The sequence below is a fragment of the Streptomyces sp. NPDC029014 genome, assembly GCF_055564695.1.
This window is the reverse complement of sequence record NZ_JBVHVT010000036.1, coordinates 1-55,941: the sequence shown is the minus strand read 5'-3', so window position 1 is coordinate 55,941 and position 55,941 is coordinate 1. Positions and strand designations below refer to the sequence as shown.

The 55,941-nt window shown below is 73.6% G+C and carries 54 protein-coding genes and 1 tRNA gene (1 of these 55 only partly in view); 24 read left to right on the top strand and 31 right to left on the bottom strand.

All coding sequences use genetic code 11. The annotated features are described in order from the left end of the window. From ACZ4VL_RS21050 to ACZ4VL_RS21035, 4 genes are all read left to right on the top strand, one after another. Positions 1–1,788, top strand: the 3' portion of a protein-coding gene (locus tag ACZ4VL_RS21050) for an alpha-N-acetylglucosaminidase (protein ID WP_468201976.1). Its footprint begins 606 nt before the window's first position; 1,788 of the gene's 2,394 nt are visible here — the last part of the coding sequence; the start codon falls outside the window, past its left edge; the stop codon is at positions 1,786–1,788. 195 nt (positions 1,789–1,983) lie between these two features. Beyond that, the gene (locus ACZ4VL_RS21045) at positions 1,984–2,283 is read left to right on the top strand and encodes a hypothetical protein (protein ID WP_468201974.1); all 300 of its coding nucleotides are present in this window, start codon (positions 1,984–1,986) and stop codon (positions 2,281–2,283) included. A 250-nt stretch (positions 2,284–2,533) separates the two neighbouring features. After that, on the top strand, positions 2,534–4,174 hold the full coding sequence (locus tag ACZ4VL_RS21040; RefSeq protein WP_468201971.1) for a molybdopterin-dependent oxidoreductase: 1,641 nt from the start codon (positions 2,534–2,536) through the stop codon (positions 4,172–4,174). 99 nt (positions 4,175–4,273) lie between these two features. Further along, complete coding sequence (locus ACZ4VL_RS21035) at positions 4,274–5,344, top strand: alpha/beta hydrolase (RefSeq protein WP_468201969.1); 1,071 nt, start codon at positions 4,274–4,276, stop codon at positions 5,342–5,344. A gap of 60 nt (positions 5,345–5,404) precedes the next feature. Here the strand turns inward: ACZ4VL_RS21035 and ACZ4VL_RS21030 are convergent, their stop codons facing one another. The 9 genes from ACZ4VL_RS21030 to ACZ4VL_RS20990 all read right to left on the bottom strand — a co-directional run bounded on the left by ACZ4VL_RS21030 (position 5,405) and on the right by ACZ4VL_RS20990 (position 15,301). Then, on the bottom strand, positions 5,405–6,832 hold the full coding sequence (locus ACZ4VL_RS21030) for a DUF6177 family protein (protein WP_468201966.1): 1,428 nt from the start codon (positions 6,830–6,832) through the stop codon (positions 5,405–5,407). Between the two features lie 59 nt (positions 6,833–6,891). Then, the gene (locus ACZ4VL_RS21025; protein ID WP_468201964.1) at positions 6,892–7,827 is read right to left on the bottom strand and encodes a hypothetical protein; all 936 of its coding nucleotides are present in this window, start codon (positions 7,825–7,827) and stop codon (positions 6,892–6,894) included. A gap of 104 nt (positions 7,828–7,931) precedes the next feature. Then, complete coding sequence (locus ACZ4VL_RS21020; RefSeq protein ID WP_468201962.1) at positions 7,932–8,579, bottom strand: pentapeptide repeat-containing protein; 648 nt, start codon at positions 8,577–8,579, stop codon at positions 7,932–7,934. Positions 8,580–8,681: 102 nt separating this feature from the next. Beyond that, positions 8,682–9,362: a pentapeptide repeat-containing protein gene (locus tag ACZ4VL_RS21015; RefSeq protein ID WP_468201959.1), complete on the bottom strand. Its 681-nt coding sequence runs from the start codon at positions 9,360–9,362 to the stop codon at positions 8,682–8,684. A 49-nt stretch (positions 9,363–9,411) separates the two neighbouring features. Next, positions 9,412–9,831: a hypothetical protein gene (locus tag ACZ4VL_RS21010; RefSeq protein ID WP_404234835.1), complete on the bottom strand. Its 420-nt coding sequence runs from the start codon at positions 9,829–9,831 to the stop codon at positions 9,412–9,414. Between the two features lie 20 nt (positions 9,832–9,851). Next, positions 9,852–12,311 carry an EndoU domain-containing protein gene (locus ACZ4VL_RS21005; protein WP_468201956.1) on the bottom strand — a complete coding sequence of 820 codons (2,460 nt, stop codon included), beginning with the start codon at positions 12,309–12,311 and terminating at the stop codon, positions 9,852–9,854. Continuing rightward, positions 12,308–12,691, bottom strand: coding sequence for a DUF6507 family protein (locus tag ACZ4VL_RS21000; protein WP_468201954.1), 384 nt, complete (start codon positions 12,689–12,691; stop codon positions 12,308–12,310). The genes ACZ4VL_RS21005 and ACZ4VL_RS21000 overlap by 4 nt, the downstream gene beginning before the upstream one ends. A 410-nt stretch (positions 12,692–13,101) precedes the next feature. Further along, the gene (locus tag ACZ4VL_RS20995; RefSeq protein ID WP_468201951.1) at positions 13,102–14,406 is read right to left on the bottom strand and encodes a cytochrome P450 family protein; all 1,305 of its coding nucleotides are present in this window, start codon (positions 14,404–14,406) and stop codon (positions 13,102–13,104) included. 73 nt (positions 14,407–14,479) lie between these two features. Beyond that, entirely contained in the window at positions 14,480–15,301 is an 822-nt protein-coding gene (locus ACZ4VL_RS20990) for a hypothetical protein (RefSeq protein ID WP_468201948.1), read from the bottom strand. A gap of 49 nt (positions 15,302–15,350) precedes the next feature. Between ACZ4VL_RS20990 and ACZ4VL_RS20985 the strand changes: the two genes are divergently transcribed. Continuing rightward, positions 15,351–16,274, top strand: a complete 924-nt coding sequence (locus ACZ4VL_RS20985) for an SDR family oxidoreductase (protein WP_468201946.1) — start codon at positions 15,351–15,353, stop codon at positions 16,272–16,274. Here the strand turns inward: ACZ4VL_RS20985 and ACZ4VL_RS20980 are convergent. Continuing rightward, on the bottom strand, positions 16,265–17,338 hold the full coding sequence (locus ACZ4VL_RS20980; protein WP_468201943.1) for an enoyl-CoA hydratase/isomerase family protein: 1,074 nt from the start codon (positions 17,336–17,338) through the stop codon (positions 16,265–16,267). The genes ACZ4VL_RS20985 and ACZ4VL_RS20980 overlap by 10 nt on opposite strands. A 29-nt stretch (positions 17,339–17,367) precedes the next feature. On the opposite strand from ACZ4VL_RS20980, the gene ACZ4VL_RS20975 reads away from it, so the two are divergent. Beyond that, on the top strand, positions 17,368–17,934 hold the full coding sequence (locus tag ACZ4VL_RS20975) for a dihydrofolate reductase family protein (protein ID WP_468201940.1): 567 nt from the start codon (positions 17,368–17,370) through the stop codon (positions 17,932–17,934). 30 nt (positions 17,935–17,964) lie between these two features. Here the strand turns inward: ACZ4VL_RS20975 and ACZ4VL_RS20970 are convergent, their stop codons facing one another. Further along, positions 17,965–18,519 (bottom strand): DUF6434 domain-containing protein, encoded by a 555-nt coding sequence (locus tag ACZ4VL_RS20970; RefSeq protein ID WP_468201938.1) that lies wholly within the window; start codon positions 18,517–18,519, stop codon positions 17,965–17,967. A 303-nt stretch (positions 18,520–18,822) separates the two neighbouring features. Between ACZ4VL_RS20970 and ACZ4VL_RS20965 the strand changes: the two genes are divergently transcribed. Further along, positions 18,823–19,731, top strand: coding sequence for an SAM-dependent methyltransferase (locus ACZ4VL_RS20965; protein ID WP_468201936.1), 909 nt, complete (start codon positions 18,823–18,825; stop codon positions 19,729–19,731). A 4-nt stretch (positions 19,732–19,735) separates the two neighbouring features. Continuing rightward, positions 19,736–20,845, top strand: a complete 1,110-nt coding sequence (locus tag ACZ4VL_RS20960) for a terpene synthase family protein (protein WP_468201934.1) — start codon at positions 19,736–19,738, stop codon at positions 20,843–20,845. A gap of 13 nt (positions 20,846–20,858) precedes the next feature. Here ACZ4VL_RS20960 and ACZ4VL_RS20955 read toward each other — a convergent pair whose 3' ends face one another. From ACZ4VL_RS20955 to ACZ4VL_RS20935, 5 genes are read right to left on the bottom strand one after another with little or no spacing between them, the layout of a single operon-like run. Next, the gene (locus ACZ4VL_RS20955) at positions 20,859–22,229 is read right to left on the bottom strand and encodes a cytochrome P450 (RefSeq protein ID WP_468201931.1); all 1,371 of its coding nucleotides are present in this window, start codon (positions 22,227–22,229) and stop codon (positions 20,859–20,861) included. Then, positions 22,226–22,873, bottom strand: coding sequence for a GTP-binding protein (locus ACZ4VL_RS20950; RefSeq protein WP_468201928.1), 648 nt, complete (start codon positions 22,871–22,873; stop codon positions 22,226–22,228). The genes ACZ4VL_RS20955 and ACZ4VL_RS20950 overlap by 4 nt, the downstream gene beginning before the upstream one ends. Continuing rightward, positions 22,854–23,213: a DUF742 domain-containing protein gene (locus tag ACZ4VL_RS20945; protein WP_404234859.1), complete on the bottom strand. Its 360-nt coding sequence runs from the start codon at positions 23,211–23,213 to the stop codon at positions 22,854–22,856. Before ACZ4VL_RS20945 ends, ACZ4VL_RS20950 begins: the two co-directional genes overlap by 20 nt. Then, a complete protein-coding gene (locus ACZ4VL_RS20940) occupies positions 23,210–23,596 on the bottom strand; it encodes a roadblock/LC7 domain-containing protein (protein WP_179178042.1) in 387 nt (128 codons plus the stop codon). Before ACZ4VL_RS20940 ends, ACZ4VL_RS20945 begins: the two co-directional genes overlap by 4 nt. 17 nt (positions 23,597–23,613) lie before the next feature. Beyond that, positions 23,614–25,323 (bottom strand): sensor histidine kinase, encoded by a 1,710-nt coding sequence (locus ACZ4VL_RS20935; protein ID WP_468201926.1) that lies wholly within the window; start codon positions 25,321–25,323, stop codon positions 23,614–23,616. A gap of 309 nt (positions 25,324–25,632) precedes the next feature. On the opposite strand from ACZ4VL_RS20935, the gene ACZ4VL_RS20930 reads away from it, so the two are divergent. Next, positions 25,633–26,262, top strand: a complete 630-nt coding sequence (locus tag ACZ4VL_RS20930; RefSeq protein ID WP_468201923.1) for a hypothetical protein — start codon at positions 25,633–25,635, stop codon at positions 26,260–26,262. Between the two features lie 31 nt (positions 26,263–26,293). On the opposite strand, the gene ACZ4VL_RS20925 is transcribed toward ACZ4VL_RS20930, so the two are convergent. The 4 genes from ACZ4VL_RS20925 to ACZ4VL_RS20910 form a co-directional block, all read right to left on the bottom strand. Beyond that, positions 26,294–28,120, bottom strand: coding sequence for a glycoside hydrolase family 15 protein (locus ACZ4VL_RS20925; protein WP_468201921.1), 1,827 nt, complete (start codon positions 28,118–28,120; stop codon positions 26,294–26,296). Positions 28,121–28,477: 357 nt separating this feature from the next. Further along, positions 28,478–30,313 carry an ABC transporter ATP-binding protein gene (locus ACZ4VL_RS20920; RefSeq protein ID WP_468201919.1) on the bottom strand — a complete coding sequence of 612 codons (1,836 nt, stop codon included), beginning with the start codon at positions 30,311–30,313 and terminating at the stop codon, positions 28,478–28,480. A gap of 86 nt (positions 30,314–30,399) precedes the next feature. Beyond that, positions 30,400–30,981: a DUF4396 domain-containing protein gene (locus ACZ4VL_RS20915; RefSeq protein WP_468202012.1), complete on the bottom strand. Its 582-nt coding sequence runs from the start codon at positions 30,979–30,981 to the stop codon at positions 30,400–30,402. Positions 30,982–31,119: 138 nt separating this feature from the next. Continuing rightward, complete coding sequence (locus ACZ4VL_RS20910) at positions 31,120–32,136, bottom strand: saccharopine dehydrogenase family protein (protein ID WP_468201917.1); 1,017 nt, start codon at positions 32,134–32,136, stop codon at positions 31,120–31,122. Between the two features lie 62 nt (positions 32,137–32,198). Here ACZ4VL_RS20910 and ACZ4VL_RS20905 point away from each other — a divergent pair, with 62 nt between their 5' ends. From ACZ4VL_RS20905 to ACZ4VL_RS20860, 10 genes are all read left to right on the top strand, one after another. Continuing rightward, positions 32,199–32,825 carry a TetR/AcrR family transcriptional regulator gene (locus ACZ4VL_RS20905; RefSeq protein WP_468201915.1) on the top strand — a complete coding sequence of 209 codons (627 nt, stop codon included), beginning with the start codon at positions 32,199–32,201 and terminating at the stop codon, positions 32,823–32,825. Between the two features lie 50 nt (positions 32,826–32,875). Further along, complete coding sequence (locus ACZ4VL_RS20900) at positions 32,876–33,310, top strand: VOC family protein (protein WP_468201912.1); 435 nt, start codon at positions 32,876–32,878, stop codon at positions 33,308–33,310. A 197-nt stretch (positions 33,311–33,507) separates the two neighbouring features. Beyond that, complete coding sequence (locus tag ACZ4VL_RS20895; RefSeq protein WP_468201909.1) at positions 33,508–34,383, top strand: CAP domain-containing protein; 876 nt, start codon at positions 33,508–33,510, stop codon at positions 34,381–34,383. Positions 34,384–34,598: 215 nt separating this feature from the next. Further along, a complete protein-coding gene (locus tag ACZ4VL_RS20890) occupies positions 34,599–35,162 on the top strand; it encodes a hypothetical protein (protein WP_468201906.1) in 564 nt (187 codons plus the stop codon). Positions 35,163–35,437: 275 nt separating this feature from the next. After that, complete coding sequence (locus ACZ4VL_RS20885; protein ID WP_468201903.1) at positions 35,438–36,208, top strand: thioredoxin family protein; 771 nt, start codon at positions 35,438–35,440, stop codon at positions 36,206–36,208. Then, positions 36,205–36,834, top strand: coding sequence for a TlpA family protein disulfide reductase (locus tag ACZ4VL_RS20880; protein WP_468201900.1), 630 nt, complete (start codon positions 36,205–36,207; stop codon positions 36,832–36,834). The genes ACZ4VL_RS20885 and ACZ4VL_RS20880 overlap by 4 nt, the downstream gene beginning before the upstream one ends. Beyond that, complete coding sequence (locus tag ACZ4VL_RS20875; RefSeq protein ID WP_468201898.1) at positions 36,831–37,613, top strand: cytochrome c biogenesis CcdA family protein; 783 nt, start codon at positions 36,831–36,833, stop codon at positions 37,611–37,613. Before ACZ4VL_RS20880 ends, ACZ4VL_RS20875 begins: the two co-directional genes overlap by 4 nt. 111 nt (positions 37,614–37,724) lie before the next feature. Then, a complete protein-coding gene (locus ACZ4VL_RS20870; RefSeq protein WP_468201895.1) occupies positions 37,725–38,345 on the top strand; it encodes a hypothetical protein in 621 nt (206 codons plus the stop codon). 42 nt (positions 38,346–38,387) lie between these two features. Then, positions 38,388–39,116 carry a response regulator transcription factor gene (locus ACZ4VL_RS20865; RefSeq protein WP_468201892.1) on the top strand — a complete coding sequence of 243 codons (729 nt, stop codon included), beginning with the start codon at positions 38,388–38,390 and terminating at the stop codon, positions 39,114–39,116. Continuing rightward, entirely contained in the window at positions 39,113–40,525 is a 1,413-nt protein-coding gene (locus ACZ4VL_RS20860; protein WP_468201891.1) for a HAMP domain-containing sensor histidine kinase, read from the top strand. The genes ACZ4VL_RS20865 and ACZ4VL_RS20860 overlap by 4 nt, the downstream gene beginning before the upstream one ends. Before the next feature lie 69 nt (positions 40,526–40,594). Here ACZ4VL_RS20860 and ACZ4VL_RS20855 read toward each other — a convergent pair whose 3' ends face one another. Next, positions 40,595–42,259 carry an FAD-binding oxidoreductase gene (locus ACZ4VL_RS20855; protein ID WP_468201889.1) on the bottom strand — a complete coding sequence of 555 codons (1,665 nt, stop codon included), beginning with the start codon at positions 42,257–42,259 and terminating at the stop codon, positions 40,595–40,597. 79 nt (positions 42,260–42,338) lie between these two features. On the opposite strand from ACZ4VL_RS20855, the gene ACZ4VL_RS20850 reads away from it, so the two are divergent. Both ACZ4VL_RS20850 and ACZ4VL_RS20845 read left to right on the top strand, forming a co-directional pair. After that, positions 42,339–43,007, top strand: coding sequence for a TetR/AcrR family transcriptional regulator (locus ACZ4VL_RS20850; RefSeq protein WP_468201888.1), 669 nt, complete (start codon positions 42,339–42,341; stop codon positions 43,005–43,007). A gap of 37 nt (positions 43,008–43,044) precedes the next feature. Continuing rightward, complete coding sequence (locus tag ACZ4VL_RS20845; RefSeq protein WP_468201886.1) at positions 43,045–44,070, top strand: phytase; 1,026 nt, start codon at positions 43,045–43,047, stop codon at positions 44,068–44,070. Between the two features lie 52 nt (positions 44,071–44,122). Here the strand turns inward: ACZ4VL_RS20845 and ACZ4VL_RS20840 are convergent, their stop codons facing one another. After that, entirely contained in the window at positions 44,123–45,463 is a 1,341-nt protein-coding gene (locus ACZ4VL_RS20840) for a phosphatase PAP2 family protein (protein ID WP_468201883.1), read from the bottom strand. A gap of 182 nt (positions 45,464–45,645) precedes the next feature. After that, positions 45,646–45,719 (bottom strand) — tRNA-Pro (locus ACZ4VL_RS20835). A 118-nt stretch (positions 45,720–45,837) separates the two neighbouring features. On the opposite strand from ACZ4VL_RS20835, the gene ACZ4VL_RS20830 reads away from it, so the two are divergent. Next, the gene (locus ACZ4VL_RS20830) at positions 45,838–46,398 is read left to right on the top strand and encodes a DUF309 domain-containing protein (RefSeq protein WP_468201881.1); all 561 of its coding nucleotides are present in this window, start codon (positions 45,838–45,840) and stop codon (positions 46,396–46,398) included. Here ACZ4VL_RS20830 and ACZ4VL_RS20825 read toward each other — a convergent pair. From ACZ4VL_RS20825 to ACZ4VL_RS20810, 4 genes are read right to left on the bottom strand one after another with little or no spacing between them, the layout of a single operon-like run. Then, positions 46,395–46,793 (bottom strand): VOC family protein, encoded by a 399-nt coding sequence (locus ACZ4VL_RS20825; RefSeq protein ID WP_468201878.1) that lies wholly within the window; start codon positions 46,791–46,793, stop codon positions 46,395–46,397. The two genes, ACZ4VL_RS20830 and ACZ4VL_RS20825, sit on opposite strands and share 4 nt — an antisense overlap. Positions 46,794–46,798: 5 nt before the next feature. After that, positions 46,799–47,470, bottom strand: a complete 672-nt coding sequence (locus ACZ4VL_RS20820; RefSeq protein ID WP_468201876.1) for a LutC/YkgG family protein — start codon at positions 47,468–47,470, stop codon at positions 46,799–46,801. After that, complete coding sequence (locus tag ACZ4VL_RS20815; protein WP_468201873.1) at positions 47,467–48,999, bottom strand: lactate utilization protein B; 1,533 nt, start codon at positions 48,997–48,999, stop codon at positions 47,467–47,469. The genes ACZ4VL_RS20820 and ACZ4VL_RS20815 overlap by 4 nt, the downstream gene beginning before the upstream one ends. Further along, positions 48,996–49,751, bottom strand: coding sequence for a (Fe-S)-binding protein (locus tag ACZ4VL_RS20810; RefSeq protein WP_468201871.1), 756 nt, complete (start codon positions 49,749–49,751; stop codon positions 48,996–48,998). The genes ACZ4VL_RS20815 and ACZ4VL_RS20810 overlap by 4 nt, the downstream gene beginning before the upstream one ends. Before the next feature lie 18 nt (positions 49,752–49,769). On the opposite strand from ACZ4VL_RS20810, the gene cobF reads away from it, so the two are divergent. Further along, positions 49,770–50,522, top strand: coding sequence for a precorrin-6A synthase (deacetylating) (gene cobF / locus ACZ4VL_RS20805; RefSeq protein ID WP_452934979.1), 753 nt, complete (start codon positions 49,770–49,772; stop codon positions 50,520–50,522). Positions 50,523–50,528: 6 nt separating this feature from the next. On the opposite strand, the gene ACZ4VL_RS20800 is transcribed toward cobF, so the two are convergent. After that, positions 50,529–51,689 (bottom strand): aminotransferase class V-fold PLP-dependent enzyme, encoded by a 1,161-nt coding sequence (locus ACZ4VL_RS20800; RefSeq protein WP_468201868.1) that lies wholly within the window; start codon positions 51,687–51,689, stop codon positions 50,529–50,531. A 121-nt stretch (positions 51,690–51,810) separates the two neighbouring features. Further along, the gene (locus ACZ4VL_RS20795; RefSeq protein WP_468201865.1) at positions 51,811–53,553 is read right to left on the bottom strand and encodes a glycoside hydrolase family 71 protein; all 1,743 of its coding nucleotides are present in this window, start codon (positions 53,551–53,553) and stop codon (positions 51,811–51,813) included. 230 nt (positions 53,554–53,783) lie between these two features. Here ACZ4VL_RS20795 and ACZ4VL_RS20790 point away from each other — a divergent pair, with 230 nt between their 5' ends. Next, complete coding sequence (locus ACZ4VL_RS20790) at positions 53,784–54,269, top strand: hypothetical protein (RefSeq protein ID WP_468201864.1); 486 nt, start codon at positions 53,784–53,786, stop codon at positions 54,267–54,269. A 25-nt stretch (positions 54,270–54,294) separates the two neighbouring features. Here the strand turns inward: ACZ4VL_RS20790 and ACZ4VL_RS20785 are convergent, their stop codons facing one another. Beyond that, positions 54,295–55,134, bottom strand: coding sequence for a type II toxin-antitoxin system PemK/MazF family toxin (locus ACZ4VL_RS20785; RefSeq protein ID WP_468201861.1), 840 nt, complete (start codon positions 55,132–55,134; stop codon positions 54,295–54,297). 107 nt (positions 55,135–55,241) lie between these two features. Beyond that, positions 55,242–55,775 carry a GNAT family N-acetyltransferase gene (locus ACZ4VL_RS20780; protein ID WP_468201859.1) on the bottom strand — a complete coding sequence of 178 codons (534 nt, stop codon included), beginning with the start codon at positions 55,773–55,775 and terminating at the stop codon, positions 55,242–55,244. Positions 55,776–55,941 lie beyond the last annotated feature (166 nt).

Genomic DNA, 55,941 nt, shown 5'->3' with positions numbered 1-55,941 from the left:
TACTCGGGCCCGTACCGCACCTTCGCCCAGCACCAGCGGCAGATCGACCTGCTGGCCCTGCACGGCATCAACGAGGTGTTCGTGCAGGTCGGCGCCGAGTACCCGTACTACCGGGCGCTCCAGGGCTTCGGCTACTCGCCCGCCGAGCTACGGGGGTGGATCCCCGCGCCGGGCCACCAGAGCTGGTGGCTGCTGCAGAACCTCAGCGGGTTCGGCGGCCCGGTCTCCGAGCGGCTGATGCGCGAGCGCGCCGTCCTCGGCGGCCGGATCGCGGAGCAGCTGCGCGGGCTCGGCATGACCCCGGTCCTGCCCGGCTACTTCGGCACGGTGCCGCCCGGCTTCGCCGACCGCAACCCGGGCGCGGCGACGGTGCCGCAGGGCGACTGGGCGGGCTTCGCGCGGCCCGACTGGCTGGACCCGTCCTCGGCGGCGTTCCCGAAGGTGGCGGCCGCGTACTACGCGGAGCAGCGCGCCGTGTTCGGGGACAGCACCATGTACCGGATGAGCCCGCTCCACGAGGGCGGGACGGTGGGTTCGGTCGACGTGCGGGCAGCGGCCGGAGCCGTCCAGTCGGCCCTGCACGCCGCGCACCCGGGCGCGCTGTGGGCGGTGCTGGGCTGGCAGGACAGCCCGCGCAAGGAGCTGCTGGCGGGGGTGGACACCTCGAAGGTGCTGATCCTCGACGGGCTGTCCGACCGGTACAACCGGCTGGACCGGGAGTCCCGCTGGGGCGGGGTGCCGTACGCCCTGGGGACGATCTACAACTTCGGCGGGCACACCACCGTCGGCGCCAACACCTCCGTGTGGCTCGACCGGTTCGGCGCCTGGCGGGCCAAGGGCAACAGCGCCCTGAGCGGCACCGCCTACCTGCCGGAGGCCACCGGGACCAACCCGGCCGCCTTCGACCTGTTCACCGATCTGGCGTGGGAGCCGGGCCCGATCGACCAGAAGGCCTGGTTCGCGCAGTTCGCGGCGCGCCGGTACGGGCGCCCCGACGCGGAGGCTGCGGCCGCCTGGGAGGAGCTGCGCACGGGCCCGTACAGCACCTCGTCCGGGCTGTGGTCGGAGTCGCAGGACAGCCTGTTCACGGCCCGGCCGAGCCTGACCGCGGCGGGGTCCGCGTACTGGAGCCCCCGCTCGATGCGCTACCCGGCCGATTCGGTCCGCCGGGCCCTGGACCACCTCCTCAAGGTGGACCCGCGGCTGCGCCGCTCCAGCGCCTACCGCTTCGACCTGGTGGACACCGCACGGCAGGCGCTGGCCAACCACTCGCGGGTGCTGCTGCCGGCGGTCAGGGCCGCGTACGAGGCGGGGGACCTGGCGCGGTTCCGGGCGCTGACCGCCGCCTGGCAGGACGCGGAGCGGCGGCTGGACGCCCTGATCGGCTCCGACCCGAACTTCCTGCTCGGCGACTGGCTGGCCGCGGCGCGCGCCGCGGGCGCCGACCGGGCGGAGCAGGACCGGTACGAGTACGACGCCCGCTCGATCCTGAGCGTGTGGGGCGAGCGCGGCACCAGCGAGGGAGGATTCCTGCACGACTACGCGAACCGGGAGTGGAGCGGGCTGGTCCGCGAACTGTACGCGCCGCGCTGGGCGGCGTACTTCACGGCGCTGGACGAGGCGCTGGTCACGAAGACCGCCCCGCCGCAGATCGACTGGCACGCCTTCGAGGAGGCGTGGGCCCGCCGGACCACCCGGCACCCGAGCGGCGCGAAGGGCCCGAGCGGGGACCCGCACGCACTGGCCACGGCGGTCGCCGAGCTCGTACACGATCCGACGAGCGGATGATCGGACCGCCCCCGAACGGTCACCCCTTCGGGGGATTCCCGCTCCCCCTGTGGGGGAGAACCCGCCCGCGCACCCGTTTCGCGGGCGGGCAGTCGTTTCACTGGCCCGGAAGCGATCGGGGTGGACGCCGAATCGATACGGCAGCCGCCCCTCCCGACGCCGTGACGGCCCGACGCGAGCAGGAGTGCACCGAGCATGTCCCAGACCGGACACGAGCGGCCCGGCCGGCCCGGGCAGGACGTCCCCGCACCGGACGTCCCCGCGCAGGGGTCGCCGACCGCCGCAAGCCCGGACGCCCCACCGGCTCCGGAGCCCCCCACCGCCGGGCCGGGCACCGCGCCCGCCGACCGCTTACCGGCCCCCTGGCCCGCGGACGGGGTGGTGGAGCTGCGCAAACGGGGCGGCCCGGCCGACGGGGAGGCAGCGCACCCCTTGGAGGCGATGGCCCGCCAGGCAGCGGAACGCGTGGCCGCCGACCGCCGCCCCCGAGGCTGACCGGTCCCCGCCAGAACCGTCCCCCAATCCAGCCTCGCCGGGGTCCGGCAATCCAGCCTCGCCGGCGTTTGAGGCGCGGGGGTCCGGGGGCGGAGCCCCCGGTTTCGGGAAGGGGCGGGGTGGGGAACCGCTCCGCGCAGCGGAATGCGCCGCACCCACGGCGGCCAGGAAGGACGACGGCACCGGTGCACACTGGACCGGAGGGCGGGACCGGACCGGACCGGACCGGCGAGCGAACGGTGAGGTGCACATGACCTCGAACCAGGCGGGACCCGAACGCCCGCACCGCACCACCCCCCACCCGCACCCACACCCCCGCACCCTCGCCCCCGGCGCCGCCTGCGGCCTGGCCGCCACCTGCGCCGGCCTCGCCGTGGCCCAGCTGGCCGCCGCGGCGGTCCGCCCCGACGCCGCCCCCGTCACCGCCGTCGGCGGCGCCGTGGTCGACCGCACGCCCGTCGGGCTCAGGGAGTGGGCGGTGGCCCAGTTCGGGACCGCCGACAAGCTGGTCCTCACCCTCGGCGTCCTCGCCGTACTCGGCCTGCTCGCCGCCACCGCCGGAGTCCTGGCCCTGCGCCGCCTGCCGGCCGCCATGGCCCTGATCGGCGCGGTGGGCCTGCTCGGGGCGCTGGCCGCGGTCAGCCGCCCCCAGGCGTCCTGGCAGGACGCCCTGCCGTCGGCGGTCGGCGCCCTCACCACGGCCGCGGTGCTGTCCCTCCTGGTCCGCGCCCTGCGCACGCCCCGCCCGGCCGGCGCCCCGCCGGGCGGCGCCTGGGCGCTGGACCGGCGCGGCTTCGGCAGGCTCGTCGTGGCGACGCTGGTCGGAGCGGCCGGGATCGGCTACGCGGGCCGGCGGCTCGGCGCGCACGGCTCGGCCGGGGCGACCGCCTCCCGGGCCGCCTTCACGCTGCCGCCGCCGGACGTGCCGGCCGCGCCCGTGCCGCCCGGGGCGAACCTGCCGGTGCCCGGGGTGTCCTCGTTCCTCACGCCGAACCGGGACTTCTACCGGGTGGACACCGCCCTGGTGGTCCCGCGGGTGGACGCCGGTACCTGGCGGCTGCGGATCCACGGCAAGGGTGTCGCCCGCCCCCTCGAACTGGACCTGCGCGCGCTGCTGTCCCGCCCGCTGGTCGAGCACGACATCACCCTCACCTGCGTGTCGAACCCGGTCGGCGGCCCGTACGCGGGCAATGCCCGCTGGCTCGGCGTGCGCCTGGCCGACCTGCTGCGCGAGGCGGGGGTGCGGCCGCCCTCGCGGGGCGGACCGGCCGATCAGCTGGTGGCCCGCTCGGTCGACGGGATGACGATCGGCACCCCCGTCGAGGCGGTCATGGACGGCCGGGAGGCGCTGCTGGCCGTCGGGATGAACGGCGAGCCGCTGCCCTTCGCGCACGGGTTCCCCGTACGGATGGTCGTGCCCGGCCTGTACGGGTACGTCTCGGCCTGCAAGTGGTTGCGGGAGTTGGAGCTGACGACGTTCGCGGCGTACGACGCGTACTGGGTGCGCCGGTCCTGGGCCCAGCAGGCACCGGTGAAGACGCAGTCCCGCATCGACACGCCGCGGGCGGGCTCCGCACCCGCGGCGGGCCGGGTGGCGGTGGCGGGCGTGGCGTGGGCGCAGCACCGGGGGATCGCCCGGGTGGAGGTGCGCGTCGACGGGGGCCCGTGGCAGGAGGCCCGGCTCGCCGACGCGGTCGGCGTCGACACGTGGCGGCTGTGGACCTGGCCCTGGGAGGCGGCTCCGGGCCGGCACACCCTCCAGGTCCGGGCCACGGACGGCACGGGGGCGGTGCAGACGGAGCGGAGCACGCCGACCGTTCCGGACGGGGCCACCGGCCTGCACACGGTGACCGTGCACGTCCGGCCGGGCCCGGCCGCGCGGGAGAGTTGACGGCGTGACCGCGAACCGGCCGCGGCACCGGGATAATCCAACCCGTCCCGCGCCTCATCGCCGCACCCCCGCCCGACTGCACGCCAGGAGCCGGCCGCCGTGGAGCTGACCAGTACGCCGCTGCTCGTCACGCTGATCTCCGTCACCGTCCTCGCCATGCTCGCTGCGCTGCTGCTGTGGAACCGGATGCCCGGGCCCGGCTGGCTGCGCTGGCCCGCCCGGGTGGTGATGCTCGCGCTGTGCCAGGCCACCGCCATCGCCGTCATCGGCGCCTGGATCAACGGCAGCTTCGGGCTCTACACCTCCTGGGGCGACCTGCTCGGCACCGGCGGCACCCGGGACCCCTCGGCGATGAGCGGGCCGGCGCCGGGCCGGGCCACGTTCGACCGGGGCCCCGACGGCACCCGCAGCACCTGGTTCCGCGGCTCCCGGTCGAAGCTCGCCGGGCAGGTGATCGTGTGGACGCCCCCGGAGTACGCGGCCCCCGGCGCCAAACGCACCCGGTTCCCGGTGGTGGTGCTGCTGCACGGCTACCCGGGATCGCCGCGGACCTGGCTCGACCTGGGGAACATGCCGGGCGCCGCGCAGGAGCTGATCCGGCAGGGCGCGGCGCGTCCGTTCATCCTCGTCATCCCGGAGGTCTACCCGGGCGGGGTCAACACCGACTGCAGCAACGTCCCCGGGCGCAGGGTGGCCGACTGGCTCGCCCAGGACGTCCCGGACGTCGTCGCCCGGCACTTCCGCACGCTGCACGGCCCCGGCGGCTGGGGCCTGCTCGGCGTCTCCACCGGGGGCCTGTGCGCGGCCAAGCTGCCGCTGCAGTACCCGAAGGCGTTCCGGGCGGGCGCGGCCCTGGACCCGGACCCGCTGGCCGGGGATCCGGAGGTGCTGCCCGACCCGGTGCTGCGGGAGCGGAACAGCCCGCTGTGGCTGGTCCGGCAGGTGAAGCGGGCCGACGTCGGGCTGTTCCTGGCCACCTCCAAGCAGGACCGGTCCAGCCCGCCGGGGCAGTTGGAGGCGTTCCGCGTGGCCGCGGCGGGCAGCGGGGTCCGGGTCAGGACCCTGGTCCGCCCGGCCGGCGGCCACAACTTCCAGTCGTGGAGCAGGATGTACGGGGATGCCCTGGGCTGGCTGAGCACCGAGCTCTCCCCGCCCACCGCCGACCACTGACCGGCATCGGCATCGGCAGAAGCCGCCCGCGATCCGGAGCGAGCGGCTCCGGCCACAGCACTACAGGGGCGGCGCCCCGCGCAGATGACGCACGAGCTGTTCCAGGGCGGTCCAGCTCTCGGCGGTCCCGCCGTCGCCGAGGGGGTAGTAGAAGCCCGGCCGGGCGCTCGGGCCCAGCTGTACCGGGCGTTCCTTCAGCGGCGTCCTCCTCGCGGTGTCGAGCCCTGCCTCCCGGACCTCCGCGGGGCCCAGCACGAAGGCGTACGGCAGCGGCGGGCGTTCGAAGCGGGGCGGGGCGCTCAGGTCCCGGCGCGCCTCGCGCAACTGGCACATCATGGTCTTCAGCCCGTACCGCGTCACCAGTTCCTCGGCCAGCCCCGGCAGTGCCTCCAGGGCCGGCTCCTCCCCGGGGCCGTAGCCCAGGGTGAGGGTGACGTCCTCCTCGACGCCCTCCGCGGACCGGATCACGCGCAGGGTGGCGACGGCGGGCCGGTCCGGGGTGCCGACGGCCACCATCCAGGTGGACCGGGGTGCGCGCTCGTACGCCAGGTCGGTCAGCTGCCGCCGCGACCAGGTCAGACCGGCCGGTTCCGACGTCCCCCAGCCGGCCGGCGGGCCGCCGGTCAGTGCCTGCCAGGCGGCTTCCAGTGCGCCGCCGAGCACGAGGTCCGCCGTGGGACGGTGCAGGGTGCGGAAGGAGACGATGAGCTGACGCTCGCCGGTGGGCGAGACCTCCTCGAAGGCGTCCGCCACCGGGGTCTCGCCGTTCTCGTCCCGGGCCGGGGAGAAGGCGTCGTCCTGCCAGCGCAGTACGGCGCCGGTCAGCCCGTCGTAGTAGCCGCACCTCTCGTCCTGCACCACCCAGCGCGAGGACGTGGTCTGCAGCAGCAGGCGGGTGGGGAGGGAGAGGCGGCAGTGCGGCGGGGTGACGATCTGCAGGGTCCGGTCGCTCTCCAGGGTCGCCCGCAGTGCATCGGAGAGCCAGCTCGTCATGGGGACGACGGGTCGGTCCTGGAGGATGACGGCGGCCTTGTCGGTGAGCATGTCGACGGCCGGCTGGGCGGCAGCGGCGACCGGTACGGCAGTGATGCCGGAGACGTCGACGGGGCGGGCCGCACCGACGGTGCCGGGGGCGTCCGGCGGCCAGACCCGGCCGCCCAGGAGCATGGTCAGACGCGCCGCGAAGGCACCGGCGAGCTGCTCGGCCTGGGGGACGCCCACGGCGGCGCGGGCCTCGATCCACCACGCCGGGCCGTCACCGGACGACTCGGCGCCGGGCCCCAGCAGCCTGGCCGCCTCGCCCGGCACCTGGAGCAGCAGCGGCACCTCGATCGAGACGAGCGGCCGGCCTTCCGCATCGCACAGCTGGACCACGGCACCGTCGCCGGTGGTCTCGACCCGCAGGTCCGGTCCGCCCGCGAGCAGGCCCGCCACGACGCTCAGCGGGTCCGGCATGCGCTCGGTGAGCGCGATCACGTCCTTGGTCATGCAGTGTTGTTCCTTCTGGTCATATCTGATCGGCTGTCATCTCGGCGTCGCCACCTGGATCAGCCGGGTAGCCCGGTCTCCGTCGTCCCGAGCAGCGCCTTGGCGCGGACGAGGAGGTCGTCGTCCGCCAACTCCACGGAGCCCGTTTCGACATCGGTCACGATGCGCCACAGGACCTTGGACCATTCGCTGACGAATTCCTCCGCCGCCACCGTCACATCGCCCCGCTCGGTGAGCAGGGACTCGTGGTTCCCGAGCGTGCTGTGCCACCGCGCCCGGATCCTCAGGCCGCCGTCCTCACGGGCAAGCTCCCATTCGGCGGAGAAGGTGTCCGACCCCCAGAAGACCTCGGCCGCGGAGAATTCCGGTCGCCGGACCTCCTCCAGCAGCGGCACCAGGTCGTCCAGCAACACCGCGATGTCGTAGCGGTACGTCAGCCGGATCGGCACCTGGTTCCACACGAGGACGGCGTCCTCGGATTCGGAGGAGTACATCTCACCGACGGCATCGGCCAGATCAGCGGCTTCGGCGATCCGACGCGGCCCGACGGGGCAGCGGCCCTCCCGGATCTCGAACCCCGTGTCGTGGCGGTCACGGGTCCCGGCCAAGGGATCACGCCCGAACTCGTCGGCGTACTCACGCCGGCGCGAGTCGGTCTTCTGGGGATTCGCCAGGCGGCAGTAGTCCCAGAAGTCGACCAGCACCCGGAACGTTTCGTCGAGGGTGAATTCACCCTGAACGTGCTCGACGAAGTGGTTCTCCACCCGCACGCCCTGCGGGCCGATGGTGACGGTGTGCGCGTTCCCGTCCAAGTCCTCCGGCACGAAACCGGGGTTGCCCTTGGCCTCGGTCACGAGGTCGATCGCCTCCAGGACGGACAGCGGCGAGAGCTGGATGTCGGCCGTCACCCACTCCCCCAGGACGCTCAACTCGGCAGGCCCGAAGAAGTGCGGCGTATTGAACTGGTCCGTCATGTAGTACTGAGTGCGGCTCACTGCTCTGTTCTCCTCCTCGCCCGCACGACAACGGTGTACGGGCCCGGCTCCTGACGTGCCATCTGCGACGACGGTCGCGGATTACGGAAAGGGGCGCATCCGCCCTACTGCGGGGGCCTGCGTGGAGCGATCACTTCGACCTGCCCGCCCCGCCCACCGATCCATTCCTCGAGCTCCGCGCCGGCCAACTGTCGGGAGGATGCGCCGCTGAAGAGCGTGATCGGCCCGAAGACGGTGCCCGTCAGGCCGCGCACCACCGTGGAGTCGTCGACCGTGACCTTGAAGGTGTTCTGGAACAGGACCGCGTCGGTCAGGTCCGCTCCCCTCATGTCGGCGCCGAAGAGCGAGGCCCCCATGATCCGCGTTCCTCTGAAGCTCGCTCCGGACGCGTCGGCCCCGTGCAGCGAGGCTTTGACCATGTCGGCACCGTCGAGTCGCGCCGACCGGAGCACGGCCCCGTCGAGGTTCGCCCTGACGAGGTCGGCTCCGGTCAGATCCGCACCGGTGAGATCCGCCGACTGCAGGTCGGCGCGGTAGAAACTCGCTCCGGCAAGCCGCACTCCCGCGAGGACCGCCTGGGTGAACCACGAGCCGGAGAAGTCTCCGCCCGACAGGTCGGCACCCCGGAAGTCGTGCTCGACACCGTTGAGGCTGTGGCCCTCCTCAGCAAGCCATTCCCGTACCCGACGTGTCGCTTCGGGGTCGGCCGGGAACGCGGTCGGCTTCCAGCTCCTACGGGGACCAGACGGCATGATCATTCAACTCTTCACTTGCTCAACGCTTCGCGGACGCTGCCCGCCGAGAACTTCCGATCGATCGAGAAGTCGTGCCAGGCCATCAGCACCACACAGGCCTTACTTCGGCGGGCGGCGCGGAGGGATCACTTGGACCTGCCCACCGCGCGCACCGATCCATGACTCGAGTTCTACGCCGGCCAGCTCCCGGGACGATTCGCCACTGAAGACGGTGATCGGCCCGAAAACGGTTCCGGTCAGCCCGCGCACCACCGTGGAGTCGTCGACTTTGATCTCGAAGAAGTTCTCGTAGAGGACAGCATCGGCCAGGTCCGCCCCCCTCATATCGGTGTCGAGCAGCGAAGCTCCGAGGATGCTCGTTCCGCGGAAGCTCGCCCCTGACGCGTCGACATCACACAGCGAAGCCCGGGGCATTTTGGCCCCGTCGAGCCGCGCCGACCGGAGCACGGCCCCGTCGAGGTTCGCCCTGGCTAGATCCGCACCGGTCAGATCGGCGCGGGTCAGATCCGCCGACTGCAGGTCGGCCCGGTAGAAGGAAGCTCCGACGAGTCGCACACCCGCGAGGACCGCGTCGGTGAACCACGCATCCGAGAAATCTCCGCCCGAGAGGTCGGCGCCCCGGAAGTCGCGCCCCATGCCATTGAGGTCGTATTCCTCCGAGGCGAGCCATTCCTGCAGTTGCCCTGTGGCCTCGGGGTCGGCCGGGAGCACAGCCGGCTTCCAGTTGTTACGGTCACCAGACGACACGTTCTCCCCCACAGCCTTCGACACGTCCGCCATCGCTGAGCCACCCGCGGTCACGACCGGCGCGGGCGGCTCAGCGGGGCGGTCACGCCCCGAGGAAGTCGCGGATTCCGGCCAGCGGGTCGCGACCGTGCTCCTCGGCGTACTCACGCCGTCGTGAGTCGACCTTGTCGGGATTCGACTGACAGCAGTAGTCCCAGAAGTCGACCAGCACCCGGAACGCGTCGTCGAGGGTGTACTCACCCTGGACGTGCTCGACGAAGTGGTTCTCCACCCTCACGCCCTGTGGGCCGATGGTGACGGTGTGCGCGTTTCCGCCCAGGTCCTCCGGTGCGAAGCCCGGGTCGGCCTTGGCCTCGGTCACGAGGTCGATCGCTTCCAGGATGGACAGCGGAGAGAGCTGGATATCGGACGTTACCCACTCTCCCAGGAACATCAGCTCGTCAGGCCCGGAGAAGTGCGGCACCCCGAACTGATTCTCAACGTAGTACTGAGTGCGGATCACTGCTCTGCTCTCCTTCTTGCCTACTTCTTCGGCAGGATCGGGTAAACGGTCTTCGCGTCACCCGTGATCGGGTCGAAATAGCCTTCGAAGGTGATGCCCTTCCAGTCTCCCTGCCACTTGTTGGTGACGGGGTTGACCACCCGGCCGTTCTCGAAGGCCTTCTCCATGGCGCGCCTGACCTGCTTCTCCGTCCAACCCGGAGGGAAGAAGGTCGACTTGTTCCGCTTCATCACCATCTCCCCGGTTCGCGGATCACGCATCCACACATTGCCCGTGGTCAGTCCCGTCTTGTGATCGATTTCGATGATCCTCGGGACCTTAACCATGTAGGGATTGAGATCACGGCCATCGGGCCGGAAATGGTATCCGGTCACCTTGGGGTTGCCATTGGGATCATACTTGAGCTCGCCCTTCATCACGTGATCGAAGGTGTGCTCGGGGATGCGGCCGCCCTTCGGCAGCGGGGGAAACTCCTCCACCTCCGGCGCATCCTGATGGGGGGTGGACCCGTCCTCGCCGTGACCCGACCCCGAACCCGAACCCGTGTCCGGCCGGCCCGCGGCCGGGTCCTCGGGCGAGTGGACGTCGCCCGCGGGGTCGTGCGGGTCGCCACCGTGACCGGAACCGGAACCGTGACCCGCCGGGTCGTGCGGACCGGTGCCGTGGCCACTGCCGCCGGACGGATCGTGACCGCCGTGCCCCGCACCGGAGCCGCCGGACTGGTGCCCTCCGGAGCCGCTGTCCCCGGCGTGGCCGGGCTGGTGGCCCCCGCCACCGGTCGTGCCGTGGCCGGCGCCCCCGGAACCCGTGCGCGGCGTGCTGTGCCCGGCATCGGACGACGGGCCGTGGTTTCCGGCATGGGCCGTCGGGCCGTGTGCCGTACCGCCGGGACCGTGGCCACCGCCGTGGGACGGCGCGTGGGCGGTCGGGGGTTCCCCGGTGCGCCCGCCCACGTGCGGCGTGCTGTGCGCACCGCCGCCACCGGTCGGGTGGCCCGTTCCGCTCTCCACGTGGCTGGGGCCGCCCGCGCCTTCGAGGACCCTCTCCTTCTCCTTGGCGGGAGCGGTCTCGCGCTCCTTGACGTTGGGCAGGTCGTCCTTGTGCGGCTCCCTGACGGGTTCGGTGTCGGGAACGACGTTGCCGTGCTCGTCCCTGATGACGCCGTCGTTGCCGATGACGCGCTTGCGGCCCGCGTGGTCGACGTACTCGCGGCCGGGGGGCGTCTTCTCGGTGGAGCCGGCGGGGGTCGAGGGCGAGTCCCCGGTGTGTCCGGGGGCCGGGGTCGCGTCGGTCGGGTGCGGGGAGGTGCCCGTGGGCATGTTCTTGGCCATGTCGTCCACGCCCGCCCGGCTGGCCTTGAGGCCCTCCATGAGGTCGCCGACCTTGAGCTTGGTGAGGCCCGCCGCCTTGCCGAGGTAGCTCATCGGATCGACGAGCGCGCCCGCCTTGCCCACCGCGGTCAGGACTTCCGCGCCCACGCCCAGCTTTCCGGCCTGGCCGGCCTTGCCGAGTTTGAGGAACGTGCCCGAGCCGAGGGTCACGATGTTGAACGCCACCGTCCCGAACGCCCGCGAGGGGTCCTTGTCCCACTCGTCCCAGGCGACCATCGACTTGCCGAAGTTGCGCAGGGCCGCCTTCTGGCGTTCGCGGTCACTGTGGTCGACCGGGCCGAACATCTTGTCCATCGCCCAGTCGTACGGGGTGATGAGGTACCCGCTGATACCGCCGAAGACGTCGCCGATGCCCGACCAGGTCTTCTTGAAGTTGTCCCAGTCGAAGATGTTGAGCATGCTGCCCAGGCCCTTGAGGGTGCCTCCGACACCATCGACGAAGAAACCTTTCAGCGCGCCGCCGACGTTGTCCTTCGTCCACTCCCACGCAGCCCGCAGGCCCGTGTACTCGCGCTCGTCGGCCGTCCCCCAGGGCGTCTCCTTCGCATCCTTGACGTCGCTTTCCTTGAAGCCGTACATGCCGGCCTTGTGCGAACCGTCGTCGACGACGAAGTGCGTGCCGCCCACCAACGCGGTGATCTTGTTGGCCGCATCGCGCTCGACGCCCTGGAACGCCACCCACGTCGTACCGACCTCGCGGACGAGACGCGCATTCTCGTCGATCTTGCCCTGGTCCTGCTGCCAGTCGTCATCGTCCTTGTTGTCCGCGACGAACTTCTCCGCGTCCACGCGGAGCTGCTTCATCTTGTCGACCAGCGGACGCGCGCTCGACGCGAACGTCGTCAACGCACCACTGACGGACTCCAGCTTCGTCGCGAACGCATCCGCCTTGTCCCGCACCGGAACCGTCGAGTTGAGCAACTGCTCCTGCTCGGGCGCATCGTAGACCGGATCCAACGCCTGAAAGGCGTTGTGCACGTCCCGGCCCGTGCCACGGATGCTGGAAGCGGTCGTCTTCAGCGAAGCAGCATGCTTCTCCAACGTCTCCAGATTGCCCGTGAAGGTCGGTATCTTCCCCAGGTCGATCACTTCTTGGGGCCCTTCATCTCTTCCGGAGTCGGCGCCTTGGAGTACTCCTCCTGCTTGTTCTTCGCCATCTCCAGGTCACCCTTGACGTACTCCTCGGTGGCCAGGCGCGCCCCGGTGATGGACTTCCCCGTCCGGACCGGAAGGAACTTCAGGTCGTTCTCCGTCCGTTGCTGGAACTCCTGCAACGCCTGCGCCACAGGGCCGAAAGCCCCGCCCTTGGGGACCTCGGTCCCACCCAGCACCATCGTGCCCGCCGACGTGGCGGCGCCCACCAGGCCGTCGCCGTACGACGTGAACTCTTCCTCGAACTTGCTGGCGGCCTCCGCGGTCTTGCTCAGGACCCCGCGCACGCCATCCGGCTTGATGTCCCAGTCGGACACGATGCTTCCCCGTTCCGTGAAAGGTCTTCCTGCCGGCAACCCGGCCCCCCGCCCCGGCGCCGCTCCCTGCTGTGGCACTCGCCCGAGACTCCGTCGACACGGACACCAGGATTGCGGGGATTTACCTGCCTGCGTCCGAGTTCATCTCTGCTTCTCCACATATGGACAACAAGAGCTTATGCAAGCCCCTCCGCCTGACCTGCAACAACCGTCCGCACGCCGCGCGTTGTTACGAATTCACGACAATCGGGCGCATGACCGGATGAACGGCGTGCCGTGCGGGGGCAGGGAGTGCGCCGAGTGCGCGGTGCCGGGCGGCGAGGCGCCGGGGGCACTCCCCGGCGTCGCCCTCGACGAACGGTGATCAGCCCGGGACCGCCACGGTCCGGTAGAGCCGGGCTGACCTTCCGTCACGCGGTGCGGTGTCCGGGTCCGGCCGGGCGGACCGGGAGGGCCTCGACGCTGTTGCCGATGAAGCTGCGCTGGCGCGGCAGTTCGGTCTCGGGGACGGCGAGGTCGAGGTCCGGGAACCGGGTGAACAGCCGCTCCAGGGCGATCACGGCCTCCAGTCGGGCCAGGGGGGCGCCCACGCAGTAGTGCGCGCCGTGCCCGAAGGACAGGTGGCGGGCGGCTCCGGGGCGGGTGACGTCGAAGCGGTCGGCGTCCGGGCCGTGGAAGGCCCCGTCGCGACCCGCCGCGGTGTAGCCGGCGAGGACGGGGGTGCCCCGCGGGACGACGTGTCCGCCGAGGTCCAGGTCGCGGGTGGGGTAGCGGAACGGGAACCAGCTGACCGGGCCGTCCCAGCGCAGGGTCTCGTCCACCACGTCCGACCAGCTCGCCCCGCCGTCCAGGACGATCGCGAGCTGGTCCCGGTGGGTGCACAGGGCGCGGACGGCGTTGCTGATCAGGTTGAGGGTGGTCTCGTGGCCGGCGACCAGCATCAGGCGCATGGTGCCGATGAGTTCGGGCTCGCTGAGCCGGTCGCCGTCGTCGTCGCGGGCGGCTATGAGGGCGCTGGTGAGGTCGTCGCCGGGGGCGGCCCGGCGGGCGGCCGCGATGGTGCCCATCAGTGCGACCAGCTCGCGTGCGGCGGCCAACTTCTCGGCGGGGCCGATCCCGGTGTCGATGATCACCGTGTAGGAGAGGTGGTGGAGCCGCTCGCGGTGCCCGGGGTCCACACCGAGGAGTTCGCAGATGACGCTCATCGGCAGCGGGAGCGCGAAGTGGCCGCGCAGGTCGGCGACGCCGTCCGGGTCGGCGTCGGCCGCCCGGGCGAGGTCGTCCAGCAGCCCGGCGGTCAGCTCCTCGATGCGCGGGCGCAGCCGCTCCACCTGGCGGGCGGTGAAGGCGTTGCCGACGAGGGAGCGCAGCCGGCGGTGGTCGGCTCCGTCGGCGGTGTGCATGCCCTGCGCGTTGGCGAAGACCCGTAGCGGCCAGTCCGGGGGGATGGTGCCGTCGTGCAGGGCGGGGCAGTGCCGGGAGTCCTTGGCCACGTCGGGGTGGGCGAGGAACTCCTTGAGCGCGTCGTGGCCGAGGACGACCGCGCCGGGCACCCCGCCGGGCAGGACCACGTCCGCGACGGGCCCCCGGCCGCGCAGTGAGGCGTTGAGGGCGTGCGGGCAGCCGCCGGCCGGGTCGACGGCGTACGGGGCCGCGGGCGCGGGCCCGGTCTCCGTCGCGGGCGTGGCGGTGCGGGCGGGTGTGTCGGGTGACAAGCGGGATCTCCTGTCGGTGGGGACGATTCCCGGCCAACAGTGCGCTGCGGAGGGCGGGTTGGACAAGAGCGGGTTACCGGCCCGTGACCGGCGGGACGGGCGGGGCGGCCCGGGCCGGCCGGGCCAGGTGCAGCCGGGTGTGGAACCAGCCCGCGGTCTCCTTCCCCGCCGGGTCCTCGCCGAGGGCGGTGACGGTCGCGACGGCGCGCCGCTGCTCCTCCGGGTCGGTGAAGCGGCGCTGCGGGCTGGTGCCGTCGGCCCGTTCGACGGTGAGCCCGTACGCCTCCAGGCAGCCGGCGACGGCCCGGAAGTCGTGGGTGCGCAGGACGAACGCTGCCACGGGCACCGGCCGGCCGACGGCGGTGAGCAGCCGGCCGAAGGTCCGCTCGGTGAGGAAGCTGGTGCCCCCGGTGACGGTGATCAGGCCGACGCGGGCGGCCGAGCGCCGCAGCCGCTCCCCCGGTTCGGCGGTCTCCAGGTCCACGGCGTGGCCCTCGTCGAGGACTCCGGCCGCGACCGCGTATTCCACGGCCGGCCGCGAGACGTCGATGCCGATGGCCGGGACGGCGTCGGGGCGGCGTCGGGCGGCGTAGAAGCGGCGGTCCCGGTCGATGAGCGCGGCGGTGTCGAGCCGGGCCGCCTCCGGCGCGGTGTAGTGCGCGTACAGCTCGTCCAGCGTCACGTCGTGGTTGACGAGGGCGGCGTTGATCCCGTACGAGCAGCACAGGTCGAGCAGTGCCGGCCGGTCGGGCCCGAGTTCGGCGGCGAGGGCGCGGAAGACCGGTTGGGCGTGGGCGGGGGTCTGGTACGCGTACGGTGCGAGGCGGGTGAAGTAGCCGCGCGGGTCGGGGAGCGTGTAGACCTCGTCGAAGCTGGTCATGCCGGTCGGGGGCATCGGGCGCGGTCTCCTCGGAGGTCGGGGCCGGGCGGCATAGGGTCGGGGGATGACGCAGACGCGGCGGACTCTCGAAGGCAAGGTCGCCCTGGTGGCGGGGGCGACGCGGGGTGCGGGCCGGGGCACCGCGGTCCAGTTGGGGGCGCAGGGCGCGACAGTGTACGTGAGCGGGCGCAGTACGCGCGGCCGCCGTTCGGAGTACGACCGGCCGGAGACCGTCGAGGAGACCGCGGAGCTGGTCACGGCGGCGGGCGGGCAGGGGATCGCGGTGTGCGCGGACCACCTGGTGGCGGAGGAGGTGGAGGCGCTGGTCGGGCGGATCGCCGCCGAGCAGGGCCGCCTCGACGTGCTGGTGAACGACATCTGGGGCGGGGAGCGGCTGTTCGAGTGGGACAGCACGGTGTGGGAGCACGACCTCGACAAGGGGCTGCGGCTGCTCCGGCTCGCCGTGGACACCCATGTGATCACCAGCCACTTCGCGCTTCCCCTGCTGTTGCGGGAGCCGGGCGGGCTGGTGGTGGAGATGACGGACGGCACGGCCGACTACAACACCGGCCACTACCGGGTGTCGTTCTTCTACGACCTCGCCAAGGCGGCCGTGCTGCGCATGGCGTTCTCACTCGGGCACGAGCTGGGGCCGCGCGGGGCGACGGCGGTGGCCCTGACACCGGGCTGGCTGCGCTCGGAGATGATGCTGGAGGCCCACGGGGTGACGGAGGCGAACTGGCGCGACGCGGTGGCGAGGTCCCCGCACTTCGCGATCTCCGAGACCCCGTCGTACGTCGGCCGGGCGGTGGCGGCGCTGGCCGCGGACCCGGAGGTGGCCCGCTGGAACGGGCGGTCGCTGTCCAGCGGGCAGCTGGCCCGGGAGTACGGCTTCACCGACCTCGACGGAAGCCGGCCGGACGCCTGGCGTTACCTGGTCGAGGTTCAGGACCCGGGCCGGCCGGCCGACACCACCGGCTACCGGTGAGCCGGGGGTTCGGGCAGCTCCAGTTCGCGGCCGGGGCCGAGCGGGGCGAAGAACCGGGCCACGTCCTCGTCGGTGACGTCGCGCAGGGCGGGCGGTGACCAGCGCGGGGTGCGGTCCTTGTCGACGACCTGGGCGCGAATGCCCTCCACCAGGTCGGGTGAGCGCAGGGCGTGGCAGGAGATCCGGTACTCCTGGGCGAGGACCCGCTCCAGGGTGCCCAGGCCGCGGGCCCTGCGGACGGCGGCGTGGGTGACCTTGAGCGCGGTCGGGGACTTGGTCAGGATCGTCTCGGCGGTCTCCTTGGCGGCGGGGTCGCCCTCGGCGAGCAGACGCTCGACGATCTCCTCGACGGTGTCGGCGGCGTAGCAGCGGTCGATCCAGTCCCGGCGGGCGGCCAGCTCGCCGGGGGCCGGGGCGGCGGTGTGGTGCACGAGCACCTCGTGGACGGGCGCGTCGGCGAGGGCGGCGGTGAGCTCGGGGAGCCGGGCGGCGGGGACGAAGTGGTCGGCGAGGCCGCACAGGATCGCGTCGGCGGGGCCCACGGCGGTGCCGGTGAGCGCGAGGTGGGTGCCGAGCAGGCCGGGGGCCCGGCCGAGGAGGTGGGTGCCGCCGATGTCGGGGACGAAGCCGATGCCGGTCTCGGGCATGGCGACGCGGGAGCGTTCGGTGACGACGCGGACACTGCCGTGCGCGGAGACGCCGACGCCGCCGCCCATCACGATGCCGTCCATGAGGGCCGCGTACGGCTTGGGGTAGTGGGCGATCAGGGCGTTGAGCCGGTACTCGTCGCGCCAGAAGGCGGCGGAGGCCGAGGTGCCGGCCCTGGCGTCGTCGTGGATGGCGCGGATGTCCCCGCCGGCGCACAGGCCGCGCTCGCCGGCCCCGCGGACGAGGACCTGGGCGACGGCCGGGTCCCGCTCCCAGGCGCGCAGGGTCTCCTCGATCCGCAGCACCATGGGGTGGGTGAGGGCGTTGAGGGCCCGGGGCCGGTTGAGGGTGATCACCCCCGTTCGCCCTTCGGTGTGGAACAGGACGGGGTCGTCTGCGGCGGTTTCGCTCTTCACGGCAGCCAGTATGTGTAGCGTGGGGTGCCGTGCGAAAGATCGTCCTGATGATGTCGGTCTCCCTCGACGGGTACGTCGAGGGTCCGGACCGGCAGATCGACTGGCACCTCGTCGACGACGAGCTGCACCGGCACTTCAACGAGGAGCTCCGCCGGGCGGGCGCCTTCCTCAGCGGGCGGGTCGTCCACCAGCTCATGGCCGACTACTGGCCGACGGCGGACGCCGATCCGGCGAACGCCGGGCCCGAGGCCGAGTTCGCGGCCATCTGGCGGGACAAGCCCAAGTACGTGTACTCGCGCACCCTCCGCCAGGAGGACCTCGCCTGGAACACCACCGTGGTACGGGACGTCGTCCCCGAGGAGGTGGCCGCGCTCAAGGCGGGCCCGGGCGGCGACCTGATGCTGGGCGGGGCCGACCTGGCCGCCTCGTTCCTGCGCCAGGACCTCGTGGACGCGTACCGGATCTACGTGCACCCGGTGCGGATCGGCCGCGGCAAGCCGCTGTTCGCGCCCGTGGACGGGCGGACGCCGCTCCGGCTGGAGGGGACCCGCACGTTCGGCAACGGGGTGGTCCGGCTGGCGTACGCCCGCTCCTAGCACCGGCGCGGACGGGCGGGCGGGACGGGGTCAGCTGCGGGGGCGGGCCCGGTGGGCCTGCCAGGCGGCGAGGGCCTCGGTGCGGGTGCCGTCCGGGTGGCCGGCGTGCCAGTCGCGCAGGAACCGGTTGAACTCGAACTGGGCCCCGACCTCCTGGGGCCCGGCGGCCTCCGTACGGGTGGCGTGCCAGTGGGCGACGGCGTCGCCGAGGGTGCGGCCGGCGCCCCCGGCGACGTAGTCGCGCATGAAGGCGTCGAAGTGGAAGGCGGGCCCGATCTCCCGGACGAAGAACTCCCGGAGCACCTGGCTGCACCGCTGGCCCTCGGGGATCACGCTGTCCCGGTCGACGGGCGCGGTGAGCTGGCGGCCGGTACGCCGCCGCGCCGGGGCGGGGGCCGGGGCCGGGAGGCCGTCGAGGGCGGCGGCCAGGCGGTCGGTCAGCGCGGCCTTGCCGCCGCCGGTGGACAGGCCCATGGTGCGCGCCAGGGAGGTCAGCTCGGCGAGGGTCCAGTACCAGCGCCGCAGTTCCGCTCCGGACAGTTCCGAATTCAGCGCGGGCCTGGATTCCTCGATATTCGTACTCACGTTCCCATTTTAGCCGCCGCACCGACCCACCGGCGACCAACCGCCGACGGGTCCGGACCACCCGAATGCCCCGAACCGCACCACCGGGCGGCCGAAGGGGGAGGTATTCCGGGCAACTTGCGGCCGATTAACGAAAATTGGCTGGCGCAGATCCCTGACGTGCCATCAAATGGCCGGAATTGTAGCCGTTTCAGCTGTGGCTATGCTCATGTCTTGAGTGGCCGAGGACTTTTATTGATCACTTATGGGCAGAGTGGGGCGGCCGAGAAACACCCCCCACAGGACCGCAGGACCGGAGACCCGATGGACAGCAACCTCGTCATCCAGACCCCCCGGGGTGGCAAGGCGTTCGACGAGAGCCAAGTGCCGCTCTACTACACCCGCAAGACCGCGGACATCCTCCACAAGTACGGACCCGGCCCCCGAGTGCACTTCCACATGGGCCTGTTCGGACCCGGCGCCACCCCCAACACCACCGTCACGCAGCGCGTGCTCAAGCGCCGCATCGTCGAGTCGCAGGAGGCGATCGTCGAGCACGCCGCCCGCGCGTGGGGCGCGTACGCCAACCCGCCCGGCCGGCTCCTCGACATCGGCTGCGGCGTCGGCGGCGGCTCCCTCTACTGGGCGCAGGAGCACGGCGCACACGTCACCGGCCTGACCGTGGCCGCCGACCACATACCCGTGATCCAGGACTTCGCCCGCCAGGCCGGGGTGGCCGACCGGATCACCCCGCTCCTCACCGACGTCCACGAGTACACCGGCGGCGACTTCGACGGTGCGTACGCCAACGAGAGCTCCGGGTACATGGACCGCGGGCGGCTCTTCCAGGTCGTCGCGTCCTGCCTGAAGCCCGGCGGCTGGTTCGGCATCCAGGAGCACTTCATCTGCCGGCCGGAGTGGACCGAGTTCATCGACGGCTACTACAAGACCCGCCTGGGCACGCTCACCGAGTACCTGCGCGCCGCCGAGGCGGCCGGCTTTGAACTGGAGCAGGACGAGGACGTGACCGACCGGGTGGCCGAGTTCTGGGTGCAGTCCATGGCCTGGAACACCGCCGAGCTGGACCGGGTGGAACTCCAGGGCGCCCGCTCCGCCTGGTCGCGCGAGCGGCTCCAGGAGTCCGCGATCACGCACGGCAAGCTGTTCCGCATCTGGCGCGACCACGCGCTGGAGACCCGGCTGCTGCTGTTCCGTCTGCGCGGAGGGAACTGATTCCGTGCCCGCCTCGTACGCCCAGGGCTCCGCGCCGTCCCGGATCGGCTGGCAGCTCCCGCCGTTCTACTGCCCGTTCGAACAGGGTCTGATCCACCCGAAGGTCGCGGAGCTGGAAGAGCGAGCCGTCAGCTGGATCGACGGGTACGGCCTGTACCCGGACGCCACGGAGCGCGCCTGGGGCCTCGCCAGCCACAGCGCCGACTTCACCGCCCGGCTCATCCCGTACGGCGACGTGGAGACGATGCTGCTGTTCACGCAGTGGAACTACTGGATCTTCTTCATGGACGACCTCCAGGACTCCGGCGACACCTCGTCCCGCACGGCTTCCGTGGCCGACCAGGGGGCCCGGCTGGTGCGGGCCGTCGAGGCGCCGGGATCCGCCCTGCTGCCGCCGGGTCCGTTCACCGCGGCACTGGAGGACCTGGTGGCCCGCGCCCACGAGATGCTCACCCCGGTCCAGCTGAACAGGGTCGCGGAAGGGATCCGGGACTGGGTGTTCGGCTCGGCCTGGCAGTCGGTGTACGTCGAGCGCGGCGTGATGCCGTCCCTGAACGAGTTCGCCGCGATGCGGACCTCGGTGAACGGCGGCCGTTTCACCCTGGCCTGGTGCGACGCGGCCAACGGGCTGGAACTCCCGCGGCGGACCCTGCACTCGGCACCGGTCCAGGCTCTGACCGACGCCGCCAGCTTCATCATCGGCTGCGACAACGACGTCTTCTCGTACAACAAGGACGACGACCAGGAGCCCTTGGAGGCGAACCTGATCAACGTCCTGGCCCAGGAACGCGGTCTCGCAACGGACCGGGCGCTGGAGGAGGCGGTGGCCTTCCGGGACCGCGTGGTCGGCCTGTTCGTCACCCTCCGCGACCAGGTGGCGCGGGGCGCGGACGCGGAGCTGCTGCGGTACCTGCGCTCCCTGGAGCACTGGATCGCCGGCGACATCGAATACCACAACCGGGCACCGCGTTACACGAGCCCCCGCAACCGCAACGCCCTGCCGGTCGAGGGGGCCTCGTACGACATCACCTACAGCTCGGCGCCCTCCGACCCGAGCACCGAGCCGCTGCCCGTCCCGGCCCTCGCCTGGTGGTGGCAGCAGCTCGACCGGTGACGGCTACGGTCCTTCACCGCCGCCCGATCAGCCGGGCCCACCACGGGGCCCGGCGCACCGGCTGCTCGGCCGCCCGGGGGACGGTCACCCGGACCGGTGCCGGTGCGGGTACGCGCGCCGGCACCGGAGTGGAGCCCGTGACCGAGCCACCGCGCCTGGAGAACTGGACCGGTAGTTCGACCAGGTGCCGCGACATCAGGGAGGCCTTCCAGCGCAGCTCCCCCTCGAACACCGCCAGCTCCAGGTCCGGCAGCCGGGCGAGCAGGGTGTCGATCCCGGTGTCCGCGATGGCACGGCCGATGTCCTGCCCCGGACACTCGTGCGGGCCGCCGCTGAAGGCCAGATGGGACCGGTTCCCGTGAACGGGCAGGGTGCGGTCCGGCCTGATCTCCGGGTCGACGTTCCCCGCGGCCAGGCCCAGCAGCAGCATGTCCCCGGCCCTGATCGGGGTACCGCCGAGCTCGGTGTCGCCGGTGGCCCAGCGTCCCAGGATGGTCATGAAGGGCGGGTCGTCCCAGAGGACCTGCTCCAGGGCGTCCGGCAGGGTCATGTGGCCGCCGGACAGGCTCGCCCGGAAGCGGCGGTCGGTCAGGATCACGCGCAGCGTGTTCGCGATCAGGTTGGCCGTCGACTCGAAGGCGGCGATCAGCACCAGGCGCAGGTGCTCGACGATCTCCTCGTCGGAGAGCTGCGTGTGATGCTCCAGCAGCCAGGAGGTGAAGTCCCGGCCGGGGACCACCCGCTTGCGGTCGACCAGTTGTTCGAGGGTCTCGGTGACGTACCGGTTGCTCGCGACGGCGGTCTCGGTGCCCTTGATCATGTCGCGGGCGGCCTCCACGAGGCGCGGACCGTAGCTGTCCGGCATGCCGACGAGCTGCGTCATCACCAGCATCGGCAGCGGTTCGGCGAAGTCCGAGACCAGGTCGGCCCGGCCCGTCTGTGCGAACCCGTCGATCAGCTGGTGGGCGAAGCGCGTCACGTAGCGGCGGATGCCGCGCCGGTCGAAGCGCTCCAGCGACTCGGTGACCGCGCCGCGCAGCCGCTCGTGCTCGGCCCCCTCGACGAGGTGGCAGACCGGCTGCCAGGCGGTCATCGGGGTCAGCGGGTGGTCCGGCGGGACGTTGCCCTCCTGCATGTCCCGCCAGCGGCGCGGATCGCGGGAGAAACGGGACGGGGTGCGGGCCACGTCGAGGTTCTCGCGGTGGCCGAGGACGAGCCAGGCGGGCAGGTCGCCCTGGACCAGTACGGGGGCTACGGGGCCGTACTGGGCGCGCAGCTTCTCGTACAGGGCCGACGGGTCGGCTTCCGCTTCGGGGCCGTAGAGCCGGTGGGCCGGGCAGCCCGGCGGCGGGGCTGCGGGATCGGACGGCGGGGGGGTGCTCACGAGGCCTCCGGGGTGACGGCGAGGGAGTGCAGGTAGCGCATGAGCGTCATCAGGACGTCACGGCTGGAGTCGCGCCGCCGGGCGTCGCAGAGGACGAGCGGTACGGACTCGGGCAGGTCGAGGGCGGCGCGCACGTCCTGCAGGGGGTGTTCGGGCGCGTCGGGGAAGGAGTTGACGGCGACGACGAACGGCACGCCGCGCTCCTCCAGCCGGCCGATCACGTCGAAGCTGACCTCCAGCCGGCGGGTGTCGACCAGGACGACCGCGCCGAGGGCGCCTTCGAACAGGCCCCGCCACAGGAACCAGAAGCGCTCCTGGCCGGGGGTGCCGAACAGGTAGAGCACCAGCTCCTCGTTGATGCTGATGCGGCCGAAGTCCATGGCCACGGTGGTGGAGGTCTTCCGCTCCACGCCGGCCGTGTCGTCGACGCCGACCCCGGCCTGGGTCATCGTTTCCTCGGTGGTCAGCGGCCGGATCTCGCTCACGGCGCCGACCAGGGTCGTCTTGCCGACCCCGAAACCGCCGACGATCACCACCTTGACCGCGGCGGCGGCCGTGGCCGGGAGCACCTCCTCGCGCCGCGGGCCGGCCCGGAGGTGCCCGTGGTGGGATGCCGCGGACGGCTCAGAGCTTTCGAAGTCCATCGATGACTGCCTCAATCAGTGCCAGGTCGGGGAGTTTGGCGGGGGCGACGGGCGGGCGGGACAGCACACGGCCGTCGTTGATCAGATCGCCGAGGAGCACGGTGACCACGCTCACCGGCAGGCCGAGGTATGCGGACACCTCGGCCACCGAGAGCGGCGACTGGCACAGCCGCATGATCGCCGTGTGCTCCGGCTGCATCCCGGGCTTGGGTCCCGACTTGGCGATGATCAGGGTGACCAGGTCCAGCGGGGCGGGCGTGTCCGCCCCGCTGCGCCCACCCGTGATCACGTACAGCCGCTCGGGAGTGCCCTCCTCCCAGTCCCGGCCCGGGTTGCTCACGCGGGCTGCCCGTCGCGCCGCGGCGGGCTGCTCAGGTGCTCTCCGATCCGGGCGACGAGGTCGCGCATCCGCTGGCCCATCAGGCCTGCGTCGACGCCCTCGTTCGCGAGGACGGCGAGGTAGGCGCCGGCGCCGGCCGCCATCAGGTAGAAGAACCCGCCGTCCATCTCGATGACGACGAGCCGCATCCGGCCGCTGCTGTGCGGCAGTTCGGTGGCGACGGCGCCGGCGAGGCTCTGCAGCCCGGCGCAGGCGGCGGCGAGCCGGTCGGCGGTGTCGGTCTCCGCGCCGTACTGCGCCATGCGCAGGCCGTCGGCGGACAGGACGATGACGTGCCGGGTCTGCGGAACGCTCTCGGCCAGGTCCTTGAGCATCCAGTCCATGTTGCTCTGCTGCTGGCTCACGGCTGTTCCCCCTTGCTCGCCGGGCTCGGCGAGGCGTCTGTGTTCTGACTTGCTGCGCCGCTGCGGCCGGCGACGGTCCTGCTGCTGCTCTCTCCGGTCAGGCCGCCCTGGAAGGCGGCCAGCCACATGCCGGGCTGTACCTCCGGTTCCGGCGCCGGTGCGGCCGCCGGGGCGGCTCCGGCCCGGGCCGCGGCGGCCGCCGCCGCCTCGATGACCGGGTCGGTGCCGGTGCCGCCGCCGGTGTGGGTGCCGGGCAGGTCGGGCCCGGCCGCCCGGGTCCGGCGGCGGCGCTGCGGGAGACCGGTGGCGGTGCGTTCCGTCACCACGGGTACCTCGTCGATCTCCAGCGGGTGCTGCGGGCCGGTGACCGGCCGCGTGTGCACGACGGGTTCGGCCTGCACGGCCGGCATGCCCGACGTGGCCGGCATGCCCCACGTGGCTGGCATGCCCATGGTGGCCGGCATGCCCGTCGTGGCGGGTGCGACGGCCGGGGCGGACACCAGCGGCAGGGCCGCCCGGGGGCCGGAGGAGGTGCCGATGCCGTGCGCGACGCCGGTCGCGGACGAGGCCGCGGTGATCAGGGCCTGCGGGATCACCAGGACGGCGCGCACGCCGCCGTACGCCGACGAGCGCAGCGAGACCTGGAAGTCGTACGCCTGCGACAGCCGGCCGACGACCGCGAGGCCGAGGCGGGGCGTCTCGCCGAGGTCGGTCAGGTCGATGCCCTGCTGCGCCTGGCGGAGCATGCGCTCGGCCCGCTTGCGGGCCTCCTCGCTCATGCTCACGCCGCCGTCCTCGATCTCGACGGCGATGCCCGAGTTCACGTCCACCGCGGTCAGGTGGACCTTGGTCTGCGGCGGCGAGTAGCGGGTGGCGTTGTCGAGGAGCTCGGCCAGCGCGTGGATGAGAGGTTCGACGGCCGGGCCGACGACGGCGACCTGGGAGACCGAGTGCAGCTCGACGCGCTGGTAGTCGATGATCCGCGACATGGCGCCGCGCAGCACGCTGTACAGCGGGACGGACTTGGACCACTGGCGGCCCGGGCGGGCACCGCCGAGGACGGCGATGGAGTCGGCGAGCCGGCCGATGAGCGCGGTGCCGTGGTCCAGGCGCAGCAGATCACCGAACACGTCGGGGCTGCGGCCGTGCCGGTCCTCCATCTCGCGGAGCTCCTGGGCCTGCTGGTGCACAATGGCCTGAACTCGACGGGCGATGTTGACGAAGGCGCGCTGCGCGGAGTCGCGCAGGTCCTCCTCGGCGACGACGGCGTCGAGCACCGAGCGGAGCACGGCCTGGTGGGCGGCCCTGAACTCGGGGCTCAGGCCGGGCCCGTGGGTACCGGGCTCCTCCAGGGAGGCGAGCACCTCCTCCGGGAACTCGCCCTTGCGCAGGCGTTCCACGACATCGGGCAGCAGCTCCTGTGCCAGCCGTACGGTCTCCACCTGCTGCCGGACGAGCGCCGCCTCCTGGGCGGCGGCCGCGGCCCGCAGAGCGGCCATGGCCTTGCCCCGGCGGGCCGCCTCACCGCAGGCGAGGGCGACCGCGACACAGGCGACGGCACCGACCCAGGCCACGGGAGTGCGGGCGGGTGCGGACACGAGCACCAGGGCGGCGACCGTGGCTGCGGCGGTCGCCAGGGCGGGGAGCGCCCATACGACGGGTGAGGTGGGCCCTGGACTTCCGGGCGACGATCCCACGCGAACCATCAGAACCCTCAAACGATCGAAAGCGAATGATCATATGACAACGGCCCGGAATCTTAGCGGCTTTGAACACGTCTCTTGACAGCAGGTCACGTTCCGGACACAGCAAGGGTGTTGGGGGCTCCAGTTCCGGCCGAATCCCAATTGTGAGCCGGTCGGATGGAGTTCGCACTCCCGTCCGGTTCACAGGACACCCAGTGCGGAACAAAACCTTCCCCCCAGGGACAATGACCCTCGACCGGGCAAGATCATCCCCAGTCCGGCAACCCATTCACGGACCGAACCACGGAAAATGGAACAGGAGCGCACGCGTTGAACCGTCAGGCGCGCGAACACGCCCAGAACTTCATGCACCAGGGCGAGCGGCTGATCGCCGCATGCGGCTACGAGCTCGGCCCCGGCGTACCGTCCCCGCCCGAGGGGCTGATCCCTCCGGCCGAACCCGCCGCGCTCGCCCAGCGCATCGAGGACCGCATACCGGGCCCGCTGCGCCGGCTGCTGGCCTCCCACGCGCTCGACCCCCGCCATTCCGGTCCGGCCGCCGCCGCGGCCGCCGTCGACCGGATGCCGCAGGCGGTGGACGACCTCGGCGCCCGCATGATGCACGGCACGAGCATGGAGGGCGGTTGGCAGAGCGCGGCCGGACGCTTCCTCATCAGCCGGGCCGGCGCCCGCGGTTCGGTCCAGGGCGTCCTCGCCGTGACCGACCGCCGCTGGCTCGCCCTGACCGACGTCTCGCCGCTGTGGCGGTCGACGCCCGTGATGAAGCCGTACTGGGAGGCCCCGCGGGCGGCGGTCTCCGCGCTGCGCGCCAACCCGAAGGGCATGCTCCAGAAGGGCCGCGTGGACATCGAGTTCACCGACGGCTCGTGGGTCGCGGTCCTGGCCACGCCGGCCGCCAGCGCGGCCTCCTTCGCGGCGGCCGCGGCGTACCACCGCTGACCGGCCGCAGGTCGTCTGCGGCACGGCTCCCTCAGCGCTCTGCGCGGTCCAGCTCCTCGTCGAGGGCCATGGCCGCCGTGATGAGCGCCAGGTGCGTGAACGCCTGCGGGAAGTTGCCCAGTTGTTCACCGGTCGGGCCGATCTCCTCGGCGAACAGCCCGACGTGGTTGGCGTACGTCAGCATCTTGTCGAAGGCGTAGCGGGCCATGTCGAGCCGCCCGGCCCGGGCGAGGGCGCCGACGTAGAGGAAGGTGCACAGCGAGAAGGTGCCCTCGTCGCCGGAGATCCCGTCCGGGGCCAGCTCGGGGTCGTAGCGGTGCACCAGGCTGTCGGAGACCAGGTCGGCCTCGATGGCGTCCAGGGTCGACAGCCACCGCCGGTCGCGCGGGGACAGGAATCCGACGACCGGCATCAGCAGCAGCGACGCGTCCAGTACGTCACCGTCGAGGTACTGGACGAACGCCTGCCGGGCGGCGCTGTACCCGCGGTCGATGACCTGCTGGAACACCGCGTCCCGCGCCGCGGTCCAGCCGGCGACGTCGGCCGGCCGGGCCAGCTGGCCGGCAAGCCGGATCCCCCGGTCGAAGGCCGTCCAGCACATCAGCCGGCTGTAGGTGAAGTCCCGGCGGCCGCCGCGGGTCTCCCAGATGCCCTCGTCGGGCCGGTCCCAGTGGTCGGCCAGCCAGTCGAGGAGAGCGCTGAGGTTCAGCCAGCCGTCGTACCCGGCCAGCTGGGTCAGGTCGGCGGCGTGGCTCAGGGCGTAGACGGCCTCCCCGTAGATGTCGAGCTGGAGCTGCCCGGCCGCGCCGTTGCCGACCCGCACCGGGAAGGACCCGCGGTACCCCTCGAAGTGGTCGAGGAGCTCCTCGGCGAGGTGCGGGTCCCCGTCCACCCGGTACATGATCTGCAGCGGTTCGCCGGTCACCGTGCGGCCGTGCTGCACCCGTGCGCCGAGCCAGCGCCGGAACGCCTCCGCCTCCTCCTCCAGGCCCAGGTCCACCAACGCCTTCACGGACAGGGAGGCGTCCCGCACCCAGGTGTAGCGGTAGTCCCAGTTCCGCTCCCCGCCCACCCGCTCCGGCAGCCCTGCGGTCACCGCGGCCACGGGTGCGCCCGTCGGGGCGTACGTCATCAGCTTCAGGGTGATCGCGGACCGGTTCACCATCTGCTGCCAGCGGCCCCGGTACCTGCTGCGCCGCACCCAGCGGTGCCAGTAGCCGTACGTGCTGAGGAACGCCCGGCGCACCCCCGCCGCGGTCGGTGGCTCGGGCACGCCCGCCGCCGGGTCGTGGCACACCGTCAGCACGGCGGTGGTGGTGTCGCCCGCCCGCAGGAGCGCCTCCCCCCGTACGCCCGCCCCGTCCGCGGTGAGCCGCAACGGGCTCCCGGTCTGCAGGAAGGCGGTCAGGTCCGGGGTGGTGAAGTGGGCGGTGTCCTCGGCCACGGCCAGGCCGTGCTCCTCGCGCCCGTAGTCGAAGGCGGGCCGGCAGTCGATCAGGAAGCGCACGGTGCCGCGGGTGACCCGCATGATCCGGATGATCCGGTGCCGGTCGGCGGGGGCCTCGGCCTCGCCCAGCGGCATGAAGTCGATGACCTCGCCGACCCCCTCCTCGGTCATGAACCGGGTGACGAGGACGGCCGTGTCCGCGAGGTAGAGCTGGCGGGTGACGGCGTCCGGGTCGTCGGCGGTGACGGCGAAGTAACCACCGCGGTCGTGGTCCAGGAGGGACGCGAAGAGGCTGGGCGAGTCGAAGCGCGGGGCGCAGAACCAGTCGACGACCCCGTCGGAGGAGACCAGCGCGGCCGTCCGCAGGTCTCCGATCAGGCCGTGGTCCCCGATCGGCGGATAGCGGCGCATACGAGTCCCTTCGCCGTCGCGGTCCCGTCCTCCCCTCCCCGCCCCCACGCTACGGCCGCGGGCGGCGCCGGGCACCTGCTGCCGGGGCCCCGTGGCGCGGGTCGGGCGGGGCGGCGCTCCGGCGCGGATTCCGCGGCGGGCCCCGTTCTCGGATACCGGCATGGAACGGGACCGGCCGCCCGCACGGGAGGTGCAGCTGCTCCGGGTGGGTGAGCAGGGCACACCGGCGGGGCCTTCCGTGACCGCCGGGGCGGGACCGGCCGGCACGCGTCCCGGACCGCTGCCCGCAGGGCACGTGAGCCGAGGCGGACGTACCGTGCGGGACGCGGGACGCGGGGAGCGGGTCCGGGGTGGTGGTCAGACGACGTTGTCCGGGGCGGGGGTGTCGTTGAGGAAGCCGCCGGACTGGTGGTGCCACAGGCGGGCGTAGGTGCCGTCCGAGGCGAGGAGTTCGTCGTGGGTGCCCTGTTCGACGATGCGGCCGCGGTCGAGGACGACGAGGCGGTCCATGCTGGCGACGGTGCTCAGCCGGTGGGCGACGACGAGCGCGGTCCGGCCGTCCATGAGCCGCCACAGCGCCTCCTGGACGAGGATCTCGCTCTCGGAGTCCAGGGCGCTGGTGGCCTCGTCGAGCAGCAGGATCGGTGCGTCGCGCAGGATCGCGCGGGCGAGCGCGACCCGCTGGCGCTGTCCGCCGGACAGTTTGACGCCGCGTTCGCCGACCATGGTGTCGAAGCCGTCGGGCAGGGCGTCGGCGAACTCGGTGACGTGTGCCGCCTCCGCGGCGCGGCGGATCTCGGCGTCCGTGGCGTCCGGCCGGGCGAACGCGATGTTGTCCCGCAGGGTGCGGTGGAACATCGCCGGGTCCTGCGGCACGTAGGCGATCCGGCTGCGCAGGTCGGCCTGGCTCAGCCGGCTGATGTCCTGGCCGCCGATCAGGATCCGGCCGGCCTCGATGTCCGTCATCCGCAGCAGTAACCGGGTCAGGGTGGTCTTGCCGCCGCCGGACCGGCCGACGAGGCCGATCCTCGCGCCGCTGGGCACGTCCAGGTCGAGGCCCTGGAAGAGGGGCTCGGCTCCCCCGTGCGCGAAGGTCACCCGCTCGAAGCGCACGTCGGCGCAGGCCCGGAGCCGCAGCGGCTCCGGCGACTCCGGGTCGAGCACCGCCGGCGGTGTCAGCAGCAGTTCGGTGAACTGTGCGGCCTCCGTCATCGAGCGCTCCAGACGGCGGTAGATCTGGTTGAAGTCGAACATGATGCGGGTGGCGCTGGAGTAGTAGGCGAAGGCGACGATGACCGCCTCGACCCCGTGCTCCCCCGCGCCGAGCGCGACGGCGACGAGCAGGCCGAACGCGTTGGTCAGTACGGACATGGGCGCGACCACCGTGTCGATGCGCAGGTTGCCGAAGTCCCAGGAGCGGAGCGCGAGCCGCCGGGACTCCGCCACCCGGGACCGGTGCTCGGCGGCCTCGCGCTCCTCGGCGGCGAACGCCCGGACGGTGTCCATGTTCATCAGGCTGTCGGCGACGTGCCCCGACACCCGGGCGATGGCCTCCTCGCGCTGGTCGACGAGGGCCTGGCGGCGGCGGATCAGCGGCGCCACGCCCAGGGCCGTCACGGCGATCATCACCAGGAGGCCCACGACGAGCAGCGGTTCGTAGAACCACAGCACCACGGAGGCGAAGGCCAGCGGTACGAGGCTGCCCAGGACCGAGAAGGTGAGGGTGTCGACGAACTCCTCGAAGCGGGAGGCGAAGCTGAGGACCCGTTTGGTCAGCGATCCGGCGAAGTTGTCGTGGAAGAACGCTGCGTCCTTGGCGAACAGCTCGTCCATCCCGATCACGTACAGGTGCTCGATGCCGAGGGCGTCGAGGCGGTTGAGGCAGTGCAGGCCGATGCGCCACAGGGCCTCGGCGAGCAGCAGGACGCCGCCGAAGCCGAGGACGTAGGGCAGCATCGCGCCGATGCCGATGCCGTTGACGTCGTCGCCCGCGGCCATCCGGCCGACGAGCTTGGCGACGATCAGCGGCGCGATGTAGTTGATGCCGATGTTGCCGAGGGCCGGGAGCAGCATCGCCGGCGCCGTCAGACGGCGGAGCCGGGCGAGCTCCTTGGAGTAGTAGCGGAGTGCGAGGAGCACCGAGCCCCTGCGCGGTGGATTTTCTGGCGTTCGAGACGATTCAGACGATCCCATCGCAACCCTGTGCTGTTGGACCGGCAGGACAGGATCCGCAGTGTCCCGCAGGGCCGCGCGTGCCGTCCAAGCGTTTTTTCCGGCCGTCAGTGGTGCGCGTGGACGACGGCGTGGCCCTTGCCGCGGCCGATCATCCACTTGTTGACCGGGGTGGTGACGAGGAACGCGACGACGAAGCCGCCCAGCAGTGCGCCCCAGAACAGCCCCTCGTCCAGGTGGGCGTCCATCGCGCCCGGTACGAGGAGGACGATGCCGTTGTCGACGAGCTCCATCACGGCGATCGAGACCGTGTCGGCGGCCAGCGCCACCTTGATCGCGGCCTTGAGGTCCAGGCCCGCCCGGCGGACCGCGAACAGGGTGAACGAGTAGCCGAAGACGAACGCGAGGGCGATCGCCAGGACCATGGTCGCGACGTTGCCCCAGAGCAGGGCGGTGCCGATGGCCATGCCGAGGATCTCGCCGATGGCGCAGCCGGTGAGGCAGTGCAGGGTCGCCTTGGCGGCCGTCCCCCACGAGGCGCCGCCGCCACCGCCGCGGCCTTCCCCGTGGTCCGAGTGGCCCGCGTGGCCGGTGTGGCCCGCGCGGTCGGTGTGGCCCGCCCCGCCCGCGTCGCGGCGGGCGTCGTGCTGGTGTGCGGCGGAGTGGTGCTGGTGTGCGCTGTCGCCCATGACCCTCGTCCCCATGTCCGTCCGGTGCAGGGCCCGTGCCCTGCTCCCCACACCGCAAACCATATACCCCCCAGGGGTATTCCGAGGTATTCCGAGGAGGTCCCAGGGGGGTGGTGCGGCGATCGGGGATCCCGCCCGTCACCCTTCCGGCGGGCCGCCGAGGCGCCGGACGGCGACCCCGTACGCGGCCAGCGCCTCCGGGAGCCGGGCCAGGGCGGGCAGCCGCTCGATGTGGTGGACCCCGGCGGGCAGGGCGCCGGTGAGCAGCTCCCGGGTGACGTGCGCCGCGACCAGTCCGGTGACGCGGCCCTGCGCCCGCCCGGTGAGCGCGTAGGCCGCGTGCAGGTCGCCGCGTCGGGCGTCGACCCGTACGGCGAAACCGTCCCCGCCCGCGTGGACCCGACGGAAGACGGCGGTGAGGGCCCGTCGCACCGCCGGTCGGCGGGCGGCCCCGCGCAGCGCGAAGAGCGTGGAGGTCAGCGGTCTCGAGTCCAGGCAGAGGCGGGTCGTCACGCGCGCGGCTCCGAGCGTGCGCGGCAGCGTGTACTGGTCGGAGAAGGGGAAGGGGTACGCGGTGCGCGGGCCGTACCCGGGCAGCTCCGCCCGCAGCGGGTGGGCCGTGGCGGGTGCGGCCAGGTGCTCGACCGTCCAGCGGACCGCATCGGCGCCGTGCCGCTCGCCGGCGCCCAGCAGCACGGTCAGGTCGATGCGCTCCGCGCCGCCGACGGCCTCGTGCGCCCGGAGGGCGAGGAGGTTGGTCAGTCCAGGGGCGACGCCGACGCTGAGCACGGCCGTGGCCCCGCGGTCGACGGCCGCCCCGTCCAGCTCGGCGACGCCGTCGAGGAGCCGCCGGGTGGCGCCGACGTCGACCAGGTGGACACCGCGGCCGAGGCAGGCCCGGGCGACACCGGCATCGGGCGGTTCCACGCACAGCACGACCGCCGCCACGTCGCCGAGGTCGTCGAGCGTCCGCCCGAACCCGGCCGGATCGGTCACGTCGACGCGGACGCCGCCGAGCCGCAGTGCTCTCGCCTCGTCGCGGCCGCCTACGACGACCCGCCCGGGGAACCAGTCGCCGAGCGCGCCCGCCGCCGTCGCGCCCACGGCGCCGTAGCCGCCGACCACCAGGACGCGACCCGATTTCGCTGTAGTCATACTCCAGTGAATTACACTGTAGTCTCACTACAGTCAAAGTTCCCGGGACCCGAGGAGAACCGGTGACCGCACCCCTGACCCGCGCGGAGAAGGCCCGCCGCACCCGGCAGCGGATGCGCGACGCCGCCGCCCGGCTGTTCGCCGAGAAGGGCTGGACCGGGACGACGGTCGAGGACATCGCCCGCGCCGCGGAGGTCGGCGTGCAGACCGTGTACTTCACGTTCGGCAACAAGCGGGCGCTGCTGAAGGAACTCCTGGACACCGCCGTCGCCGGTGACGCGGATCCGGTCGCCACCCTCGACCGCCCCTGGGCCCGCGAGGTCCTCGACGAACCCGACCCCGCAGCCCAGCTCGCCCTCCAGGCCGCCGGCGCCCGGCGCATCCTGGAGCGGGCCGCGCCCGTCCTGGAGGTCGTCCGGGGCGCCGCGACCGCCGATCCGGAGCTCGCCGAGCTGTGGCGGCTCAACCACGAGCAACGCCACGCCGTCCAACTCCGCTTCGCCGAGGCGCTGTACGAGAAGGCCGGCGGGTCCCTGCGGCCCGGCCACGACCGTGCGGCCGCGGCCGACATCGCGGTGACCGTGCTCGGCCCGGAAACCTACGACCTGCTCGTCACCCGGCGCGGCTGGAGCCCGGCCCGCTGGGAGGAGTGGGCGGCGGACGCCCTCGTACGCCAGCTCCTGCCCTGACCCCGCCCGCCTTCCGTACGCGGCCCCCGCCCGGCCGCTACCGTGGCGGGATGGAACAGCGGATCAGCCTGATCACCCTGGGCGTATCGGACCTCGCCCGCTCCAAGCGCTTCTACACGGCGCTCGGTTGGCGCGGCACCGAGGTCGAGGAGACGGTCTTCCACCAGGCGGGCGGCCTGGCCCTGGTGCTCTGGGACCGCGCCAGGCTGGCCGCCGACTGCGGTCTGCGCGACGCCCCGCCGGCGGCCGGCTTCGGCGGCATCGCACTGGCCCACAACGTGCGTACGGACGCCGAGGTCGACGCGGTCCTCGACGCCGCCGCGGGCGCCGGGGGAACCGTCACCCGGCCCGCCGCGGTCAACGCGATCGGCTTCTACTCGGGCGTCTTCACCGACCCCGACGGGCATGCCTGGGAAATCGCGCACAACCCCGGGTTCACCCTCGCCGAGGACGGCTCCCTGGTCCTCCCGGACTTCGGCGGCTGACGGCGCCGACCCGGCGCCAACCCCTGCGCGCCCGCCGGGAGTTCCGATTCGGCGGGTTTGCCCGGCTCGTTCCTGTGTCGACCCTTCGGGCTTCCTTAAGGGAACCTGAAGAACCCCTCCAGGTGGGTTTTTCCGCTGGTCACCGCCCTAGGCTCGGACGGAGTTCCACTTCCCCTGCTTAGTGAGGTGTCACCGGCATGAGCCGCAGCCGAACCACCGGAACCCCGTCCCGCGCCGAGGCCCGGCGGAGGAAGACGGTGCGCACCCGCATCGTCCTGTCTGTCACCGCGGCGGCCGCGGCGGTGGCGGTCGGGGTCGCGGTGGCCGACTCCGACGGTGACGGCCGCGTCGACCAGCGGGCCGGTGGCCCCACCGGCAAGGCGTCCGCGGCGGGTGCCGGCGACGGGTCGACCACCGCAGCCCCGACCCCCGGCGCCCCCACCACCGAGGCCTCGGCCTCGGCCAGTCCGAGCCCGTCCGGGACGCCCGGCGCCAGCGCCTCGGCATCCGCTTCCGCCTCGGCCCCCGCGGGCGAGGAGGAGGGCACGGCGGCCAAGTCGGCGTCGAACAAGGGCGACAAGCCGGCGGGCAAGCCGGCCACGGGCGGCGGATCCGGTGGATCCGGCGGCTCGGGCTCGGGCGGGTCCGGCGGATCCGGGGGCTCCGGAAGCTCCGGCGGCACCGTGAACGCCGACGCCGAGTCCGCGGTCCTCGCCCTGGTCAACAAGGAGCGCTCGGCGGCCGGATGCGGCCCGCTGAGCACGAACTCCAAGCTGAGCGCCGCCGCACGTGCGTACAGCGACACGATGGCCCGAGCCGGCGTCATGTCGCACACCGGACCGGACGGCTCCACCATGACCAGCCGGGTCGAGGCCGCCGGCTACAAGTGGTCCAACCTGGGCGAGAACATAGCCCGCGGCCAGGCCGACGCCGACGCGGTCATGAAGGCGTGGATGAACAGCCCCGGCCACCGGGCGAACATACTCAACTGCGCCTTCAAGGAGATCGGCATAGGCGTCCACAAGGGCGACGGCGGCCCGTGGTGGACCCAGGACTTCGGCGCCTCCAGGTAACGGAGCCCCACCCCCTCCCGCCCGACCCTCATCCCCCCACGTCCCCCGTACCGCCACCCCCCGCAACCCCACCGTCACGTCCCCCCGACCCGTCCGCGGGTCCGGGGGACGTCGGCGTCGGGCGGCGCCGCGGGGCCCCGAGCGCCCCCCGGTCGTCGGGGCGCTTCGGGGGGAGCCGGTGTCGGGCAGGCCGGGGCGTCGGCCACTATGGGGCCGTGCCCCGACTTCCGCGTTACCTGCTCATATGGCTGTCGTGCACGGCCGCCAGCGTGACTGCCGTGCTCCTCACGGTCCAGTTCGTGGTCGGCACGACCCGGCATACGCCCCCGGTCGCGCGGTCCGCTCCGACGGTCATCGAGACCCCGCCGGCCTGGCAGGCGGGCCAGGAGCCCTCGCCCGGCTCGCCCTCCCCCAGCACGTCCGCGAGCCCCTCGCCCTCGGCGACGCAGCGGCCCTCCCCCTCCGCCACGAGCGCCACCCCCGCCAAGGCCGCGTCCGGAACGCCCCGTGCCACCGCGCCGAAGCCCGACGTCGACTGCGAGGACGGCGGAGCGGGCCTGCACACGGTGCCCGCGCAGGGCGGCAAGGTCACCGTGCGGTACGGCAGCCGGGGCGTGTGCCTGATCTCCGCGATCCCGGGCCGCGGCTTCAAGACCAGCACCGCGCAGACCGCGGACGACACCCTCACGGTCACCTTCAGCAGTGACGACCACCGGTCGGTCGTCACCGCGACGATCGTCCCGGGGCCGAGGGCCAGCGTCCGGGAGACGTCCTTCTGATCCCGTCCGTTCCGCTCGCCCGCACGTCCGTCCGGGCCCCCTTTCTGCCCCTTTCCGGGGCTCCGGCGAAGCGGAAGGTGAGCTGTTCCTTAGGGCAATCTGAAGATCGTGCCGAGAGGGTTCCGCAGGCCCCGAGCGGTCCTATGCTCGCGTCAGCCGAGCGGCCCTCGGCGCCGGGACGCGACTCCCGGCGGACCGTGCGGGCCGCCGTTCCACCGTGCGGGGGGCGTCGCGCCCGTCCCGCTGTCCGAACCGTGCCTTGGGGTGTCTTCGCCATGAGTTCCCGCATGCTCCGACCCGTCCGCGCCGACCGCCGTACGACACCGTCCCGCCCCGCCGCCGCCCTGGGCAAGCGCCTGCCGCTGGCCGCCGCGGCCGTGGTCGCGGCGGGCCTGACCGCCGCCTGCGGGCCGTCCTCCCAGCCCGTCGGATCGGCGGCGCCGAAAGCGGCCCGCCAGTCCGCGGAGGCCCTCCCCTCCGCCCCGGAGTCCGCCGGAGCCTCGGTCGGGGCCTCCCCGTCCGCCTCCGCATCGCCGTCCGCCTCCGCCTCCGCGTCGGCCACGCCGACGCAGGGCGGCGCCGGGTCCGCCGCCCCCGCCCGTACGTCCGCCAAGCCGGCGGCCCGTACGTCGGCGGCGGCCGCGCCGGCCTCGGTGCCCGGTCCCGGCTACGACAGTGCGGCCGACGCCCAGAAGCAGATCGACGCGGCGCTGCGCGCGGCCAAGGCCGACGGGCGGATGGTGCTGCTCGACTTCGGCGCGAACTGGTGCGGCAACTGCAAGGCCGCCGACAAGGTGTTCGCCCAGACGCCGACCGCGGCGATCCTCGGGGCCTCGTACCACATGGTCAAGGTGGACATCGGTGGCAACAGCTCCGCCAACTCGGCGCTCCTGCGCAAGTACAGCCCCGGGGGCGGCACCTACAAGATGCCCGTCCTGGTGGTCGTCTCCCCGTCCGGCACGGTGCGCACCGACACCCACGCCACGGGCAACCCGTCCCTGACCGCGGACGGCCTCAACGCCTTCCTCCGCCAGTGGGCGTCGTGAGACGAGCGGTACGGGCCGGGGCGGCCGGTCTCGCCGTCGCGGCCGGCTGCGTCCTCGTCGGCCTCGCGACGGACGGTGCGGACGGCCGGGGCGGCGCGGCCGGTGGGGCCGATGGGGCCGATGGGGCCGACGCGCAGGCGGGTACGGTCCGGACCGCGGCCCGGGCGGCGGTCGTCGAGCCCGCCGCCCGGCAGGACGCGCCCGTGCTCTCCGGCGAGGACCTGGACGGGAACCCGGTCGGACTCGCCGAGCTGCGGGGCCAGGTCGTCGTCCTCAACGTCTGGGGCTCCTGGTGCGGCCCCTGCCGGGCGGAGGCCGACGACCTGGAGCTGCTCAGCCGGCAGACCCGGGCCGACGGGGTCCGGTTCCTCGGGATCAACATCCGGGACCCGGACCGGGCCGCGGCCCGGTCCTTCGTACGGGACCACGACGTGACCTTCCCCAGCCTCCACGACCCCGCGGGCGAACTCCTCCTCCGCTTCCCGCCCGCGCTGCTCAACCCGCAGGCCATCCCCTCGACCCTGGTGATCGACCGGCGCGGGCGCATCGCCGCCGGGATCGGGGGCGCCGTCACCGGCGAGCAGCTGCGGCCCCTGCTCGCGCGCCTGGCGGGGGAGCCGTCATGACTCCCCTCGCGCAACCGGTCCTCGCCGTCGCGGACGCCCCCTCCCTCGTCAGTGGGACCCTGCTCGTCGCCGCCCCGGTGGCGCTCGTCGCGGGGCTCGTCTCCTTCCTCTCCCCCTGCGTCCTGCCCCTCGTCCCGGGCTACCTCAGCTACGTGACCAGCCTGTCGGTCGCCGACCTCGCCGACCCGCGCAGCGGGCACCGCAGCCGCATGGTGGGCGGGGCGCTGCTGTTCGTCCTCGGCTTCACCGCGGTCCTGGTGTCCGGGGGCGCCCTGTTCGGCTACGCCGGGCGCAGCCTGCTGGCCCACCAGGAGGCGGTCACCCAGGTGCTCGGCGTCTTCACCGTGCTCATGGGGTTGTCCTTCATGGGCTTCCTGCCCGGCCTCACCCAGCGGGAGCTGCGCAGCCACCGTCGTCCCGCGCTGGGGCTCGCGGGAGCCCCGCTGCTGGGCGCGGTGTTCGCGGTCGGCTGGACGCCGTGCATCGGCCCGACGCTGGCCGCCGTCCAGGCGCTCGCCTGGACCGAGGCGAGCGCGGCCCGCGGGGCGCTGCTGATGGCCGCGTACTGTCTGGGGCTGGGCCTGCCGTTCGTCGCGGCCGCGCTGGCCTTCCGCCGGGCGCTGCGCGCTTTCGGCCTGGTCAAGCGGCACTACCCGTGGGTCCTGCGGACCGGCGGGAGCATGCTCGTACTCGTCGGCGCGCTGCTCGCCACCGGCGTGTGGAACGACCTGGTGTACGTGCTCCAGTTGTGGAGCGCGGACTTCAGCCCGGCCCTGTAGGGCGGCGCTCCGCCCCCGCGCCGCCTCCGCCCCGCCGCGCGACCGCGGGCCGTGTACCGAACCGATCCCGTATCACCCGACAAACCTGACCCACCTGACACAGAGGCACACATGAACGTTTCCCCGCAGGTCGGACGTGCCCGGCAGGCCCGTATCGCGGCCGCCCTCCTGTCCCTGGGGGCCCTCACGGCGTGCGGCGGCCAGCCGGCGGCGGACACCGGAGCCGCCGCCGCACCGGCAGCACCCGCCACCGCACCCGCGTCCGCGTCCCCTTCGGCGTCCGGGCCCAGGACGAGTTTCAGCGAGAAGGGGGTCACCGTCACCCTCTCGGTGTCCGACTGGCAGGCCTCGAAGGGCACCCTCACCGCGGTCTTCGCCCCCGAGGAGAAGGGCTTCCACCTCTACAGCACCGACCTGCCGACCGACGGCATCGAGGGGGTGGGCCGGCCCACGGCGGTGTCCGTCACCGGCGCCCTCAAGGCGGAGGGCAAGCTGACGGCGGCCGCGAAGGTACGGTCCATCACCGTGCCCGGCGTCGGCGCCCCGGTCCCGGTCTACCCGGACGGTCCGGTCACCACCACCCTGCCCGTCCGCGCCGACGCGAACGGGGAGGCGACGGTACTGCTCGGCTACGCGAGCTGCAGCGAGCGCGAGGGCTGCACCATCCCGGTCTCCGACCGCCCCGTCCGCCTGCGCGTCACCGCCGACGGACCGGTGTTCGATGCCCGCTAGGGTGCACGAGACCACGGTCGGCCGAGCCCCTAAGGTGTCCCCATGCCCAGCGTCCTGGTCGTGGAAGACGACCCCAGCATCCGCCAGTCACTGATCGAGGTCCTGGCGGAGCACGGGTTCGCCGTGCGCAGCGCGGCCGACGGGTTCGGCGCCCTGCGCGAGGTCACCCAGACGCCCGTCGACGCGGTGGTCCTCGACCTCGGACTGCCCGATCTGGACGGCGGGGACGCCCTGCGCATGATCCGGGGCATCTCCTCCGTGCCCGTGCTGGTGGCCACCGCCCGCGACGACGAGCGGGAGATCATCAGCCTCCTCAACGCGGGCGCCGACGACTACCTCGTCAAGCCGTTCTCCGGGGGCCAGCTCATCGCCCGTCTGTCCGCCGTCCTGCGGCGCACCGGCCAGGTGCCCGCCGGCGGTCCCACGGCGGCGGGTGCGCCGGTGGCGGCAGCGGCGGCGGAACCGCTGCGCGCCACCACCGTGGGCGAACTGACGGTGGACCCTGGCGCGCGCACCGCGTACCTGGCCGGCCGGGAGCTCCGCCTGACCCGCCGCGAGTTCGACCTGCTGGCGTTCCTCGCCCACCACACCGGCCAGGTCGTCTCCAAGCGCCGGCTGTTGACCGAGGTGTGGCGCGAGCCGTACGTGGACGACCAGACCGTCGACGTGCACCTGTCGTCCCTGCGCCGCAAGCTCGGCGAGCGCGCGGCGGCCCCGCGCTACCTGCTGACCGTCCGCGGCGTGGGCATCAAGCTGGTGGCTCCGCGGTGAGACGCTCACTGGCCGGAGTGGCGCTCGCCGTGACCTCCATGGTCGCGCTGTCCTTCCTCATTCCGCTGGCCGCCCTGGTGATGTCGCTCGTGAAGGAGCAGGGCGTCACCGCGGCCGAACAGCGCGCCGCGGCCCTGGCACCCGTCCTCACGCTGACCACGGACCCGGCCGCCCTGCGGGAGTCCGCGGCCAGCCTCGACGCGGCCGAGCACCTGGTCGTCCACCTGCCGGACTCCGGGCCGCTCGGCAGCTCCAAGGCCCCCGCGGCCCTGCTCGAACGGGCGCAGAAGGGACGCGAGTCCATCTCGCGGGAGATCCCGGGCGGCTGGATCTGCCTGCAGCCGGTGGTGCTCCCGGGCGACCGGGTCGCCGTCATCGAGAACTTCGTCCCCGAGGAGGAGCTGACCCGCGGGGTGATGGAGTCCTGGGCGGTCATGTGCTTCCTCGCCGTGGGGCTGATCGCGGGTTCGGTGCTGGTCGCCGACCGCCTCGGCGCCAAGGTCGTCCGGTCCTCGAAGCGGCTCGCGCAGGCCTCGCACGCCCTCGGCCAGGGCGATCTGGAGACCCGCGTCGATCCCATGGGCCCGAAGGAACTGCGGGACGCGGGCGTCGCCTTCAACGCGATGGCCCACCGGATGACCGAACTGCTCGCCGTCGAACGCGAACTGGTCGCCGACCTGTCCCACCGGCTGCGCACCCCGCTGACCGCCCTGCACCTGGCGTCGGAGCGGATGGCCGGCACACCGGAGTCGGCCAGGGTCGAGGCGGCCGTCGGCGAACTGGAGACGGAGCTCCAGGCCATCATCGCCGCGGCGCGCACCCCGCTCGCGGTGGGCCCCATGGGCCAGGGCATGCTCGGCACGGAAACCCCCACGGCGAGCGGGGTGCGCTCCGCGGGCACGCCGGAGGGGGCCGGACCGCGCTGCGAGGTGGCCGACGTGGTCCGCCGCCGGACCGCGTTCTGGGCGGTCCTGGCCGAACAGCAGGACCGGTCCTGCTCCGTCGACCTCACTCCGGAGCCCACGGCCGTCGGCCTCTCGGACGACGACATCGCCGCCGTGGTGGACGCGCTGATCGGCAACATCTTCCGCCACACCGCCCCCGGTACCCCGTTCGGCGTGCACGTCGTACGCACGGCGCAGGCCGTGGAACTGGTCCTGGAGGACGGCGGGCCGGGTATCCCCGAGCCGGAGCGGGCGCTCTCCCGCGGGAGCAGCACCGGTTCCACCGGGCTGGGCCTCGACATCGCGCAGCGGGCCGCGACCGCCACGGGCGGGTCGATGCGCATCGGCCGGAGCCCCCTGGGCGGGGCGCACATCACCGTGACCTTCGCGCTGGCCGCGCCGGCCCTGTCCGGGCGCAGGTCCCGCATCTCCCGCCGCCGGCCGGCCCGGCTGCGCACGCGGTAGCCGGGCCGGGACACGGGCCCGCGGCCGGTGACCGGCCCGGGCCGGGGCCGGGGGCGGTGCGCCGCGGGCTCAGTCGACGAGGACGCCCGGGTTCAGGATCCCCCGCGGGTCGAGGGCGCCCTTCGCGGCGCGCAGGGCCAGGGCGAAGGCATCCGGGCGCTGGCGGTCGTAGTGGGGGCGGTGGTCCCGGCCGACGGCGTGGTGGTGGGTCACCGTGGCCCGGTGGCGGTGCAGGACCTCGCTCGCGACGGCCTTCAGCTCGTCCCAGACGGCGGCCTCGTCTCCGGGCCGCCCGGCGGCGAGGACGGTGAAGTAGGGCGCCGCGCCGTCGGGGTAGACGTGGGTCAGCCGGCAGTTGACGGTCGCGGGGTGGCCGGTGGCCCTGAGGGCGGCCGCGCCGACCTCGGAGCGGACCGCTTCGATCAGGCCGGGGATCCGGTCCCAGGTGGCCGCGGTCTCGAAGGTCTCCGCGACGGCGCCCATCCGGGCCAGCCCGTCGCGCAGGTACGGCATCCGCAGGAAGGCCGCCCGCCAGGCGCTGACGGCGGCGTCGGCCCCGATGGCCGGTCCGGCCCCGGCGGCTGCTCCGGCCCCGGCGGCCGGGACCGCTTCGTGCCGTCCGCCGTGGGCGCGGGCCAGGTCGAGGGCCCGGTCGAGCCGGGCGGCGACCGGCGCGTCGGCGGATTCGAAGCCCAGCACGAGCACGGCGGACCCGTCCTGCGCGGCGCCGGCGAGCCCGGCCTCACCGGCGTCCAGCAGGCGGCAGTTGGCGGGGGCCAGGTCGGACTGTGCGACGGCCTGCACCGCGCGGAGCGCGTCGTGGAAGTCGGTGAAGGCCACCGAGGCCGACGCCTTGTGGACGGGACGCCGCTGGAGGCGGACCCAGGCCTCGGTGATGACGCCGAGCGCCCCTTCCGAGCCGAGGAACAACCGGTCGGGCGAGGGCCCCGCGCCGGAGGCCGGCAGCCGCCACGAGGTGCTCGTTCCGGCCGGGGTGACGACGTTCATGGACTGGACGAAGTCGTCGATGTGGGTGCGGCCGGTCGCGTAGTGGCCGCCGGCGCGGGTGGCGAGCCAGCCGCCGAGGGTGGAGAACTCGAAGCTCTGCGGGAAGTGGCGCAGCGTCAGCCCGTGGGGCCGCAGCTGGTCCTCCAGGCTCGGGCCGAGCGCGCCGGCCTGGATCCGGGCGGCCCGGCCGGCGACGTCCACCTCCAGGACGCGGCCCATGGCGGTCAGGTCGAGGGACAGCACGGCGCGGTGGGCGTCGCCCCGGTACTCGACGCCGCCGGTCACGGACGAGCCCCCGCCGTACGGGACGACCGCGACCCCCAGCTCCCCGGCCCAGTCCAGCAGGTCGGCCACCTCCCGGTCGTCCGTGGGGCGGGCGACGAGGTCCGGTGTCCGTCCGGGGCGTCCGCGCAGGGCGCGTACGACGTCGCGGTAGGCCTTCCCCATGGCGTGCGCGGCGCGGTCCGCGGGGTCGGCGGTGACCAGGTGGGCGAGGCTCTGCGGTGCCTCCACGGCCGGGCTGCCGATGCCGAGGTCGCGCACGCGCGGGACGGGCAGGGGGCGGGCGAGCGTGCCGGGGAGCAGGGCGCCCATGGCGACGCATTCGGCGTCGCCGGGGTGGGCGTCGGCCAACCCCCACCCCCACCAGGAGCGGGTACGGGACGCCGGCCGTGCGGCGGCGGTGGGGGCGACGGTCGTGGTGGTGGTGCCCGTGGTGCCGTCCATGGGATGTGCTCCAAGGAGTCGTCGGAGGAGACGGAGTGAATTTACCGAGCGGTAAATTACTTACTGATAATATGGGGGTATGGCAACCCCTTCCTCAAAGGCCGGCACCAAGGGCGTCCCGCGGGAGCAGCGCCGGCAGCAGATCCTGGCCGCCGCCACGGAGGAGTTCGGCACCAGCGGCTACGCGGGGGCCTCGCTCGCCGCGATCGCGGCGCGGGTCGGCGTCACCAAGACGCTGCTGCACCAGTACTTCGGCACCAAGGAGGAGCTGTACACCGCCTGCCTGGTCCCCGTCGGGGACCGGCTCCTGGGCGCCGTCCGGGCGGCGATGGAGCCGGGCGGGGCGGGAGCCGGGGCCGTACCGCCCACGCCGCTGCGCGTCCTGCACGGCGTCTTCACCGCCCTGGAGGGGCGGCGGGAGGCCTGGTTCGTCCTCTACGACCCCTCCCTGCCCGCGGACGGCGAGGCCGTCCGCCGTGCGGCGGAGTACCGCGCGCCGATCGACCGGCTCGCCGCCGAGGGCACCGCCGACGTGCTGCGCGCGGCCGGATCCACCGACCCGCTGGACGCCGACGCGCTCAAGTACGTCTGGCGGGACCTGGTCTCCACCCTCGTCCGCTGGTGGGTGAAGCACCCCGAGCAGTCCCCGGAGGCCATGACCCAGCGCTGCGCCCGGCTCTTCGCGGCCGCCGCAGCCCTCACCGCAGGTTCAAGTGGCGTTCATCCAGGGCTCGTCGGGGATACCTAACCTCCCCCTGTCCACCCCCCGACCGGAAGGGAACCCGGTGTCCATCACCGTCTCCGTCCGCCGCGCGGCCCTCCCCGCCGCAGTCCTGGCCGCACTGCTCGTCCCCGCCGCGCCCGCGCAGGCGGCGGGCGCCTCCGTCACCGCGACCGTGGAGACCGCGCCCGTCTCGCACAGCGGGGACGCCGCCGACGACCCCGCGATCTGGGTCCACCCGACCGACCCAGCCAAGTCTGTGGTCGTCGCCACCGACAAGAAGGGCGCGCTGGAGGTCTACGACATGACCGGCGCGCGGATCCAGCGGATCAGCGGCGACTACGGCAACAACGTCGACCTGCGCGGCAACATCGTCGTCTCGGCGGACGACGAGGCCGCCGGCGGCAACGGCGCCATGCACGTCTACCGCATCGACCCGGGCACCCGGAAGCTGACCCGGCTGAAGGACGTCCCCACCGAGGTCACCGCGCACGGCATCTGCCTGTACTCCTCGCCGGTCTCGGGCAAGCTGTACGCCTTCCCCAACTCCACCTCCGGCCGCGTCGAGCAGTGGGAGCTGGCCGTTAGCGGGAACTCCGTGACCGCGACCTCGGTCCGCCTGTGGGACGCGGGCTCCGCCGTCGAGGGCTGCTACGCCGACGACACCACCGGCAAGCTCTACCTCGGCGAGGAGGACGTCGGCGTCTGGATCTACGGCGCCGAGCCCACCGCCGGAACCGGCCGCAGCAAGCTCGACTCCACCGGCTCGGGCGGACACATCACCGCGGACACCGAGGGCATCACCGCCGCCGGGAACCGGATCTTCGTCTCCTCCCAGGGCAGCAACGACTTCACGGTCTACGACCGCACCAGCCACGCCTACCTGGGCCGGTTCTCCGTCGCGAACGGCACCGCCGCCGACGACTGCGAGGACACCGACGGCATCGACGCCACCGCCGCCGACCTCGGACCGGCCTTCCCGCAGGGCGTCTTCGTCTGCCAGGACGGCTCCAACGGCTCCCCCGGCACGAGCGGCAACCAGAACTTCAAGTTCGTCCCGCTCCAGCGCATCACGGCGAACTTCCGCTGACGGTCCGGTGCGCCGGCACCCGCGCCGGCGCACCGACCCCGTGCCGCCCGCCTCACACCGGTTCGGGCTGCCGCTCCCGTCGCGGTTCCGGCAGCCGCACCTCTCCCGTCCCCTGCTCCCCCCGCCTGCCGGTGCGTACGTAGCCGTAGGCCACCGAGGCCATCGCGAGCAGGACCAGGGGCCCGAACACCCACGGGTGTGCGGCCATCTCCTGCGACAGGTAGCGGTAGGCCACCAGGAGCCCGACGAACACGGCCGAGCCGTAGCAGACCAGCTGGATCCCCGCCCGGTCCCAGCCGCGGTCGAGCGAGCGCATCGCCGCGTCGATCGTGAGCGTGAACACCACGCCGGCGACGATGTCCGCGCCGTAGTGGTAGCCGAAGCCCAGGGTCGCACCGAGCGTGGTGACCAGCCAGAACGTGCCCAGGTAGCGCAGGGCCCGCGGGCCCCTGCGGGAATGCAGGAAGATCGCGGTGGCCCACGCCGTGTGCAGGCTGGGCATGCAGTTGCGCGGGGTGACCCCGTCGAAGGGCATCGGCTGCGGGGTACCGACCGGCGACGGCGTGTTCGGCCACAGGTCGGCCAGCGCCCAGTGGCCCCCGTCGGCGCCGTAGGCGAAGATCGGGCCGACCACCGGGAAGACCATGTAGATGCCCGGCCCGAGCAGCCCGATCACCAGGAAGGTGCGCACCAGGTGGTGGCCGGGGAAGCGGCGTTCGACCGCCACGTTGCGCAGCTGGTAGAGGGCGACGATGACGGCGGCCACCGCGAGTTGGACGTAGACCCAGTCCAGGACGTGGGCGCCGACCGTGCCGGTGGCCTCGACGATCCGGCCCGCCACCCATGACGGGTTGCCCAGGGCGTGATCGGCGGTCGCCACGTACTGGTCGAGCACCATCGGGCGGGTCTTCGACGTGATCAGCAGCCAGGTGTAGCCGGTCTTGCGGCCGGCCACGAGCAGCAGGGCCAGCCCCACGCCCTGGAGCAGCAGGACGCGCTCCCGCCCGGTGCGGCGCGTCACGGCGATCACGGCACAGGCCAGGGTCACCCACAGCGCTCCGTTGCCGTACATCATCTCGGCGCCGACGGCCCACCGTACGAGCCAGAAGACCAGGTCGACGGCGATCGCGGCGCCGACCGCGAGGAACCGCTGCCGCCAGGTGAGCACCACCAGCATCAACATCATGCTGGCGTACAGCACCGTGCCCGATGCGGGGGCGAAGATCACCTCGCGCGCCTGGGCGGTGATCGGCCCCGGCTCGCCGTAGCCGCGCGCAGCGATCTCCAGGGCGATGAGGAAGCCGAGGGCCACCGTGCCCACCGCGGCCCACAGCACGACCCGCGGCCGGCGCCGTGCAGCGGAGTCGCTTCCCCCGTCCGTTCGCGAGAGCACTCGCGGTTCCGCAGATATCAATTCTTCAGCCGATGTTCATGACTCAACTTGGTCAGCGTTGACTCGAACATGCTAGCGGAGGGGGTAGGAGCGGACCCGAGGATGGCGGACCGTCCCGGAATGCACGAAAGGCCGTCCCCTCACGGATGAGAGAACGGCCTTCGACTTACGACTCCGAAAAGTCGGGACGACAGGATTTGAACCTGCGACCCCTTGACCCCCAGTCAAGTGCGCTACCAAGCTGCGCCACGTCCCGATGTGCTCCGGCGGGGCTTCCCACTTGGGGTTTTGCCGTCCCGGCGGCACATGCAGAACATTACCCCACGTTGAGGGGTGCGTATGCACGGGTATCCGTCGCGGGGCAGGATGACCGCATGGACGGACGGGATCGGGACGCCGCCGGGCGGGCGCGGAGCGCGCGGCCGCGGGACGGACTGGGGCGGCCGCTGCCCTACGGGGAGGCCGGCGTGCCGCGCCAGCCCGAGGGGGTGGTGCGGACGCCGGCGGAAACGGTCGGGGAGGCGCAGCGACTGCTGGACGCCGGGATGCCGTTCCACGCGCACGAGGTGTTCGAGGACGCCTGGAAGTCCGGGCCCGCCCCGCAGGCGCCGCTGTGGCGGGGTCTCGCGCAGCTGGCGGTCGGCCTGACCCATGCCGCCCGCGGGAACGCCGTGGGCGGGGCCCGGCTGCTGCGGCGCGGGGCCGCGGCCCTGGATCCCGCCCCGGTGCCGGAGGCGTACGGGATCGACGTGCCGGGGCTGGTGGCCTGGGCGCGGGAGTTGGCCCGGCGGGTCGAGGCCGGGGAGCCCGTCGACGCCGCGACCGAGGCACCGCGCCTGCTCGCGGACGACCCCGGCGCGCCGGATGCCCCCGATGCCCCTCATGTCCCTGGTGCGCCGGACGTCCCCGGTATTCCCGGGCGTCCTGGGGGTTAGGCCTCCCCGGCAGGCTGGAGGAGGTCCCAGCGGTTGCCGTACAGGTCCTCGAAGACCGCGACCGAGCCGTACGGTTCGTGGCGCGGCTCCTCCATGAAGCGGACGCCCTCCTTGGTCATGCGGGCGTGGTCGCGCGCGAAGTCGTCGGTGTGGAGGAAGAAGCCGACGCGGCCACCGGTCTGGTCGCCGACCCGGGCCTGCTGGGCCCCGTCCTTGGCGCGGGCCAGCAGCAGCGCGGCTTCGGTGGCGCCCTGCGGGCGGACCACGACCCAGCGGGACCCGTCGGGGCGCGCGGTGTCCTCGACGAGCGTGAAGCCGAGCGCGCGGGTGTAGAAGTCGATGGCCTCGTCGTAGTCGCGGACCAGGAGAGCGGTGAGGGCGATGTGTGCGGACATGGCTCCTATTGTGCGGAGGGCGTGGCCAGGACGACCTCCAGGGTCCGGGGGCCGTGCACGCCCTCCACCCGGTCGAGCTCGATGTCGCTGGTGGCGGACGGGCCGGAGATCCAGGTCAGCGGGCGCGCCGGGTCGAGGCGCCCGAGCGCCTCGGGGACGGAGTCCACCAGCTGTTCGGGGACGCGGACCACGCAGACGTGGTGGTCGGGGACGAGGGTGATGCGCCGCCGGCCCTGGTCGGGACCGCCGTCCAGGACGATCGTCCCGGTCTCGGCGATCGCGAGGGCGCAGCCGGTCACCACGCTGTCCACGGCGTCCAGTTCGTACGGGGTGGTCCGCGCGAGGTCGGGAACGCGCTGCTGCCGGGCCGCGGCGAGCCAGTGCGGGGGCAGGCCCGGCGGGACGAGGACCGTCCGTGCGCCCCGGTCGTCCAGGAGCGCCGCCAGCAGGGCCGGCAGGGCGGCTTCCTCCGCGCGGTGGACCAGGGCCCGGTACTCGGTGAGGTTCGCGGCGAGCAGGTCGGCGCTCTCGGCGCGGCTGCGGTCGGCGTGGACGCGCAGGTAGTCCCGCGGGACGGGGTCCTCGGTCGGGCGGGTCCGGTCCGGGCCGCCCGACCGGCCGGGGTCCGCGGCGATCGCCCGGCGGATGCGGCCCAGGATGCGGTCCCTGCTGGTCATGCCCGGCCCCCTCGGTCCCGGCCCCCTCGGTCCCGGCCGCCCGGGGCGCGGTCGCCGCGTTCCCGGGCCCACCAGTCGCGGAAGGGCTCGGGCGGCGGCTGCGGCAGCTCGCGGCTGTCGGTCCAGGCCCGCCCCGGCCCCGGGAGCCGGCGCGGCCGGATGCGCCGGGCCCGGGCCAGCAGGCGTTCCCCGGCGCGCAGCGCGCCCGGGCGGTCCAGGAGGAGTCGGGCCGCGCGCATGGCGGCCCGCTCGGCGGTGTGGCCGTGTGCGGGCCGGAGCCGCACGCGGACGCCCCCGCGGGTCACCGGGCCGCCCTGGACCACCCGTTCGCGCAGGTGGACGAGGATCTCCGGGATGTCGATGGCGACGGGGCACACCTCGTAGCAGGCCCCGCACAGGGTGGAGGCGTAGGGCAGCGAGGCGTCGATCGCGCTGCCGGTGCCCCGCAGTTGGGGGCTGAGGACGGCCCCGATGGGGCCGGGGTAGACGGAGCCGTAGGCGTGGCCGCCGGCGCGTTCGTAGACGGGGCAGACGTTCAGGCAGGCCGAGCAGCGGATGCAGCGCAGGGCCTGGCGGCCCACCTCGTCGGCGAGGGCGTCGGTGCGGCCGTTGTCGAGGAGGACCAGGTGGAAGGCGGAGGGGCCGTCGCCGTCCGTGGTGCCGGTCCACATGGTGGTGTACGGGTTCATGCGCTCGGCGGTGGAGGAGCGCGGCAGCGTCTGGAGGAAGACCTCCAGGTCGCGGAAGGTCGGCACGACCTTCTCGATGCCCACCACCGAGATCAGGGTGTCGGGGAGGGTCAGGCACATCCGGCCGTTGCCCTCGGACTCCAGGACGACCATGGTGCCGGTCTCGGCGACCATGAAGTTGGCGCCGGAGACGGCGACCCCGGCGCGCAGGAACTTCTCGCGCAGGTGGCGGCGGGCGGCCTCGGCGAGTTCGCGCGGGTCGTCGCCGAGGCCCTCGGGGGCGGGGCGGCCCCAGCGGCCCATCTCCCGGGCGAACAGCTCGCGGATCTCGGCGCGGTTGCGGTGGATGGCGGGGACCAGGATGTGGGAGGGGCGGTCCCGGCCGAGCTGCACGATGAGCTCGGCGAGGTCGGTCTCGTAGGCGGCGATCCCGGCGGCCTCCAGGGCCTCGTTGAGGCCGATCTCCTGGGTGGCCATCGACTTCACCTTGACCACCTCCCGTTCGCCGGTGGCGAGGACCAGGTCGGTGACGATCCGGTTGGCCTCGGCCGCGTCCGCCGCCCAGTGGACGGTGCCGCCCGCGGCCGTGACGGACTCCTCCAGCTGGAGGAGGTAGTGGTCGAGGTGGCGCAGCGTGTGGTCCTTGATCGCCTTGCCGGCGGCGCGGAGCCGCTCCCAGTCGGCGAGTTCGGCGACGGCGCGGGCCCGCTTGCCGCGGATGGTGTGCGTGGCGTGCCGCAGGTTCGCGCGCAGCACCTCGTCCCGGACGGCCTCGCGCGCGGCAGCGGGGAAGGGCGGGAAGGGTGGGAAGGCCGGCATGCCGACGAACGTGCCCGTCATACGAGGGGGTCCTCCTCCGTCGAGGCCAGGATCTCGGCGAGGTGCAGGGTGCGCAGCGCGGTGCCGCGGCGGCGCAGGAGGCCGTCGAGGTGGGCCAGGCAGGAGTTGTCGCCGCCGCAGAGCACCTGCGCGCCGGTGGCCGCCGCGGCGGCGACCTTGTCGGCGCCCATGGCCGCGGACACGTCGGGGTTCTTCACGGCGAAGGTGCCGCCGAAGCCGCAGCACTCCTCGGCGCCGGGCAGTTCGACCAGTTCCAGGCCCTTGACGGCGGCGAGCAGCCGGCGCGGTCGGTCCCCCAGCCCGAGGCCGCGCAGGCCGTGGCAGGAGGGGTGGTAGGTGACGGTGTGCGGGAAGTAGGCGCCGACGTCGGTCACGCCGAGCACGTCGACGAGGAACTCGGTGAGCTCGTACACGCGCGGGGCGAGGTCCTCGGCGAGCCGGGTCGTCCCGGGGCCGCGGCCCTCCCGCTCCGCGAGGCGGCCGATGCGCGGGTAGTGGGTGCGGATCATCGCGGCGCAGGAGCCGGAGGGGGTGACGACGTAGCGGTGGCCGGCGAAGGCTTCGGCGGTGCGCCGCAGCAGGGGTTCGCTCTCGCGCCGGTAGCCGGTGTTGTACGGGGGCTGGCCGCAGCAGCTCTGGGCCGCGGGGAAGTCCACCTCGACGCCGAGCCGCTCCAGCAGGCGCACGACGGCGGTCCCGGTGCGGGGGTACAGCGCGTCGTTGACGCAGGTGACGAACAGGGCGGCGCGCACGGAAGGCAGAATAGCCGCGTGAAGAAGTTCTCAGTGATCGGCATAGGCGCGGGCGACCCGGACCACCTGACCCTGCAGGCGGTCAGGGCGATCGGCGCGGCGGACGCGTTCCTCATCCTGGAGAAGGGTGAGGAGAAGGCGGACCTGACGGGGCTGCGGCGCGAGATGCTCGCCGCGCACGCCCGCCCCGGGCACCGGATCGTGGAGGGCCGGGACCCGGACCGGGACCGGACCCCGGCCGCGTACGCGCCGACGGTCGACGGTTGGCGCAGCGCGCGGGCGGAGATCTTCGAGCGGTTCGTCGCCGAGGACCTCGCGGACGGTGAGACCGGCGCGTTCCTGGTGTGGGGCGACCCCTCGCTGTACGACTCCACCCTCGCGATCCTCGACGAGGTGCTGGAGCGGGGCCGGGTGGCCTTCGAGCACGAGGTGGTGCCCGGCGTCAGCAGCATCTCCGCGCTGCTGGCCCGGCACCGCACCACCCTGAACCGGGTGGGGCGGCCGGTCCAGATCACCACCGGGCGGCGGCTGGCCGAGGGCTGGCCCGCCGACGCGGACGACGTGGTGGTGATGCTGGACGCGCGGCACGCCTTCACGGCCCACCTGGACCAGGACCTGTACATCTACTGGGGTGCGTACGTCGGCACGCCGGACGAGATCCTGGTGCAGGGCAAGCTGGCGGAGGTCTCCGGCCGGATCGAGGAGCTGCGGACCGAGGCCCGCGCCCGCAAGGGCTGGATCATGGACACGTACCTGCTCAGGCGCGGCTGAGGCCGGTCACTTCAGGAGGGGGGGCAGGACGGCGGCGAGGCGTTCGTAGTCCTCGGGGCGGTTGTACAGCTGACCGCACACGCGGATGCCGCCGCCGCCCGGCCACGGCCAGATCAGCACCCGGATGCCCTGCTCGGCCGCGATCCGCTCGCGCAGGGCGCGGGCCTCGTCCGGGGTGCCCGCCAGCCCGGCCGGCAGCCGCAACGAGCGCATCGCCAGGCCCTCGGTGTACGGCAGCGGGGTGATCCCGGGCAGTGCGGCGAGGAGCTCCGCGCCGTAGCCGGCGAGCGCGGCGTTGTGGGCCCGGGCCTTGGCGGGGTCGAGCCGCTGCAGGAGGTCCAGGCCCTCGGGGGCGGCGAGCCAGCCGGTGTAGTCGGCGGTGGCCCGGTTCTCGACGGAGCGGGGGAAGCCCTGCGGGTCCTCCCAGGAGGGGACCAGTGCGCGGATCCGGCTGCGGTGGGCGGGGGCGACGGCGAGGACGGCGCTGCCGGAGGGGGCGTAGCCCCACTTGTGCAGGTTGCCGAACCAGAAGTCGGCGCCGACGGCGAGCGGGTCGGCGAGCATGCCGGGGGCGTGGGCGCCGTCGACGACGGTGGTGATCCCGCGCGCGGCGAGGTCGGCGAGCAGCCGGGGCGTGGCGAGGACCCGGGCGGTGGGCGAGCTGATGTGGTCGAGGACGGCCACCTTCGTCCGGGGGGTGAGGGCGGCGAGGACGGTCTCGCGGACGGCGTCCTCGTCGGGCAGGGTCGGGTCCAGGGCCACGGTGGTGACGGGGGCCCGGCGGGCGGCGGCCGCGGTGACGGTGCCGTAGCCGTGGTCGGTGACCAGGATCTCGTCGCCGTCGGCGAGTGGGACGGCGGCGAGGGCGAGGTTGGCGCCCTCGGTGGCGTTGGAGATGAACGCGATGCCGTCGGGGTCGGCCGCCAGGTGGGCGGCGACCCGGGTGCGGGCGGCGGCGATCCGGTCGGGGGCGCCGATGAAGAAGGCGTCGGGGTCGGCGTGCGCCTCGTCGCGCAGTGCGGCCTGGGCCTCCTGGACCGGGACGGGGACGGCGCCGAACGAACCGTGGTTGAGGTGGGCGATGCCCGGGTCCAGTCGGAACAGCCCGGGCCCGCCGGGGAACACGGACGGGGCGGCGTGCGGTGCGTCGCTGGTCGGCTGGGTCACGGATCCTCCGCGGAGTGGACGGTGCGGTCGTCTCCGGATCATCGGCGGCTGCGGGGCGGGCCGGAAGGGCCAATCGCGCCAGGGTGGCCCACCGCGCGGGGCCGCGGCCGCTGGTGACGGGTCAGCTGCGGCCGCTGGTGACGGCGTGGTACTGGAGGTCCTGGACCTTGACCGTGCGCTGCACGGGCACGGGCAGCTCGGCCCGGGCGCCCGTCTTCCCGCCGCGGACGACGGCCGCCGCGCTGGTGCCGGTCCGTAGCGGCAGCAGCGCGGAGTGAAGCCCGGCCGGGGCCTCGTACGTGCCCGTGGCCGGTCCCGTCCGGGTGCGGACGGTCGCCGGTGCCGTCAGGAAGCTGAGCACCTCCACCGTGTCGCGGGCCGCGGCGCTGCCCTTGCGCAGGGACATCACCAGGGACTGGTTGCCGGCGGGGTCGGCGGCGGCGAACTGGGTGCGGGCCGTGACGTACAGGGTGTCGCGGACGATCTCCGGCCAGCTGCCCGTCTTGAACCGGGTCAGGTAGTAGGAGGTCAGGTCGAGGTAGGCGTGGCCGTTGTGCACGGAGGGGGCGAACTGGGTGCCCTCGGAGTAGTCGTTCCAGGTGGTCAGCTGGACCCAGTCGGCCCCGTCCTCGATGGCGCGGGTCCATGTGGTGCGCAGGGTGGCGGTGTTGCCGGCCTCGTCGTATACGCCCTGGTTGGGGCGGGCGTCCTGGACGGAGACGGGCTGCATCCACACCTTGCCCAGGTCGTGCGCCCGCCGCACGTCGCGGGCGGCGCCCTCCTGGCCGACGTAGCTGCGCGAGCCCCACTCGGAGAAGCCGTGGCTGATCGGCGCGAACCGCTCGTGGTGGGAGTCGAAGTCGAGGAAGGTCGGGACGAGCGCGGTGCGGATGCCGTGCCGGGACTTCAGCAGGTCGATGAAGCGGCTCCACCAGGCCGGGTCCTTCGCCTCCGCCTTGAAGGGGGAGACGACGAGGCGGCCGTCGCCGAGGCGGTGGGCGGCGGGGGCCTTGCCGAGGGCGGCGACGGCGTCGGCGAGGACGGCCGGGTCGTCGGTCGTCAGCGAGGTCATGTCCGGCATCAGCATGATCTTGAAGCCGGGGTCGACCGAACGGGCCGCCTCCATCAGGAGGTTGGCCCGGTCCCAGTGCTGCCCGCTGAGGGAGAGCAGGTCGAGGGTGAACCCGTCGAGGCCGGCGGTGCGGGCGGTGCGCACCTCCTGGCGGAGGTTGGCGAGCTCCCAGTCGCCGCTCTTCGGCTTGACGGGCAGGGGCCGGTCGCGCAGCAGGCCGCCGTACCGCTCGTGCTTGCCCTTCTCTCCGTCGGGGTTCAGGTAGTTGCGGGTGTAGTAGTCCTGGTCGGCCCGGACGTTGTCGAGGGAGAGCGGGTACGGCGTGAAGTAGTGGGCGAACACCGGCTTGCGGCCCGGGCCCGCCGCGGCGCGCAGGGCGGCCGGCTCGGGCATGTCGAACGGGAGGGCGCCGGCGGGCCGGTGGTCGCCGGTATCACCGGAGTCCGGGACCGGGGCCGGGGCCTTGCCCTTGCCGGGGCCGTCCTGGCCCGCGCCGGGGGCGGGGGCGGGGCCGTCCCGACCGCCCGCGCCGGAGCCGCCGGAGACGCCGGGGGCGGCGGTCCGGGGCTCGCCGGTGCGCGGGGCGGCGGTGTCCTGTCCGGCCCCGGCGGTGAAGGGGTCGAGGGCCAGGCCGGCCGCGAAGACGCCGAGGAGCAGGAAGCCGGACAGCAGCAGGGTCAGCAGGGGCCGGCGGCGGAAGCCGCGCCGGCGCCGGTGCGAGGCGCGGCGCCGTTCGGCTCGGGTTCCGGCCTGCGGCTGCGCGTGCCGGCCCGTGGTCCGGTCCGCTCTCATGGTGCGTGTCCTCCCTGGAGCCCTCCCGGGGGTCCGGGCTGAAGAGCAGTAGAGCCGATTACCGTCTCCCGGACAACCGTTCACCCTGGCGCGTACAGCGCGCGGCCCAGGAGGGTTACGACGGCCGCGGACGGGCGGATCGTTTCTCCGGAGTGGGTCATTCCCCTGGCACTGCGTCAGGAGTGGCGGATAATCAGCGACACGCGGCCCGAATCCACCCTTGGCCGCGCATGGACACGCATGCAATGGGGGGCATCGTGCCGATGAGGGAACCAGGTCGCGCCGGAACGCTCCCGGCGACGTCCGACGAACTGTCCAGGCTGCTCACCGCCGTGCGGCGCGGGAGGGTGCTGACCGTGACCGGCCGGTTCCGGGAGCCGCGGAGCCTGCTGGTGCGGGACATGGCCGAGCGGCTCGCGTCCAACTTCTGCGACGGCACCGCCGTCGTCCGCGTCGACGGCCGCTTCGGCGTCGGCGAGCTGACGGCGGCCCTGGGCCGCGTCCCGGGGATGGCGTTCCTGCCCTGCGGGGCGGCGAGCACCCTCTCGTGGCTGGCCGAACGGGACATGCTGCTCGTCCTGGACGGCGGCGAGTTCCTCACCCCGCAGGCGCTGTCCTGGCTCGGGGAGCTGCTCGCCGCGGCCCCCGGGGTGCGGATCCTGGCGGCCGGGCGGTTCCCGCTCGGACTGGCCGGGGAGCGCGTGCACCGCCTCTGAGCGGCGGGCGGGTACGCGGCCCCGGTCAGCCGCGGTTCCGGCCGAGCACCAGCCGCAGCAGCCGGGCCGCCGCCCGCTGCGGGCCCGCCGCACCGGCCCACGCGGGTGCTGCGGCCGGCGCCGGCCGCCGGGCCCGGAGCTGTGCCCAGACCGCATCCGGGCAGCGGCCCTGGGGGCGGGACTTGAGGAACCTGCGGTACGGCACCACCCGGGGCTGCCGGCCGATCTCCACCCAGTGCGGGCGGCCCGACACCTCGTCCCAGCCCGTGTTCGGGATCCGGATGTGGTCGCGGCGCCCGTCCTTGTCCTTGCTGGTGATCTGGGCGACCTGCGCCGCGCCGGAGCCGGTCTGCAGCACCACGCAGTAGTGCCGCAGCTGTCGCTCGGGGTCCTCCCGCAGCGGCACCATGGCCAGCCACACCTCGCCCGCGAGGGGGCGGGCACCGCGCCGCTTGTCCCACCGGCGCACGACGAGGTGCACGGCGAGGGCCGCGAGCCCGCCCGCGAGCGCCTCGACCGGGGCCCGCACGTTCCACGGCTGCCCGGCCACCCGCGCCTCGGCGTACAGCACGGCCCCGGCGACGGCGACCAGGAGGACGACGGTCCGCAGCAGGAACAGCCACCACAGGAAGCGCCCCGCCCCGCCCGCCACGGCGGTGAGCACGCACGCGGCGGCCACCGGGACGCCGTAGACGACGGCCCACCTGCCGGCGCCCTCCACCTCCAGGGGCGGGGACTGCTCGGCCATCAGGTCCGGTAGCAGGACGGGGAGGGCCATCAGGCAGCCGACCAGCCCCACGACGTTGAGCAGCAGGTAGCCCGCGCAGCCGGTTCCCGCGCGTGACGTGTTGTCGCGACGTGTCACCAAGCCTCCCCCAACTCCGGGGCCGCACGCTAACGCACGGGCAACACCCGCGCCAGGGGCCACTGTTGGACAGCCGTGGCGCACCGGCGACGGTCGTACGGATCCCGTCAGGGCTGCTTCCACTCGTCGACGGGCAGGCCGAGGACGACCTCGTCCACGAACTCCCCGGACACCCAGGCGGACCGCCTGAGGGTGCCCTCCAGGGTGAAGCCCGCCCGTCGCGCCGCACTGATCATCGCGGTGTTGTCGGCGAGGGTGTCCACCTGGAGCCGGTGCAACCCGCGCACGGTGAAACCGTACCGGCACAGCAGGTGCACGGTCTCCGCCCCGAGCCCGCGACCCCGGTTCCCGGGGAGCAGCGAGATGCCGAGGTGGGCGCAGCGGTTGTGGGTGTCGATGCCCCACAGCAGCGCCTCCCCCGCCAGCTCGCCCGAGGCCCGCTCGACCACGGAGAAGACGGCCGCGTCGTCGGCCGGGGCGGCGGGCTCGTACGGGGAGTGGCCGCCGGAGGCCGCCAGCGGCCGCCAGGGCCGCGAGTCGGCGCGCGAGCGGGTCGCGACGTCCTCGTACAGCTCGGCGTGGAGTACGGCGACGTCATCGGCGTGCCGGGCGCGCAGCCCGGCCAGTCGTCCCTGGATCACCCGTTCTTCCTAGCCCCGCTCCGGCCGGGACCGCAACCGGTTTCCGCACCGCCCGCGAACGGTGTGCGCACCGCCGGACACGGGTCCGGGGGGGGGGGGGGGGGGGGGGGGGGGGGGGGGGGGGGGGGGGGGAGGGGGGGGGGGGGGGGGTGGGGGGGGGGGGAGG

Bases quoted from the DNA above. Each gene is read 5' to 3' on its own strand.
- ACZ4VL_RS20820 (WP_468201876.1), bottom strand. From the start codon at position 47,470: ATGACCAGCAGGGACCGCATCCTGGGCCGCATCCGCCGGGCGATCGCC.
- ACZ4VL_RS20910 (WP_468201917.1), bottom strand. From the start codon at position 32,136: ATGACTACAGCGAAATCGGGTCGCGTCCTGGTGGTCGGCGGCTACGGC.
- ACZ4VL_RS20940 (WP_179178042.1), bottom strand. From the start codon at position 23,596: ATGGACTGGATGCTCAAGGACCTGGCCGAGAGCGTTCCGCAGACCCGG.
- ACZ4VL_RS20985 (WP_468201946.1), top strand. From the start codon at position 15,351: ATGACGCAGACGCGGCGGACTCTCGAAGGCAAGGTCGCCCTGGTGGCG.
- ACZ4VL_RS20895 (WP_468201909.1), top strand. From the start codon at position 33,508: ATGAGCCGCAGCCGAACCACCGGAACCCCGTCCCGCGCCGAGGCCCGG.
- ACZ4VL_RS20925 (WP_468201921.1), bottom strand. From the start codon at position 28,120: ATGCGCCGCTATCCGCCGATCGGGGACCACGGCCTGATCGGAGACCTG.
- ACZ4VL_RS20885 (WP_468201903.1), top strand. From the start codon at position 35,438: ATGAGTTCCCGCATGCTCCGACCCGTCCGCGCCGACCGCCGTACGACA.
- ACZ4VL_RS20795 (WP_468201865.1), bottom strand. From the start codon at position 53,553: ATGAGAGCGGACCGGACCACGGGCCGGCACGCGCAGCCGCAGGCCGGA.
- ACZ4VL_RS20815 (WP_468201873.1), bottom strand. From the start codon at position 48,999: ATGACGGGCACGTTCGTCGGCATGCCGGCCTTCCCACCCTTCCCGCCC.
- ACZ4VL_RS20870 (WP_468201895.1), top strand. From the start codon at position 37,725: ATGAACGTTTCCCCGCAGGTCGGACGTGCCCGGCAGGCCCGTATCGCG.
- ACZ4VL_RS20825 (WP_468201878.1), bottom strand. From the start codon at position 46,793: ATGTCCGCACACATCGCCCTCACCGCTCTCCTGGTCCGCGACTACGAC.
- ACZ4VL_RS21015 (WP_468201959.1), bottom strand. From the start codon at position 9,362: ATGGCGGACGTGTCGAAGGCTGTGGGGGAGAACGTGTCGTCTGGTGAC.
- ACZ4VL_RS20790 (WP_468201864.1), top strand. From the start codon at position 53,784: ATGGACACGCATGCAATGGGGGGCATCGTGCCGATGAGGGAACCAGGT.
- ACZ4VL_RS20915 (WP_468202012.1), bottom strand. From the start codon at position 30,981: ATGGGCGACAGCGCACACCAGCACCACTCCGCCGCACACCAGCACGAC.
- ACZ4VL_RS20830 (WP_468201881.1), top strand. From the start codon at position 45,838: ATGGACGGACGGGATCGGGACGCCGCCGGGCGGGCGCGGAGCGCGCGG.
- ACZ4VL_RS21030 (WP_468201966.1), bottom strand. From the start codon at position 6,832: ATGACCAAGGACGTGATCGCGCTCACCGAGCGCATGCCGGACCCGCTG.
- ACZ4VL_RS20950 (WP_468201928.1), bottom strand. From the start codon at position 22,873: ATGGACTTCGAAAGCTCTGAGCCGTCCGCGGCATCCCACCACGGGCAC.
- ACZ4VL_RS20900 (WP_468201912.1), top strand. From the start codon at position 32,876: ATGGAACAGCGGATCAGCCTGATCACCCTGGGCGTATCGGACCTCGCC.
- ACZ4VL_RS20990 (WP_468201948.1), bottom strand. From the start codon at position 15,301: ATGCCCCCGACCGGCATGACCAGCTTCGACGAGGTCTACACGCTCCCC.
- ACZ4VL_RS20850 (WP_468201888.1), top strand. From the start codon at position 42,339: ATGGCAACCCCTTCCTCAAAGGCCGGCACCAAGGGCGTCCCGCGGGAG.
- ACZ4VL_RS20920 (WP_468201919.1), bottom strand. From the start codon at position 30,313: ATGGGATCGTCTGAATCGTCTCGAACGCCAGAAAATCCACCGCGCAGG.
- ACZ4VL_RS20965 (WP_468201936.1), top strand. From the start codon at position 18,823: ATGGACAGCAACCTCGTCATCCAGACCCCCCGGGGTGGCAAGGCGTTC.
- ACZ4VL_RS20855 (WP_468201889.1), bottom strand. From the start codon at position 42,259: ATGGACGGCACCACGGGCACCACCACCACGACCGTCGCCCCCACCGCC.
- ACZ4VL_RS20875 (WP_468201898.1), top strand. From the start codon at position 36,831: ATGACTCCCCTCGCGCAACCGGTCCTCGCCGTCGCGGACGCCCCCTCC.
- ACZ4VL_RS20935 (WP_468201926.1), bottom strand. From the start codon at position 25,323: ATGGTTCGCGTGGGATCGTCGCCCGGAAGTCCAGGGCCCACCTCACCC.
- ACZ4VL_RS21045 (WP_468201974.1), top strand. From the start codon at position 1,984: ATGTCCCAGACCGGACACGAGCGGCCCGGCCGGCCCGGGCAGGACGTC.
- ACZ4VL_RS21040 (WP_468201971.1), top strand. From the start codon at position 2,534: ATGACCTCGAACCAGGCGGGACCCGAACGCCCGCACCGCACCACCCCC.
- ACZ4VL_RS20865 (WP_468201892.1), top strand. From the start codon at position 38,388: ATGCCCAGCGTCCTGGTCGTGGAAGACGACCCCAGCATCCGCCAGTCA.
- ACZ4VL_RS21020 (WP_468201962.1), bottom strand. From the start codon at position 8,579: ATGCCGTCTGGTCCCCGTAGGAGCTGGAAGCCGACCGCGTTCCCGGCC.